The 57,671-nt window shown below is 73.4% G+C and carries 44 protein-coding genes (2 of these 44 cut by a window edge); 17 read left to right on the plus strand and 27 right to left on the minus strand.

Annotated features, from left to right (window positions below):
- From BXY45_RS06665 to BXY45_RS06675, 3 genes are all read right to left on the minus strand, one after another.
- Positions 1–1,520, minus strand: partial view of a SulP family inorganic anion transporter gene (locus tag BXY45_RS06665; protein ID WP_109773550.1) — the 5' portion only. Its footprint begins 70 nt before the window's first position; 1,520 of the gene's 1,590 nt are visible here — the first part of the coding sequence; its start codon is at positions 1,518–1,520; the stop codon falls past the left edge of the window.
- Between the two features lie 221 nt (positions 1,521–1,741).
- Complete coding sequence (locus BXY45_RS06670; RefSeq protein ID WP_211319290.1) at positions 1,742–4,051, minus strand: S9 family peptidase; 2,310 nt, start codon at positions 4,049–4,051, stop codon at positions 1,742–1,744.
- A gap of 29 nt (positions 4,052–4,080) precedes the next feature.
- Positions 4,081–6,480: a SpoIIE family protein phosphatase gene (locus tag BXY45_RS06675; RefSeq protein WP_109773551.1), complete on the minus strand. Its 2,400-nt coding sequence runs from the start codon at positions 6,478–6,480 to the stop codon at positions 4,081–4,083.
- A gap of 144 nt (positions 6,481–6,624) precedes the next feature.
- Here BXY45_RS06675 and BXY45_RS06680 point away from each other — a divergent pair, with 144 nt between their 5' ends.
- Positions 6,625–7,134, plus strand: a complete 510-nt coding sequence (locus tag BXY45_RS06680) for an ATP-binding protein (protein ID WP_109773552.1) — start codon at positions 6,625–6,627, stop codon at positions 7,132–7,134.
- Between the two features lie 108 nt (positions 7,135–7,242).
- Here the strand turns inward: BXY45_RS06680 and BXY45_RS06685 are convergent, their stop codons facing one another.
- From BXY45_RS06685 to BXY45_RS06705, 5 genes are all read right to left on the minus strand, one after another.
- Positions 7,243–7,686 carry an OsmC family peroxiredoxin gene (locus tag BXY45_RS06685; RefSeq protein ID WP_109773553.1) on the minus strand — a complete coding sequence of 148 codons (444 nt, stop codon included), beginning with the start codon at positions 7,684–7,686 and terminating at the stop codon, positions 7,243–7,245.
- Between the two features lie 229 nt (positions 7,687–7,915).
- Positions 7,916–8,512, minus strand: a complete 597-nt coding sequence (locus BXY45_RS06690) for a nitroreductase family protein (protein WP_109773625.1) — start codon at positions 8,510–8,512, stop codon at positions 7,916–7,918.
- A 79-nt stretch (positions 8,513–8,591) separates the two neighbouring features.
- Positions 8,592–9,440 carry a DUF1206 domain-containing protein gene (locus BXY45_RS06695; protein WP_211319291.1) on the minus strand — a complete coding sequence of 283 codons (849 nt, stop codon included), beginning with the start codon at positions 9,438–9,440 and terminating at the stop codon, positions 8,592–8,594.
- 59 nt (positions 9,441–9,499) lie between these two features.
- Positions 9,500–10,357: a DUF1206 domain-containing protein gene (locus tag BXY45_RS06700; protein ID WP_211319292.1), complete on the minus strand. Its 858-nt coding sequence runs from the start codon at positions 10,355–10,357 to the stop codon at positions 9,500–9,502.
- 99 nt (positions 10,358–10,456) lie between these two features.
- Positions 10,457–11,323 (minus strand): glycerophosphodiester phosphodiesterase, encoded by an 867-nt coding sequence (locus BXY45_RS06705; RefSeq protein ID WP_170131350.1) that lies wholly within the window; start codon positions 11,321–11,323, stop codon positions 10,457–10,459.
- 269 nt (positions 11,324–11,592) lie between these two features.
- Between BXY45_RS06705 and BXY45_RS06710 the strand changes: the two genes are divergently transcribed.
- From BXY45_RS06710 to BXY45_RS06725, 4 genes are all read left to right on the plus strand, one after another.
- On the plus strand, positions 11,593–13,698 hold the full coding sequence (locus BXY45_RS06710) for a M3 family metallopeptidase (protein WP_109773555.1): 2,106 nt from the start codon (positions 11,593–11,595) through the stop codon (positions 13,696–13,698).
- Positions 13,699–13,708: 10 nt separating this feature from the next.
- Positions 13,709–13,990 carry a hypothetical protein gene (locus BXY45_RS06715; protein WP_109773556.1) on the plus strand — a complete coding sequence of 94 codons (282 nt, stop codon included), beginning with the start codon at positions 13,709–13,711 and terminating at the stop codon, positions 13,988–13,990.
- Positions 13,991–14,532: 542 nt separating this feature from the next.
- A complete protein-coding gene (locus tag BXY45_RS06720; RefSeq protein WP_109773557.1) occupies positions 14,533–15,060 on the plus strand; it encodes a hypothetical protein in 528 nt (175 codons plus the stop codon).
- Between the two features lie 274 nt (positions 15,061–15,334).
- Entirely contained in the window at positions 15,335–16,450 is a 1,116-nt protein-coding gene (locus tag BXY45_RS06725) for a ScyD/ScyE family protein (RefSeq protein ID WP_170131351.1), read from the plus strand.
- Positions 16,451–16,743: 293 nt separating this feature from the next.
- On the opposite strand, the gene hrpA is transcribed toward BXY45_RS06725, so the two are convergent.
- The 5 genes from hrpA to BXY45_RS06750 form a co-directional block, all read right to left on the minus strand.
- The gene (gene hrpA / locus BXY45_RS06730; RefSeq protein ID WP_109773559.1) at positions 16,744–21,033 is read right to left on the minus strand and encodes an ATP-dependent RNA helicase HrpA; all 4,290 of its coding nucleotides are present in this window, start codon (positions 21,031–21,033) and stop codon (positions 16,744–16,746) included.
- A 63-nt stretch (positions 21,034–21,096) separates the two neighbouring features.
- The gene (locus BXY45_RS06735) at positions 21,097–22,713 is read right to left on the minus strand and encodes an ATP-binding cassette domain-containing protein (RefSeq protein WP_109773560.1); all 1,617 of its coding nucleotides are present in this window, start codon (positions 22,711–22,713) and stop codon (positions 21,097–21,099) included.
- On the minus strand, positions 22,710–25,799 hold the full coding sequence (locus tag BXY45_RS06740; protein ID WP_109773561.1) for a hypothetical protein: 3,090 nt from the start codon (positions 25,797–25,799) through the stop codon (positions 22,710–22,712). Before BXY45_RS06740 ends, BXY45_RS06735 begins: the two co-directional genes overlap by 4 nt.
- A gap of 51 nt (positions 25,800–25,850) precedes the next feature.
- Positions 25,851–27,062 carry a PP2C family protein-serine/threonine phosphatase gene (locus tag BXY45_RS06745; RefSeq protein ID WP_146211114.1) on the minus strand — a complete coding sequence of 404 codons (1,212 nt, stop codon included), beginning with the start codon at positions 27,060–27,062 and terminating at the stop codon, positions 25,851–25,853.
- A gap of 44 nt (positions 27,063–27,106) precedes the next feature.
- Positions 27,107–27,613 carry a VOC family protein gene (locus tag BXY45_RS06750; protein WP_109773563.1) on the minus strand — a complete coding sequence of 169 codons (507 nt, stop codon included), beginning with the start codon at positions 27,611–27,613 and terminating at the stop codon, positions 27,107–27,109.
- Between the two features lie 109 nt (positions 27,614–27,722).
- Between BXY45_RS06750 and BXY45_RS06755 the strand changes: the two genes are divergently transcribed.
- Positions 27,723–28,667 (plus strand): NAD-dependent protein deacetylase, encoded by a 945-nt coding sequence (locus tag BXY45_RS06755; RefSeq protein ID WP_245961675.1) that lies wholly within the window; start codon positions 27,723–27,725, stop codon positions 28,665–28,667.
- A 433-nt stretch (positions 28,668–29,100) separates the two neighbouring features.
- Here BXY45_RS06755 and BXY45_RS06760 read toward each other — a convergent pair whose 3' ends face one another.
- Both BXY45_RS06760 and BXY45_RS06765 read right to left on the minus strand, forming a co-directional pair.
- Positions 29,101–31,272 (minus strand): acyl-CoA dehydrogenase family protein, encoded by a 2,172-nt coding sequence (locus BXY45_RS06760; RefSeq protein ID WP_109773564.1) that lies wholly within the window; start codon positions 31,270–31,272, stop codon positions 29,101–29,103.
- The gene (locus BXY45_RS06765) at positions 31,269–32,135 is read right to left on the minus strand and encodes a TetR/AcrR family transcriptional regulator (RefSeq protein WP_211319293.1); all 867 of its coding nucleotides are present in this window, start codon (positions 32,133–32,135) and stop codon (positions 31,269–31,271) included. The genes BXY45_RS06760 and BXY45_RS06765 overlap by 4 nt, the downstream gene beginning before the upstream one ends.
- A gap of 79 nt (positions 32,136–32,214) precedes the next feature.
- Here BXY45_RS06765 and BXY45_RS06770 point away from each other — a divergent pair, with 79 nt between their 5' ends.
- From BXY45_RS06770 to BXY45_RS06785, 4 genes are all read left to right on the plus strand, one after another.
- Positions 32,215–33,636 carry an acetyl-CoA C-acetyltransferase gene (locus BXY45_RS06770; RefSeq protein WP_245961676.1) on the plus strand — a complete coding sequence of 474 codons (1,422 nt, stop codon included), beginning with the start codon at positions 32,215–32,217 and terminating at the stop codon, positions 33,634–33,636.
- Entirely contained in the window at positions 33,636–35,033 is a 1,398-nt protein-coding gene (locus BXY45_RS06775; RefSeq protein WP_109773629.1) for a 3-oxoacyl-ACP reductase, read from the plus strand. Before BXY45_RS06770 ends, BXY45_RS06775 begins: the two co-directional genes overlap by 1 nt.
- Positions 35,030–35,992, plus strand: a complete 963-nt coding sequence (locus tag BXY45_RS06780) for a MaoC/PaaZ C-terminal domain-containing protein (RefSeq protein ID WP_109773566.1) — start codon at positions 35,030–35,032, stop codon at positions 35,990–35,992. The genes BXY45_RS06775 and BXY45_RS06780 overlap by 4 nt, the downstream gene beginning before the upstream one ends.
- Before the next feature lie 331 nt (positions 35,993–36,323).
- Complete coding sequence (locus BXY45_RS06785) at positions 36,324–37,595, plus strand: IS110 family RNA-guided transposase (protein WP_109773567.1); 1,272 nt, start codon at positions 36,324–36,326, stop codon at positions 37,593–37,595.
- Positions 37,596–37,681: 86 nt separating this feature from the next.
- Here BXY45_RS06785 and BXY45_RS06790 read toward each other — a convergent pair whose 3' ends face one another.
- Entirely contained in the window at positions 37,682–37,897 is a 216-nt protein-coding gene (locus BXY45_RS06790; RefSeq protein WP_109773568.1) for a hypervirulence associated TUDOR domain-containing protein, read from the minus strand.
- Between the two features lie 162 nt (positions 37,898–38,059).
- Between BXY45_RS06790 and fdhA the strand changes: the two genes are divergently transcribed.
- Positions 38,060–39,274, plus strand: coding sequence for a formaldehyde dehydrogenase, glutathione-independent (gene fdhA / locus BXY45_RS06795; protein WP_109773631.1), 1,215 nt, complete (start codon positions 38,060–38,062; stop codon positions 39,272–39,274).
- 93 nt (positions 39,275–39,367) lie between these two features.
- On the opposite strand, the gene BXY45_RS06800 is transcribed toward fdhA, so the two are convergent.
- A complete protein-coding gene (locus BXY45_RS06800) occupies positions 39,368–39,838 on the minus strand; it encodes a PPOX class F420-dependent oxidoreductase (RefSeq protein ID WP_211319294.1) in 471 nt (156 codons plus the stop codon).
- Between the two features lie 101 nt (positions 39,839–39,939).
- On the opposite strand from BXY45_RS06800, the gene BXY45_RS06805 reads away from it, so the two are divergent.
- The 3 genes from BXY45_RS06805 (at position 39,940) to BXY45_RS06815 (ending at position 42,790) form a co-directional block, all read left to right on the plus strand.
- Positions 39,940–41,331 carry an MFS transporter gene (locus BXY45_RS06805; protein WP_211319295.1) on the plus strand — a complete coding sequence of 464 codons (1,392 nt, stop codon included), beginning with the start codon at positions 39,940–39,942 and terminating at the stop codon, positions 41,329–41,331.
- 100 nt (positions 41,332–41,431) lie between these two features.
- Positions 41,432–42,286, plus strand: coding sequence for a DNA-formamidopyrimidine glycosylase family protein (locus tag BXY45_RS06810; RefSeq protein ID WP_109773570.1), 855 nt, complete (start codon positions 41,432–41,434; stop codon positions 42,284–42,286).
- Between the two features lie 21 nt (positions 42,287–42,307).
- Positions 42,308–42,790, plus strand: coding sequence for a phosphoribosyltransferase family protein (locus tag BXY45_RS06815; RefSeq protein ID WP_109773571.1), 483 nt, complete (start codon positions 42,308–42,310; stop codon positions 42,788–42,790).
- On the opposite strand, the gene BXY45_RS24485 is transcribed toward BXY45_RS06815, so the two are convergent.
- The 6 genes from BXY45_RS24485 to BXY45_RS06845 form a co-directional block, all read right to left on the minus strand.
- On the minus strand, positions 42,774–45,590 hold the full coding sequence (locus tag BXY45_RS24485; RefSeq protein WP_146211115.1) for a diguanylate cyclase: 2,817 nt from the start codon (positions 45,588–45,590) through the stop codon (positions 42,774–42,776). The genes BXY45_RS06815 and BXY45_RS24485 overlap by 17 nt on opposite strands.
- A 51-nt stretch (positions 45,591–45,641) precedes the next feature.
- Entirely contained in the window at positions 45,642–48,395 is a 2,754-nt protein-coding gene (locus BXY45_RS06825; protein ID WP_146211116.1) for a sensor domain-containing diguanylate cyclase, read from the minus strand.
- A 52-nt stretch (positions 48,396–48,447) separates the two neighbouring features.
- Complete coding sequence (locus tag BXY45_RS23145; RefSeq protein ID WP_170131352.1) at positions 48,448–48,783, minus strand: putative quinol monooxygenase; 336 nt, start codon at positions 48,781–48,783, stop codon at positions 48,448–48,450.
- A gap of 128 nt (positions 48,784–48,911) precedes the next feature.
- A complete protein-coding gene (locus BXY45_RS06835) occupies positions 48,912–49,775 on the minus strand; it encodes an ATP-binding cassette domain-containing protein (protein WP_109773575.1) in 864 nt (287 codons plus the stop codon).
- Complete coding sequence (locus BXY45_RS06840) at positions 49,772–50,818, minus strand: ABC transporter permease (protein ID WP_109773576.1); 1,047 nt, start codon at positions 50,816–50,818, stop codon at positions 49,772–49,774. The genes BXY45_RS06835 and BXY45_RS06840 overlap by 4 nt, the downstream gene beginning before the upstream one ends.
- A 6-nt stretch (positions 50,819–50,824) precedes the next feature.
- Positions 50,825–51,919 (minus strand): substrate-binding domain-containing protein, encoded by a 1,095-nt coding sequence (locus tag BXY45_RS06845; RefSeq protein WP_109773577.1) that lies wholly within the window; start codon positions 51,917–51,919, stop codon positions 50,825–50,827.
- Positions 51,920–52,067: 148 nt separating this feature from the next.
- On the opposite strand from BXY45_RS06845, the gene BXY45_RS06850 reads away from it, so the two are divergent.
- Positions 52,068–53,087, plus strand: a complete 1,020-nt coding sequence (locus BXY45_RS06850; RefSeq protein ID WP_211319296.1) for a LacI family DNA-binding transcriptional regulator — start codon at positions 52,068–52,070, stop codon at positions 53,085–53,087.
- Between the two features lie 47 nt (positions 53,088–53,134).
- Here the strand turns inward: BXY45_RS06850 and BXY45_RS06855 are convergent, their stop codons facing one another.
- Positions 53,135–54,004, minus strand: a complete 870-nt coding sequence (locus BXY45_RS06855; RefSeq protein ID WP_109773579.1) for a LysR family transcriptional regulator — start codon at positions 54,002–54,004, stop codon at positions 53,135–53,137.
- 68 nt (positions 54,005–54,072) lie between these two features.
- On the opposite strand from BXY45_RS06855, the gene BXY45_RS06860 reads away from it, so the two are divergent.
- The gene (locus tag BXY45_RS06860) at positions 54,073–54,939 is read left to right on the plus strand and encodes an EamA family transporter (RefSeq protein ID WP_211319297.1); all 867 of its coding nucleotides are present in this window, start codon (positions 54,073–54,075) and stop codon (positions 54,937–54,939) included.
- Positions 54,940–54,982: 43 nt separating this feature from the next.
- On the plus strand, positions 54,983–55,633 hold the full coding sequence (locus BXY45_RS06865; protein ID WP_109773581.1) for a trimeric intracellular cation channel family protein: 651 nt from the start codon (positions 54,983–54,985) through the stop codon (positions 55,631–55,633).
- Positions 55,634–55,697: 64 nt separating this feature from the next.
- Here BXY45_RS06865 and BXY45_RS06870 read toward each other — a convergent pair whose 3' ends face one another.
- The 3 genes from BXY45_RS06870 to BXY45_RS06880 form a co-directional block, all read right to left on the minus strand.
- Positions 55,698–56,237 carry a hypothetical protein gene (locus BXY45_RS06870; protein WP_109773582.1) on the minus strand — a complete coding sequence of 180 codons (540 nt, stop codon included), beginning with the start codon at positions 56,235–56,237 and terminating at the stop codon, positions 55,698–55,700.
- Between the two features lie 394 nt (positions 56,238–56,631).
- Entirely contained in the window at positions 56,632–57,468 is an 837-nt protein-coding gene (locus BXY45_RS06875; RefSeq protein ID WP_109773583.1) for a DUF2705 family protein, read from the minus strand.
- Positions 57,465–57,671 carry the final stretch of an alpha/beta fold hydrolase gene (locus BXY45_RS06880; RefSeq protein WP_109773633.1) on the minus strand. Its footprint extends 2,655 nt past the window's final position, so 207 of the gene's 2,862 nt are visible here — the last part of the coding sequence; the start codon falls outside the window, past its right edge; its stop codon occupies positions 57,465–57,467. Before BXY45_RS06880 ends, BXY45_RS06875 begins: the two co-directional genes overlap by 4 nt.

Genomic DNA, 57,671 nt, shown 5'->3' on the forward strand with positions numbered 1-57,671 from the left:
ATCTCCACATGCTTGTCGCGGTCGGCGTAGCGGGCGCTGATCGCATCCAGCGTGGCCACGGTGGAGGCGTCCCACACGTGGGCGTCCGACAGGTCGATGACCACCGAGGGCGGGTCGGCGGCGTAGCGGAACTGCTCCGCCAGGTCGTTGCTGGAGGCGAAGAACAGCTGCCCGGTCACGGTGTAGGTCACCGCGGCGCCGTCGTCGCTGAGGTGGCGTTCGACGTCGACGAGGTGCGCCACCCGCCGCGCGAACAGCGCCAGCGCCACGATCACCCCCACGATGACGCCGTACGCGAGGTTGTGCGTGGCCACCGTCACCGCCACCGTCGTCAGCATCACCGTGGTCTCGGAGAGCGGCATCCGCCGCAGGGTGCTCGGGGCGATGGAGTGCCAGTCGAACGTGCCGACCGACACCATGATCATGACGGCGACCAGGGCGGCCATCGGGATCAGCGAGACCACGTCTCCCAGCGCCACCACGAGAGTGATGAGGAAGGCGCCGGCCAGGAAGGTGGAGAGGCGGGTGCGAGCCCCCGAGGTCTTCACGTTGATCATCGTCTGGCCGATCATGGCGCAGCCGCCCATGCCGCCGGTGAACCCGGTGACGACGTTGGCCACGCCCTGGCCCCACGCCTCGCGCTTCTTGCGCGAGCGGGTGTCGGTGATGGTGTCGACCAGCTGCGCCGTCATCAGCGACTCCAGCAGCCCCACCAACGCCATCGCGAACGCATACGGCGCGATGATCCGCAGCGTCTCTCCCGTGAACGGCACGTCCGGCACCAGGAACGACGGCAGCGAGTCCGGCAGCTCGCCCTGGTCGCCCACCGTCGGCACGGAGACGGCCGCGACCACGGTGACGGCCGTCAACACGACGATCGCCACGAGCGGGGCCGGTACCACGGTGGTCAGGCGAGGCAGGAGGGCGATCATCGCCAGCCCCGCCGCCACCAGCGGGTAGACCAGCCACGGCACCCCCAGGAGGTACGGCAGCTGCGTGGTGGCGATGAGGATGGCCAGAGCGTTGACGAAGCCCACCATCACGCTGCGCGGGATGAATCGCATCAGGCGGGCCACTCCCAGAAGCCCGAGCGCCACCTGGAGAACACCGGCGAGGACGACGGTGGCCAGCAGGTAGTCCAGCCCGTGCTCGCGCACCACGGGGGCGACGACGAGCGCCACCGCTCCTGTCGCCGCGGAGATCATGGCCGGGCGGCCACCGACGATCGCCGTCGTCACCGCCATGGTGAACGCCGCGTAGAGGCCGACGCGGGGATCGACGCCTGCGATGAGGGAGAAAGAGAGCGCCTCGGGGATCAGCGCGAGCGCCACCACCAGGCCCCCGAGAACCTCGATGCGCAGCCGGCGCGGATCGCGGAGCGCCTGCAGGACGGTGATCCCGCCGTCGCCGTCGTCGTCGCCCACGCAAGGGTGACGCTCCCGGGGGCCCTCGCCGGGACCGTCGGGTACGAGACCCGGTCCCTCGTGGGGGCGGCGCGGGTTCGGCCGTGGGGATCGCATGGTCCTCCGGTGGTGAGGCGGGACAGCCGCGATGCGGAAGTCGTCGCGGGCAGCTGTGAAGAGTGAGCCCCTTGAGTGTGGGGACGTTGGCCCTTTCAGCGTGACCGCTTGGCTACTGCCAAGGGGCCAACCGTTCGCCCCCAAGGGGCCAACTCTTCACAGCGCCCGGCACCGCTCACTGGACGTAGCGGAGAGCATCGGCGATGCCAGCCACCATCTCCTCAGGCCAGGCCGAGCACGTCCAGCGCCCACGCGTCCTCGAAGGCCCGCTCGCGCCACGCCTCGTAGCGGCCCGACCGGCCGCCGTGCCCGCCGTCGACCTCGGTCTTGAGCAGCACGTCGGGCGCGCCGTCGGGGGCCTGCTGCCGCATCCGCGCCACCCACTTGAAGGGCTCCACGTAGAGCACGCGGGTGTCGTGGAGGCTGGTGGTGACCAGCAGCCTCGGCCACGTGGGGGAGCCCGGTCCGCCGTCCTCGATCGACGGGAGGTTCTCGGTGGGGGCGTAGCCCTTGATGAGCGCGTAGGCGGCGGCGTCGCGGATCGGGTCTCCCCACTCCTCCTGCTCGGGCACCGTCAGCGGCAGCGACTCGTCGAGCATCGTGGTGAGCGGGTCGACGAACGGCACCGCCGCGAGCACCCCCGCGAACAGCTGCGGCGCCAGGTTCAGCGCCGCCCCGACGAGCAGCCCACCCGCCGACCCCCCGGAGGCGACCAGGCGCGCCGGGTCGACGTAGCCCTCCCGGCCCAGGTGCTCGGCGGCCGCGACGAAGTCGGTGAAGGTGTTGCGCTTGCTGGCCAGGCGTCCGCCCTCGTACCAGAGCCGACCCAGCTCGCCACCGCCGCGCACGTGCGCCACGGCGAACACCACGCCGCGGTCCAGCAGCGACAGTCGCGGCACGGAGAACCACGGGTCGAGGCTGACCTCGTAGCTGCCGTAGCCGTACAGGTATCCCGGGGCCGTCCCGTCGACGGCGACGTCGGCGCGGCGCACCACGGACACCGGCACCCGGACACCGTCGGGGGCGGTCGCCCAGGTGCGTTCCTCTACGTAGGCGGAGGCGTCGTACCCGCCGCGCACGGGCGTCTCGCGGCGCAGCACGAGCTCGCCGTCGCGCTCGCCACCGGACAGGTCGAGGTCCACCACGCGCACCGGCGTCGTGAACGACGTCTGCTGCAGGCGCAGCAGCGGCGCCTCGAAGGACGGGTTGCCTGCCAGCACGGAGGAGGCCAGCGCCGTGGGGCTGGGCACCTCCACCGGCTCGCTCAGCTCGCCGACACCGACACTGCCACGCCCGTCCGGGCTGATCCTCAGGACGGCGACGCGCGGCAGCGCCTCCCGCCGCCACGACACCGCCACGTGCCCGGCGAACGCGTCGACGTCCTCCAGCCGGCGTCCGGGCTCGTGGGGGATGACCGTCGTCCACCGCTGGTGGGCGGTCGCCGGGTCGGCCGGGGTAGCTGAGCCACCGAGCACGCCGTCGGCGTCGAGCAGGGCGAGCGCGAAGTCCGGGGCGTCGTCGTCGTGAAGCACGAGAAGGGCGTCACGCGTGCCGCCAAGCCTACCGGCGGAGCCGTCCGGGAGCACCACGTGATCGACCGAGTACTCCACGCCGTCGCGTCGCCCCGCGACCGACACGGGAACCTCACCGGGCGCGCGGCCCGGGCCGCCGGCGTCCAGCAGCCACACCTCGGAGGTGTTCTTCGAGCCCGCCGACAGCACGATGAACCGCCCCGACCGGGTGCGCCCCACGCCGAGCCAGTAGCGCTCGTCGTCCTCGCGGAGCAGCACGGCGTCGCCGGTGCCGTCGGGGGCGCTCTCGCCCAGCAGGTGCCGGCGCACCTCGAACGGCCGCCACGCCTCGTCGACCACCGAGTACAGCAGCGTGCGGGAGTCCGACGCCCACGTGGCCCCGTGCCCCAGACCGGCGATGGCGACGTCGAGGTCGGCGCCCGTCACGAGGTCTCGGACGCGCAGCGTGAAGCGCTCGTCTCCGGTGATGTCCGCCGACCACGCCAGCAGCTGCCCGTTGGGGCTCACCGACGCCGCCCCCAGCGCGAAGAACGCCGAGTCCTTCGCCTCGACGTTGCCGTCCAGCAGCACCTGCTCACCGGGCAGCGCCGAGCCGTCCTCCGGCAGCGCCGGCGGCTCCCACCCGCCGGGCTCGCCGGCCGGGACCGCAGCGGGCACCCGGCAGATCAGCCCGTACTGCTGCCCCTCCACGGTGCGGCGGTAGTACCACCAGGCGCCGTCGCGGCTGGGCACCGACAGGTCGCTCTCCTGGGTGCGCGAGCGCACCTCCTCGAACAGCTGCTCACGCAGCGGCTCCAGGTGCGCGGTGCGCGCGGCGGTCCAGGCGTTCTCCGCGTCGACCAGCTCGCGGACCGCCGGGTCGTCGCTGTCGCGCAGCCACTCGTGCTCGTCGACGACGACGTCGCCGTGGTTCTCGCGGGTCACGCGCACGCGACGCGCCACCGGGGGGTGTTCGGGCAGGTCCTGGTGCTGATCGGTGGAGGGAGGAGCGCTGCTCACGGGGGCGACACTACGGCGCCCCCTCGGGGCTAGCGGGTTGTGGGGACCCAGCTCACGGCGAGCACGGTGGTGTCGTCCGCACGCGCGGACACCGAGCGCAGGAGCTTGTCGCACAGCTCGTCGAGGGAGCCCACGTCACCGCTGACCGTCCTGACCACCCGCTCGAGCCGCTCGGTCCACGCGGTGCGCCGTTCTTCGACGAGGCCGTCGGAGAACAGCAGCAGGGCGCCGCCGGGTTCGAGCTGCACCTCGGTGGTCGTGTACTCGACGTCGTCGAGCAGGCCGACGGCTGGGCCGCGGGCGCCGTCGTCGACGAGTCGAGCGGTGCCGTCGCCGCTGCGCACCACGAGCGGGGGGTGCCCGGCGTTGACGATGCGGGCGGCCCCTGTGGCCTGGTCGATCACGACGACGACGGCGGTGGCGAGCTCCCCGGTGAGCAGGCGCGTCACCAGCTCGTTGAGGCGCCCCAGCGCCTGGGCCGGGTCGCGGGAGGCCAGCACGTACGCCCGCAGCGCGTTGCGCATCTGGGCGCTGATGGCCGACGCCGCCAGTCCGTGGCCGGCGACGTCGCCCAGTACCACGGCGGTGCACCCGTCGGACAGGGGCACGATGTCGTACCAGTCACCGCCGACGATGTCGTCGCTGTGGGGCACGTACCGCACGGCCAGGTCGAGGCCGGGCACCTCGGGGAGCTTCTCCAGCAGCAGCGTCTGCTGCAGCGCCCTGGCGAGCCGGCTGGTGCGCTCGACCTCGCGCAGCAGGGAGTCCGACAGGTGCCGCGCGAACCCGAGAGCCGCGTCGACCTCGTGCTGAGTCCATCGCTGCGCGGTGCGCCGCACGGTCTCGCTCCACGCGTCGAAGGAGTGGCGGGGGGAGAGCCGCACGGTGCCGTCGTCGCTGCTGACGAGTGTCGACGAGCGCGGGTCTCCGCCCCAGATGATCTCCTGGAGCACCTCGGGGCGGAACCAGGCGATGAGATCGCCGGGTTGACCGCCGGCGATCGGCGCGGCCAGGACGCCGCTGGCGGTGGCCCACACGTCTTCGGGCTCCAGCCCCGCGGTCACCTCGAGGGCGGTGGCCGCCAGCGAGGAGGTCACCAGGGGGCCGTCGGCCAGGTGGACCGACAGGGCAGCGACGACGGCGGGCGGGGGGGTGGCGCCGAGCAGGCGCAACTCGCCGTGAATCCGCAGCGCGACGCCGCCGCACGGCACGAGGTCGGCGATGGTGGCGTCTTCGCGGGTCAGCGCCTCCAGCGCCATCTCCGGGGAGTCGGCGAGCAGCTCGGTGAGGCGGGCGCGCACCTGCGAGGTCGCGACCACCTGGTGGTCGGTCTCGCGCCCCACCACCACGGGCAGCAGCAGCGAGGCCGTGCGGCCGAGGAACTCCGCCGCCGTGCGCACGGGCACGCTCGGGCGGTGCGGGCCGGCGTAGTGGTGGCACGCGATGAGGCCCCAGAGCCGGTCTCCGTGGAGCAGCGAGATCGACATCGAGGCCGCGACGCCCATGTTCCGGAGGTACTGCAGGTGCACCGGCGAGACGCTGCGCAGCACCGCGAGCGACAGGTCGAGCGGCTCTCCCGTGGGCTCGGCCGGCTCGAGGGGCACCGGCGCGTACGACGACGTCGGGATGATCCGCAGCCACTGGCGCGCGTAGAGCGCGCGGGCCTGCGCGGGGATGTCGGTGGCCGGGTAGCGCAGTCCGAGGAAGGGCTCGAGGTCCGCGCGGCGGTCCTCGGCGAGCACCTCGCCGTTCCACTCCTCGTCGAAGCGGTAGACCATGACGCGGTCGAAGCCCGTCAGCTCGCGCACGCCCGTGGCGAGAGACTCCGCGAGCGCGGTGACGCTGCCGGCGTCCTGCAGGCGCCGCAGCACGGCGGGCAGCTGCAGGTGCCAGGGGTGGGTGGGGCCTTCGTCGCCGCGGGCGGGTTCGAGTTCGACGACGACGAGCGCCGGGTGCTGCGAGCTGTCGCTCGAGGTCGGCGTGATGCGGTGAGCCACGGCGTGGTGCCGGCGGCCGGACCCCACGGGCAGCTCGACAGGGTCGATCGTGGTGGTCTGGTCCCCACCGCCGTCGATGACCGAGCGGACGAGGTCGGCAAGCTGCCCTGACAGGTCCGCCAGGTCTGCGCCAGCGCTCGCGGCGGCTCCCAGGGTGCGCGCGGCGCCCGCCGACGCCGACAGCACGGTCAGTGCAGGCGGCCCCGGCGGTGCGCTCGGCGCGGGGCCCGCAGGCCGCACCACGAGCAGGTGCCCGTGCGGCTGGATGCTGCCGGGGATGCGGATCGGCTCGTCGGCACAGGCGGCGGCCGCGGCCGCCAGCGCGGCCTCGTCGAGGGCGTGTGCCGTCAGGCCGTCGGTCAGTGCGTCGGCGTGGATCAGCGCGGTTCCGGTCGCCGACGCGGCGGCCGGGGGCGGCTGCGAGGAGGACACGGGGCTCCAGCGGTGGGTGGTGGTTCGTGGGGGCGGATCACCAGCGGATCACGAGCGGATCACCACGTGTGCGGCCGGCCTGCCGGGGTAGGTAGGTGCCATCATCGCACCGCTGCTGCCTACCCCTGCTGACTTGGAGGCTCCGTGCACCTCAGCTACGGGCTCCGGCTCCCGACGGACGTGCGGCACGTCCCCGTCGTCCGGCACCTTGCCATCGCCACCCTGACCGAGCTGGGGGTCAGCCGCGGCAGCATCGATGACATCGCCCTGGCCGTCACGGAGGCCTGTTCCAACGTCGTCCAGCACGCCGGGGGCGGTGACTTCGAGGTTCGGGTCAGCGTCGAGGGCGAGTGGTGCCGCATCGAGGTGCTCGACGGCGGCGCCGGCTTCGACCCCGCTGAAGCATCTGCCGCGGTGCTCGCGGAGGGCCCCAGCGCTGACCTCACGCACGGGAGGGGGCTGGGGCTCATGCGGATCCTCGTGGACCAGCTCCACTTCGAGCCGCGCGACGGCGGGACGACGGTGGTGCTGCTCAAGCACCTGGTGCTGCGTGAGGGGTCGGTGCTCGCCGCCGCCGTCGCCGCTGCGACCGCCCCAGGGACCAGCTCGAGGACCGGCCCGGGGCTTGGCCCGGTCACTGAAGACCCCCGCTGAGCAGACCCCCGCTGAACGCGCGAGGGGGCGCCCGCGGCCCATGGCCGCGGGCGCCCCCTCGTCAAAGGTGCGCGAGCTTGCGCAACCTCCAAGAAGTCAGGGAGAGCTTCAGGACTCCAGCGACGCGTCGAGCGTGATCTCTACGCCGGTCAGGGCCTTGCTGACGGGGCAGCCGGCCTTCGCGTCGGCAGCGGCCTTGGCGAAGCTCGCCTCGTCGAGGCCCTCGACCTCACCGACGACGGTCAGCTTGATGCCGGTGAGCTTGAAGCCGCCGGCCTCCTTGTCCGGGCCGAGGGAGACGTCGGCCTTGACCTCGAGGGACTGCGGGGTGCCGCCGGCGGCCGCGATGAGCGCGGACAGCTGCATGGCGAAGCAGGAGGAGTGCGCCGCGGCGATGAGCTCCTCGGGGCTGGTGGTGCCGTCGGCGTCGTCAGCGGCGCGCTTGGGGAAGGACACGGTGTAGGTGCCGGCGCCGGAGCTGGTGAGCTCGACCTGTCCGGAGCCCTGCTCCAGGGTGCCGTTCCATGCGGTGCGAGCGGTGCGGGTGGGCATCTCGTCTCCTTCGTCCGTTGACTCAGTCTGTCGACGTCAGTCGTTCGCGCGTCCGGGATGTCCCGGCCCGCACGGAGAAAACATATCGTGCGCGACAGGTATTCCCGTCGGGGGTCGTCCCCCCACTCGCAGCCTGCACGCGGGGCCCACGGCGTGCACGCCGTGGGCCCCGCCCGTTGTCGAGTAGTTGGAGTTGTCGGTGTTCTCGGAGGTGCGAGAGCTGCCGCCGTCAGGCGGAGGCGCCGCGCAGGGGCAGCAGCAGCTCGGACAGGGGACGGCGCGCACGGGTCAGCTCACGCGCCCGGACCGTCTCGTCGAGGGTCTCCAGGTCACCCTGGCGCCCGACGGCCACGACGACGAGCGGCTCCACGCCGTCCGGGATTTCGTAGGCGGCGCGGATCGCGTCGACCTCGATGCCGCCCAGGGTGTGCACGACGAGGCCCTCGGCAGCCGCCTGCACCGTGAGGTGGGCGACGGCCTGACCGGCGTCGAGGTCGGCCCAGCGCAGCGTCTTGCCCTCCGGGGTCACGCGCTCGGCTGCCACCAGCACCAGGGCGGAGGCGTTGCCGGCCCACGCCTGGTTGAACCCCATGAGGGTGCCGAAGAGCACGTCGTGCTCGGGGGTGCCGCGCAGCGCCACCGCGAAACGCCACGGCTGGGTGTTGCTCGCACTGGGGGACCAGCGGGCGGCCTCGAGGAGGCGGCCGGCGGTCTCGGCCTCCAGTACGTGGTCGGGGTCGAAAGCGCGGGTGCTCCACCGCTCGGACAGCAGCGGGTGGACGTCCAGCGCGACGGCGGACACAGGAAGGGAGGTCGAAGTGCTCACGAGGGCGTGCAACGGCGGCACTGCTGCTGATCTTCCCGAGCGGCCCCGCCGTCCCCCGGATGCCCCTCCAGCAGGCCCCTCAGAGGTGGCCCAGACGTGCTCTCACGACGGCGTACCCGCCGTACGCCGCGAACCCGGCGCCCACGCCCGCGAGCAGCACCGCTCCGCCCGGCAGCTCCAGCAGCGCGCGCAGCGCGGCGTCCAGCCCGCCGGCCTCGCGCGGGTCGTTCGTCGCCGCGGCGGTCACGAACAGCCCGCCGACCACGCACAGCGCCAGCCCTTTGGCCGTGTATCCGACCACCCCGGCGACGTCGACCCCCAGCCGCGCCGGCCCCTCGGGCAGCGTCAGGTCCTCGCGGAAGCGCAATCGCACACCCTTGACCACGAGGTACAGCCCCACCCCGAGCACGGCCACGCCCGCCGCCACCACGGCCAGGGTGCCCAGGACGTTCTCCATGAGCTGCTCGGTGACGTCGTCGCTGGTGTCCTCCGCGTCCGTCTCACCGCCCGCGGCGTACGTCACGGCCGTCACCACCACCGCGCTGTAGACGACGCCTTTCGCGAGGTCCTTCACCCCGTCCGCACGCTGACGCCAGCGCAGCTCCAGCACGCCGTCCACGAGGTGCCACAGCGCGAGCGCGGCCAGTGCCGCGCTCGCGGCCCACAGCAGTGGGGCGCCTCCAGGGGTGCCGGCCACCGCGGCCAGCGCACCACCCTGGTCGGCCGTACCCTCGCGCACGCCCAACGCCAGCCGCACGGCCAGCGCCCCGATGAGCACGTGCAACGCCCCGGACAGGGCGTAGCCGACACGCGCCACGGGTTCCAGGTGCTCGCGGGCCGCGCGGGCGCCGTCCTCGACGTCGTCGGAGACCTCGCCGTCCCCGTCGCGGTCCAGCCATGCGCGTAGCCGGTCAGCCAGACCTCGCACTGCGGCCCGCAGGGCGTCCCACGCACCGGCCGCTGTCGACGGGCGCGTCGTCGTCGTCCTCAGAGCTCACCCCAGCGGGCCCGCACGAAGCACCAGATCCCGTACAGCGCGAAGCCCACCCCCACCGCCACCAGGAGGACGACGCCGAACGGTGCCCCCACAAGGGTCCGCATGGCGGCGTCGATCCCACCCGCCTCGGAGGGGTCGCTGCGGGCGGCGGCGACGACGAACAGCACGCCCACCACCGCCAGCGCGATCCCCTTGGCTACGTACCCCGCCCGACCTGCCCACAGCGCAGCCCTCCCGGCGGGGCCGGCGCGCCCGCCCGGCGGCGCCCCCGCCGAGCCGCGGAGGTCTTCGCGGACCTTGTCCGAGCACCCCTTCCACACGAAGAAGCCGCCCCCGCCGAACACGGCCAGCCCCACCGCCCCGACGAGCAGCACCCCGCCGGGGGAGCCCATGAGGGTGGCGGTCACGTCGTCGGTGGAGGACTCCGACGACGACGAGCCGCCGCGCGCGAACGTCAGCGCGGTGCCCGCGAGCGCGAGGAAGACCACGCCCTTGCCGAGGCCCTTCGCGGCGTCCTTCGGCTCGCGTGCCCGGGCCTCCAGCGCGCCGTCGAGGAGTTGCCACACGCCGAGGGCCGCCAGGGCCACTACTGCGGCCCACAGCGCGAAGGCTCCGAACGGCGTGCCGGCCACCTCGCCGAGGGCGCCGCTGGAGTCGGCACTCCCACCCGAGCTGCCACTCGCACTCCCACCCGAGCCGGAGAGGGCGATCCGGACGGCGAGTACGCCGATGAGAACGTGCAGGAGACCCGACACCACGAAACCCGCGCGGGCCACGGGCTCAAGGCGCTGGTGGAGCTCTTCGGCGCGGCGACCGGCCGCCGCCCCCGCGCTGGCCGTCGACGACACAGCGGACATGGTGGACCCGCCGACCGCCCTCGGCACCCCGAGCCGAGCTGGCTCTGCGTCAGCGTGTGAGCGTGCCCGAAACTGTCAGTCGCTGAGCTGTCAGGCGCCGGTCGGTGGGACGGCGACGAGGTCGGAGACGACGGCGCCCACGGCCCCCAGGGCGAGGGCACGCTGCAGCTGCGCCGGGGTGGACAGGATGTGGGCCAGCACCGGCTTGCCGAGCGCCTTCACCTCGGTCCAGCGGGCGTCGGAGGCGCCGACGTCCAGGCCGAGCAGGTCCCACGAGGCGGCGGTGCGGGTGAGCAGCGTCGCGTCGGCGTCGACCTCGCGAGCCCAGTAGAAGCCCCAGCTGCGCCAGCCCTCGCGGCGAGCGAGGTCGGCCCAGGTGGTGTTCGCGATGGGCGACTTGGCCACGATCCACCGCGGGGCGTCGGGCACGCGCCGCAGCGCCGTGACCAGCTCGCCGTGGAAGCGCGGGTTGACAGCCTTGGGGTCGACGAACAGCACCCGCTGCCCACCCCATCGCTCCAGCAGGTCCTCCAGGCGCGCGTAGGGGCGCTTCGGCTGGCGGGGATTGCTGGTCCCGGAGGCGGTGATGCGGTAGGCGGCGACCTCCGCCCAGGTGTGCGCGGCGGCGGTGAAGCCCTGCGTGCCCGACGTCCTGTCGAGGGACCCGTCGTGCAGCCCGAACCAGACGCCGTCCGACGTCCTCGACAGCGACACGTCCAGCGCGCCCACGCCGAGCGCGACGGCACGGGAGTACGCGTAGGCGGACATCTCCGGCCAGTTCAGGGAGCCACCGCGGTGGGCCACGAAGAAGCCCGGCGTCGCGAGCAGGCGGTCGAGGTTGGGGCCCGAGGCCGCTCGCGCCGGCGCCGCCAGCGGCCCAGCGGCCGCCGCAGCTCCCGCGGCGGCCAGCCCGAGGCTGGCGAGCACCGCCCGCCGCGTCCACCGCACCGAGTCCACCTGAGACCTCCGCTTGTGAGCTGTCGTGCGCTCGTAGCGGCGCCGACATCCTTCTCTCGTCGCAGTGTGGGCTCCACCGTGGCACTGCGTCGTCACGCCACCCCGTCGGACGCAGGGCATCCACCGCATCGGGTGCACACAGACTCGTTCGCGGGTCCGCTGGCCCGCCTCGCTACCGGTCCCCGCTACCGACCTCGCTACCGACCTCGCTACCGGACCAGCGCGGTTAGTCCCCGGCGCTGTCGGAGGGCTGGGATAGCGTCGCGAGCGTGCTGGACCCCACCCACCCCCTGGCCGCACCGAGCACCCTCCCGCACGGCCTACCGCCGTTCGACGTGCTGCGCACCGAGCACTTCGCGCCCGCGCTGCGCGCGGGGATGGCCCAGCAGCGCGCCGAGGTCGAGGTCATCGCCACCGACTCCGCGCCGGCCATGTTCGCCAACACCGTCGCCGCACTGGAGGCGTCCGGTGAGCTGCTTCACCGCGCCACCAACGTCTTCTCCAACCTCGTCTCCTCCCACTCCGACGAGGCGCTGCGCGCCGTCGAGGCCGAGCTGGCACCCGAGCTCAGCGCCCACGGCGACGCGATCACCCTCGACCCGCGCCTGTTCGCCCGGCTCACCGTGGTGCTCGAGCAGACGGCCGGAGGCGCACCGGACGCCGACGGCGCCGTCCTCGACGCCGAGCAGCGCACCGTGCTCGAGCGCTGGCACCGTGACCTGGCGCGCGCCGGCGCTGGCCTGGACGAGGCCGCCAAGGCCCGGCTGCGCGAGCTGAACGGCGAGCTGTCACGGCTGACCACGCAGTTCGGCACCGAGCTGCTCGCCGCGACCAACGCCGCCGCCGTCCACGTCACCGACGAGTCCGAGCTGGCGGGGCTGTCGGCCGGTGAGCGCGCCGCCGCGGCGCAGGCCGCCGAGGCCCGCGGCCTGCAGGGGTGGGTGCTGCCGCTGTCGTTGCCCACCGACCAACCCGTGCTCGCCTCGCTCGACCACCGCGGTCTGCGCGAGCGGGTCTTCCGCGCCTCCACCACCCGCGGTCTCGGCGGCGAGCACGACACGCGCTCCCTGTTGACCCGCATCGCCGCGCTGCGCGCCGAGCGCGCCGGCCTGCTGGGCGCCGCCCACCACGCCGAGCACGTCCTGGAGGTCGCCACAGCCCCGTCGGTCGAGGCGGTGATGGACCTGCTGACCTCCGTCGTGCCGGCCGCCGTGAGCAACGCTCGCGGCGAGGCCCTCGAGCTGGTCGAGGAGCTTCGGGCCCTCGAGGGCGACGACGCCGCGTTGCGTCCGTGGGACTGGTCCTGGGCCGCGGCCCGCGTCCGCGCGCGCAGGTTCAGCCTCGACCAGGCTGCGCTGAAGCCGTACTTCGAGCTCGACGCCGTCATCACCCGCGGGGTGTTCGCCGCCGCGACGGCGCTGTACGGCCTGACCTTCACGGAGCGCCCTGACCTGCCCGTCTACCACCCCGACGTGCGCACCTGGGAAGTCTTCGACAGCGCCGGTACCTCGGTAGGCCTCTTCCTGGGTGACTTCTTCGCCCGGGAGTCCAAGCGCGGCGGCGCCTGGATGAGCCACTACGTCAAGCAGCAGGCCCAGCCGGCCGTCGGGGGTCGCCCGGGCCGGACCACGCGGCCCGTCGTCGTCAACAACCTCAACGTGCCGCGCCCGCCCGACGGCGAGCCGGCACTGCTGACCCCCGACGAGGTCGAGACCGCCTTCCACGAGTTCGGGCACGCCCTGCACGGGCTGCTGTCCGACGTCCGCTACCCGCGCCTGTCCGGCACCACGGTGCCCCGCGACTTCGTGGAGTTCCCCTCGCAGGTCAACGAGGTGTGGGCGTGGGACCCGGCGCTGCTGCCCGCGTACGCCCGCCACGTCGAGACCGGCGAGCCGCTGCCGGCGGAGCAGGTGGCCGCGCTGCTCGCGTCGCGCTCGTACGGTCAGGGCTTCGCCACCACCGAGATCGTCGCGGCGATGCTGCTCGACCAGGCCTGGCACCAGCTGGCCCCGGGGGAGTCCGTGGCCCCCGACGAGGTCGAGGCGTTCGAGGCCGCCGCGCTCGAGCGGCACGGCATTGCCGTGGAGCTCGTGCCCCCGCGGTACCGCTCGACATACTTCAACCACGTCTTCTCCGGCGGGTACTCGGCGGGCTACTACTCCTACCTGTGGAGCGAGGTGCTCGACGCCGACACCGTGGAGTGGTTCACCGAGAACGGCGGCCTGCGCCGGGAGAACGGTGCCGCGTTCGCCCGCGAGGTGCTCTCGCGCGGAGGCACCGTCGACTTCGCCGCCGCATACCGTGCCTTCCGCGGACGCGACCCGCGGGTGGAGCCCCTGCTGGAGCGCCGGGGCCTCGCGGCCACCGGCTCCTGAGGGGGCGGCGGTGCCGCGCGTTCCGGGGGAGAACAACGGGCTCGGTCCCGCGTCGGTGGCAGTCGGGCTCACCTCGCTCGTGCTCGGAGGGCTCGTGTTCGCCCCGCTGCTGCTGGGCGGCATCGCGGGCACGTGGCTGGCGGTGAGGGCCCGCCAGCGCGTCGTCGACGGTGACGCGAACAACCCGCGGACCGTCTTCGTGGGCTTCCTTGCCTCCACAGCGGCGATCGCGCTGTTCCTCGTGCTGCTCACGGTCGGCGTGCTGACGTCCTCGGGGGTCCTGTCCGGCTGAGCCATGGTCGACTTCATGGCCTTCACAAGATCCACCGGCAGGCGCGATCAGGCGGGCGGTGACGTGCAGTCTCCCCGCGAGGTCGCGTGCCGTGCTCCTCGTGGCCGCGCAGCCCTTCAGAAGATGGCCAGTCGGAGAGCAGCGTCGACACGGAGGGGAATCTCCGTGAGCCGGTCCCACAGCACCCACCCGGCCATAGGTGCCCCGGTCACGGTGGTGCGCAGGTGACCGTCCTCTGCGGGGAGCTGCGTGACAGTGGGAGCGCCGGCTCGCACCTGTGACTCACGGATGCGTCCTTGCCCTTGAGTACGCCTATGCCTTCGAGTACGTCTAGCGATTCGGGTCTGTGAGTCATTCTTGTGATCACTTCTTCGGTAGGTCGGGTGTGCGGGCGAGTGACGTGCTCTCAGGTACCCCACCCCGATGGCCGATGACCTCTGGACGACGCGGCGCCGCCCGGTCACCGTCGCACCACCGGTGCGGAGTGCCCCGCCGGGGCGGCCCGCGGGCGCAGCATCGACGCAGGGACAGGGGTGAGGGCCGTGTTCGGAGCGGTGAACGGGCTCGTGCGCCTCGCGGTGCTCGGTGTCGGCGCCGTCATCGGCACCGCGGGGTGTGCCTGGCTCGTCGGAGCGGCGATCACCGTCGCGCAGACGCCCGCGTGGGGTGGAGACTCCACGACGAGCAAGCTGCCCGCCGTCGCCGTGCCTCGCGATGTGCCGTCGGGAACACCCCTGTCGACGCCGGATCCGACCGTGGCGCCGACGGGTGCTCCGACGGCTGCAGCGGCACTCCCTTCGGACCTGCCGTCGACACTCCCCTCGACGCACAGCTGGGTGCCAGCTTCCGGCGACACCGGCGCTGGCTCGACGACGACGGCGCCGACCGGCCCGCCGGTGAGCGCGGCCGTGGGCGCCGTCCCCCGCCAGACGCCGGGCGGTGTGCTGGGCGGGACCTCCGACCTGACCGACCAGGAGATCGCGCGGATGCTCGGGTCCGACGCCGGCAGCGGCACCTCGCCGTCGTCGTCCTCTGTGCCCTTACCGTCGGCGTCACCGCTGGCCGGCTGAGCCACCGCTGGCCGGCTGAGCCACCGCTGGCTGCGACGCTCCTGAGGGCGTGCGAGCCGACGAAAAGGGCGAATCTAGGCCTTTTCGGGCTCTCGGCACCAGAGGGTTGACCCCCTGGTTCTGTGAGGGATCTGCGAGCACCCTGTGCCGCGTCGAGGCGCTCGAGCCTCGCGGGGGGACGGGGGTGGTCGCGGTGGGAGCTGTGAGCGGTACGGGCAGGGGGCATGTCAGAGGGAGCGGCAGGCTCAGGCGCCGGTCTCTTGCGGTCGGGGTGGTGGCAGCGGGTGCGGCACTCGGGCTGGTGGTGCCCCCGGCGGTCGCCTCCGACGGCGGTGCGGCGAGCCGGTCGGCGCCGGTCACGGTGGTCGCCTCGGGGCTGTCGGACCCCTGGAGCGTGAGGTTCGACCTGCGCGGCCGCCTCGTCGTCGCCGAGTCCGGAACCGGGGAGATCACGCGGCTGCCCAAACCTGGTCAGCGAGGCGGCGCCACGGTGCTCGCCACCGTGCCGGGTCTGGCCGGCGCCGACACGCGGGCGGCCACGGTGCTGGGCATCACGTCAGGCCCTCCCGGGGGAGCCCCTGACGACCCCAACACCCCGCCGGCGCCTCCTCCGCCCAACCCCGCGACCCTGTTCGCAGGAGCGCCGGGCACGGTGTCTCCGAAGGCCGACCTGCTCGCCTATGAGCTGAAGGCCAACCCCGACGGTCAGGTGCAGTTCGTGGACGGTCAGCCCGTCGACGCGCTGTCCAACCCGTTCTCGGTGCTGGCGGGCCTCGGCGTCGGCGGGGCCCCGCTGGCCTACGTCGCCGATGGCGGCGCCAACGACGTGCTCGCCGTGGCCGCGAACGGCAAGGTCAGCACGTTCTTCGTGCCGCCGACGGTCACCACGGGCGCCTGCGCTCAGGTGCCCAACAACGCCGCGGGCAGCTTCGGGTGCGACTCGGTGCCGACCGGGCTCGCCTACGGCCGCGACCTCAACATCTACATCGCCGCCTTCACCGCGGGGGTGCCGGGCGAGGGGCGTGTCTACGTGGTCGACAGGCGCGGCAGGCTGCTGCGCACCATCTCCGGCTTCTCTGGACCGACCGGCGTGGCCGTCGGCGACGACGGCACGGTCTACGTCAGCGAGCTGCTTGAAGGCGCCCCGGAAGGTGAAGGACCTCCACCCGCGGGGTTCGACCCGACCAGCATCGGGCGCATCGTGGCGGTGGCACCCGACGGGCGCCGGTCGGCAGCGCAGGTCACCATGCCGCTCGGCCTGCAGTGGTGCGACGGAGCGCTGTACTCCACCGCGTGGAGCGTGGCGGGCCAGTTCGGCCTGGCACCCGCGGGCGGCGCCCCCGTCGGTCAGGTGGTCAAGGTCAGCAAGAAGGCCTTTAGTCCGCTCTGAGCCCCGACCATCCTCCGCTGACGATCAAGGAAGTTCTGCACGCGCGTGCAGAACTTCTTTGATCGTCGAGGAGGGGGTGGTCGTCTCCCGAGTGGGGGCGGCCGGCCCCGTGAGGCACCATGGCGCTCCCCGGACGACGCGGTCCGGAGGGCGAAGCGGGAGCTGAAGGCCCTGCTCGACGCCCCCGCCGAGATCGGCCTGCGCATCTTCTGACCTCCTCACCGTGATCATGGGCAGTTGGCCACCCTTGCCAGGTGGCCGACTGCCCATGATCATGGACCGGGGAGGTGGGGTCAGCGGAGGGCGGTGATGGCCGCGGCGACGCGCTTCTCGCTCACAGGGCCGCTGGCCCCCACGGTCTGCGCGAACAGGCTGACGCGCAGCTCCTGCAGCTGCCAGCGGACCGCCCGTACCTCTTCGGCGTCGCGGCGGGCGGACGGCAACGCGGCCACCGCCCGCTCGAGGTCGGCCTCGAGGCGCTGGACGACGCCGGTCCGGTCCCGGTCGCGCTGCGCCGCCTGCGCGGCATTGCCGCCATCTCCGCCGCTGAGCACCTCCAGCCGGCGCAGCAGGGCCCGCAGGTAGCGCTGCACGTCGGGCAGCCGCTCCAGGCTCACCTCCGCGACGAACCCGGCGTGCACGAGCACCCCGAGCTGCGCCCGCACGTCGGCGAGTGAGGCGACCAGCGGCAGCGACGCCGGCGTCCTGTCGAGGGCGTGCTCGACGTCGCGTGCCGATTTCAGCACCCGCTGCACCAACCCCAGCACCTGCTGCGTGGTGGCGAGCAGGTCGGGGCGGACGGCGCGCAGCAGCGCGTCGAACGCCTCCCCATCACGGACGCCCAGCCCGCCACCCGGCGCGCGCGTCGCCACGAGGTGGTCGACGGCGGCGTCCGCGCAGTCGGCGAGCAGCGCCTCCACCGTGCCGTGCGGTGACCGCGCGAGCGCCAAGCGGCCTGGCGTTCCCAACCCATCAAGCAGCGACTTCGCCGGGTTGGCCAGCACCATCCGCGCCAGCCGCGCCACGCCTCGCGAGTGCGCCGCGTGCGCCTCGGCCTCGGTAGCGAGCACGCGCACAGCGATGCGCCGCTCGCCGTCCTTCTTGCCCTTCGCAGGCTGAGCCCATCGCTCCACCACGAGGCTCGGGAACCCCACCACCGGCCGCCCGTCGGGCGCGGCGGTCTCCACCTGCTCGGCCAGCACCAGCCCGGCCGGCCACGACGTCAGCGCCTCGTGCTCCAGCTGCTGCCCCGACGCCCGCGCCCCCGCCGTCACCGCCTGCACGACGGCCGCGCGCTGCGCCCCGGCCGTCTTCTCGCGCAGGGCCGCGAGGTCCTTGCCGGTGGCGACGACGCGCCCGTCGGCGTCCTCCAGGGCGTACGTCGGCAGCAGGTGCGGAGCGGTCTCGACCAGCCGCGCGGCGTCCCAGGCCTCCGGGGGGACGACGACGCCGCGCCGCGTGCGCAGCACCTCGCCCACGGCGTCGACGAGCTTCACGCCCGGCGGTGGGACTTCTGGCAGCGCGGCCGCCACCTCGCGGGCCGTGTCGGGGACGGGCACCAGCTGCACGCGGATCGGCTTGGGCAGCGCCCGCAGCAGCGCCGTCACCAGCTCGGTGCGCCACGCGGGCACGCCCCAGTCCAGGCCCGTCTCCGGGACCTGCGCGAGCACGGCCAGCGGCACGTGCACGGTGACGCCGTCGTCGGCGGCGTGCGGGTCGAACCGGTAGCTCAGCGACAGGTCGAAGCTGCCGGAACTCCAGGACGTCGGCGCGTCCTCCACGTCCGCGTCGCCCGTGGTGAGGTCGACGACCGTCAGGGTCAGCAGGTCGGGACGCGTGCGGCGCTCGCGCCGCCACCACGCCTCGAACGCCCTCGCCGAGGTGGCGTCGGCGGGCAGCCGGGCGTCGTAGAAGGCGACCAGCGCCTCGTCGTCGACGCGCAGGTCACGGCGCCGGGTGCGGGCCTGCAGCTCCTCGACATCGCGCGCCACCGCAGCGTTCGCCTCGACAAAGGCAACGGCGGCGCCTCTGGCGTCCCACTCACCGCCGACGAGGGCGTGGCGGATGAACAGGTCACGCGCGGTCACCGGGTCGAGGCGCGCCAGCGGCACCGTGCGGCCCGCGACCAGCGGCAGGCCGTACAGCGTGACCCGCTCGGTGGCCACGGCCGCGCCGCGCTGCTTGCTCCAGCGAGGCTCCGAGTGGCTGCGCACCACGAGGTGCGCGGCGAGGGTCTCCACCTGCTCCGGGTCGACGCGAGCCACGACCCGCGCCCACAGCCGGGAGGTCTCCACCAGCTCGGCCGCCACCACCCACGACGGCGACCGCTTGGCCAGCACCGACCCCGGCGCGATGGCGAACCGCGTGCCGCGAGCGCCGACGTACTCCGCGGGCCCGCGACGCCGGGTCTCGCGCGCTCCGTCGCGGCCCTCGCGCCCGCCGTCCCGACCGTTCTTCTCCTCCGCGCGCAGGTCCTTGCTGCCCACCTGCGTGAGCAGCCCGGCGAGCAGCGCCGTGTGCACCTGGGCGCGGACTGGCTCCAGCGCCTCACCCGTGCGCACCTGCGCCGACTCAGCCCCGCTCGGGGTGGAGATACCGAGCCCGCGCAGCACCCGCCGCAGCTGGGCGTGCACGTCCTGCCACTCGCGGATCCGCAGGTGGTGGAGGTACTCGGCCTTGCACATACGCCGGAACGACGACGACGAACGCTCCGCCGCCTGCTCCGTGAGGTAGGCCCACAGGTTCAGCGTCGAGACGAAGTCGGAGTGCTCATCGGCGAAGCGCCTGTGGCTCTCGCGTGCCGCGTCAGCCTTCTCCAGCGGCCGTTCCCGCACGTCCTGCACCGACAAGGACGCCACGAGCACGAGCAGCTCGGGGACGACGCCTTCGCGGTCGGCCTGGAGCAGCATCCGCGCGAAGCGCGGGTCGGCCGGTACCTGCGCCAGCCGCTTGCCGATGTCGGTGAGCTGGGGGCTCCCTGCCGGCGACGGGTCATCGATCGCGCCGAGCTCGTGCAGCAACGCCAGGCCGTCACGCACCTGCCGGCGGTCGGGCGCGTCGAGGAAGGGGAAGTCCTCCACAGCGCCCAGACCGAGGGACGCCATCTGCAGGATGACACTGGCCAGCGACGTCCGCTGCACCTCGGGCTGGGTGAACCGCGGGCGGGACTCGAAGTCGCGTTCGCTGTAGAGGCGGATCGCGACGCCGTCCGCCACACGCCCGCAGCGCCCCGACCGCTGCGCCGCGCTCGCCTGGCTCACCGGCTCGATGGGCAGGCGCTGCACCTTGGTGCGCGCGGAGTACCGGGAGATGCGGGCGGTGCCGGTGTCGACGACGTACCGGATGCCCGGAACGGTCAGCGACGTCTCCGCCACGTTGGTGGCCAGGACGATCCGCCGCGACGTCCCCGCACCGGGCTTGGAGAACACCCGGTGCTGGTCGGCGGCCGACAGGCGCCCGAACAGCGGCAGCACCTCGGTCGCGCCGCCACCTCCCGAGCCCGCCGGGCGCAGCCCGGGGATCTCCCGGCGCTCGATGGCGGCCGTCAGCGCATCGGCGGTGTCGCGGATGTCGCGCTCGCCGGAGAGGAACACGAGGATGTCGCCGTCGCCCAGCGCCGACAGCTCGGCCACGGCGTCGAGGATCCCCTCCGTCTGGTCTCGGTCCTCACCGCGGCCGCGGCGTGCGTCGTCGGGGTCGACCTCGAGGGACTCGCCATCGTCGTCCTCGGATCCTTCGGAATCGACCGGTGTCTCGTCGAGGCTGAGCGGGCGGTACCGGATCTCCACCGGGAACGTGCGCCCGGAGACCTCCACCACGGGTACCTCGCCCGCCACCGCGCCGAAGTGATCAGCGAAGCGCTGCGGGTCGATGGTCGCGGAGGTGATGACCACCTTGAGGTCCGGGCGGCGCGGCAGCAGCCGGTGCAGGTACCCCAGGAGGAAGTCGATGGTGAGGGACCGCTCGTGCGCCTCGTCGATGATGATCGTGTCGTAGGCGAGCAGGTCCGGGTCGCGCTGCACCTCGGCCAGCAAGATGCCGTCGGTCATGAGCTTGACCAGGCTGTCGGGGCCGACTTCGTCGTGGAACCTCACCGCGTAGCCCACCGGGCTGCCCGGCGCGCCGACCTCGGTGCCCAGCTCCTCCGCCACGCGCTCCGCCACCGCGCGCGCCGCGATGCGCCGCGGTTGGGTGTGGCCGATGAGCCCGCGCACGCCACGCCCGAGCTCCAAGCAGATCTTGGGCAGCTGCGTCGTCTTGCCGGAGCCGGTCTCCCCGGCGACCACCACGACCTGGTGATCGCGGATGGCGTCGGCGATGTCGTCGCGGCGGGCGCTGACGGGCAGGTCGGGATAGCTGAGGGATCCGACGACGGCGTCCGCGGCTACCGCCCGAGATGCCAGCCGGGCCTGCGCCGCGACCACCTGATGAGCCACCTCGGCCAGCTGCTGCGCCCGGCGCGGGCCCTTGGCACGTTCGGCGCCGTCCAACCGACGGGCCAGGCGCCGCTCGTCACGCAGGAGGGTGGCCGCGAGCCCGCTGCGCAGCACGTCGGGATCGGGGCCCGTGGTGGTCGTCGTCATCTCGCCGTCCAGCGTAGGTGGCGAGGGCGGGTGCGGTCCCGCCGGTTTCCGGCGTGACGTCGATCAGTCGAGGGCGTGGACCACGTCGGCTGCCGCCACCAGGACGGGGTCGTGGGTGGCGACGAGGACACCTGCCCCCGCCCGGGCGACGTCCCGCAGCACCTGGACGACGAGCTCGGCCGACGCCTCGTCGAGCTGAGAGGTGGGCTCGTCGAGGACCAGCAGGCGCGCTGCCGCGCCGGGCCTGTCGCTGGGTCCGTCGCCGGGCCTGTCGAGGGCTACCAGCGCCCGGGCCAGGGCGACGCGCTGCCTCTCGCCACCGGAGAGTCCCGAGGTGGGACGGTGGTTCAGGCCGGCCAGCCCGAGCCTGGCGAGCCAGCGGCCGGCGCCGGGGTCCTCCGGCAGGCCCTGGGCTGCCCGGGCCAGGTCGAGGTTGCCTGCGGCGTCGGCCGTCCGGACCAGGTGCACCTGCTGGGAGACCACACCGCACACGTCGCGGCGCACGCTCGCCAGCTCGGCGCGGTCCAGCCCCGCCAACGCACGGCCGCCCAGCTCGACGACGCCGCGGTCCGGGCGCTGCATGCCCAGCAGCACCCGCAGCAGGGTGCTCTTGCCGGTCCCCGAACGCCCGGTGAGCACGGTCAGCGCACCGGCGTGGACCTCCAGGTCCAGACCGTCCAGCACCGTGACGTCGTCGTAGGAGACGGCGACTCCGGCGCACCGGGCCAGCACCTCCGCAGGCGTCGTCGGGTCGGTCCCGCTCTCTGGGCCGCACGCCGGGGTCTGCGAGACGGCTTCGTCGGTCGGCGGGGCGGCAGCACGGGTGGCGGGGTCGGCGCGCAAGACGACGGTCCCGTCGGCGGCCCGCAGGGCGCGGACCCGGCCGCTGGTCCAGGTCCCGGTCTCGAAACCGGCTCGGACCTCGACCGGCAGCCGCAGCCACCCCCGGTCGTCGACGACCAGGGACTCCTCGCCGTCGCCCCCCGGTTCCCACGTCTCGCTGATCCGGCCGTCGCGCATCCGGACCACCCGGTCGGCGATCGTCGCAGCCCTGTGGTCGTGGGTGACCAGCACCAACGTCGCGCCGACCTCGCGCACCGCCCGGTCCAGCAGGGCGTAGACCTCGCTCGCCGAACGGAGGTCGAGCTCTCCGGTGGGCTCGTCGGCCAGCACCAGGGCCGGCCGGTGCGCCACAGCCGCGCACACGGCGACCTTCTGCCGCTGCCCACCGGACAGCCTCGCCGGGTGCGCCTCCCCCAGGTCGGCCAGGCCGAGCGCACCGAGCAGCTCACCCGCCCGGGAACGGGCCTTCGCCGCGGAAAGACCGGTGACCCGCAGCTGCAGGGCGACGTTGGTCAGCACGTCGAACTCCCCTCGCAGCAGCCGCCACGGGTCCTGGTCGACCTGACCGAGGGACCGTGCCCGCCACCGGGCCAGGTCGCCCGCTTTCGCTGTCGAGACCTGCAGCCCCGCCACGACGGCCGTTCCCGCGGCCAGCCGCTGCTCACCGGCGAGCACCCGCAGCAGCGTGGTCTTTCCCGAACCGTTCGGGCCGTGCAGGACCAGCCGCTGCCCGGCGGGGACCTGCAGCCCGAGCCCGCGCAGTGCCGCCACCGCGCCGCCGTCCGGCAGCGGGTGCAGGCAGAAGGCGTCCCGCACGTCGACCACGAGATCGTTCATCGGCGCAGCCCCGGCGGTGACGGCAGCGGCTCGCGCAGGCTGCTGGCCGCGACGACGGCGGCCCCGCCCAGCGCCAGCGCCAGTGCCACGACCAGCGCGAGCAGCGCCGTCGTCAGGCCCATCTCCGGGACCAGCGGTGGGCGCGGCTGCTCGCCGCCCGCGGTGAGCGGCACCAGCTGGGCGGTCAGCCGGGTGAGCACCGTGGCAGCGGCCACCCCGACCGGCACGGCCAGCGCCGTCACCGTCGCCGCCCGCGCCCACAGGCTGCGGCGCAGCACCCGGGGTGCGATGCCCTCGGTCTCCCAGGCGTACAGCTCCCCGGCGTCCTCGTCGCGCTGGCCGACCACCAGCAGCACCAGCGCCGCCAGCCCGACGAGCGCCGTCAGGCCGGCGGCCAGCAGCAGCATCCTGACGGCTCCCACGGCCACCGGGTCGGTGCGCAGCTGCCGTTCGACATCGGCAGCCCGCTGCACCGTCAACCCGCTGGCCACCCCGCCGGTCACCCCGCTCGTCGCCGCGCTCGGGGATGCAGCACCGCTGGACCCGGGCGAGGGGCCAGCGACCCAGAGCTCGTCAGGTTCCGCGCTCCCAGGCGACTGCGCGTCGAGGAGCGCTGCCAGGGCCGAGGCATCCACGACGACGAACCGGCCGTCGTCGACGGTCGGGAACCGGGGCAGCGCGGCGACGACCTTCGCCTGCACGGGCTGCTGGTCCAGCGTCAGCGTCACCAGGCCGCCGACCCCGCCCGCATCCCGCGTGGTGACCGGGTCCGCCGCGACCGGCAGCGGAGCAGCCGACGAACCAGGCGCCGTGGAACGAGCGGCGACCCACCCACGGCTGCCCTCGAGCCTGTAGTCGATCTGGGCCGAGGTCCCGTCGTCGGCGGTGGTCAGCCCGTCGCCCGACCACCCGCTCCACGGCTGCGGGACCGACGTGCCGTCCACCGACACCTCGCCGAGGGTAATCCGCCCGGTCGCCGCGGGTCGCGCGGTGGGGCCCTCGGCGGCGGCGTGCTCCCGCAGCATCTCGGTGATGCTGTTGGGCGTGTACGTCAGCGCGATCAGCTGCCAGCTGCCCTCCTCGGGCAGGTCGGTCTGTTGACGCAACCGCTCCGCGCCCGGCTCCGGCACGAGCCGCAGCGTGCGCTCGCGGCCGTCGGTCGCGCGCAGGACGGCACCCAGCTGCATCACCGTCTGCTCGGCGTCGGTCTGCACGGTGAGGGTGCGTCCCGCTGGCAGCACCGGGCCCGGGGTGGGCACCGTCAGCGTCACCGCCCGGGCGACGGCCGTGGCGTCGGAGCTGCCGACGGTGTGCGACCAGGACCGCACCTGCGCCAGCGCAGCCGGTTCGACGCCGACGAAGTGCACCACCTCCGACCCCTGCCCTCCGGAGCGGATCGCGCCGGCGGCCCGCAGCACGGGGTACCCGGTCGCTCCTGCGGCACCGGCCTCGGTGGCCACCTGGGCCACCGAACCCGCCGACAGCACCGTGCCATGCGAGGGACCTGGCGTGACCCGCACCTCGAGCGGGACCTCGAACGCAGCCTGGTCCGCCGCACCCCGGAGCAGGGTGGCCCGGTAGGAGATGGCGAACCCGCTGGCCCCGACCCCCGCCACCAGCAGGGCGACGGTCGATGCGGCGAGCAGCGGGTGGCCCGAGACCCCGGCGACGCCGAGCCGCAGGCCGACCGCCCGCCGTGGGACCAGCCGGTAGGCGGTGCGGGCGGCCCAGGGCCAGGCGCGCGCCGCAAGCAGGGCAGTGCTCAGGAGCACCAGCGACGGCAGGAGCACCGGCAGCGGGTCGCCGGTGCCAGCCGAGCCCCGAGAGACCACGAGCGCCGCGGCGGCGAGCCCCGCCACGGCCAGCACGGAGACCAGCCGCCACGCCGAGCGCTCGTCGGTCCACGCCGGCCGCGCCGCGGCGGGCCACAGCACGACGGTGATCAGCACCCAGGCGGTGAGCCCGAGCCCGAGCACGGTGGGCAGAGCGGCCTTCAGCGACGCCCCGAGCGTGTCAGCCACCGGCAGACCGGCGACCGCCGTCGTCCCGGCGGCGACGGCCGAGCCGAGGACCAGTCCGGTCAGGGTGCCGGCGATGGTCACCAGCCCGGCCTCTCCGAGGGTCACCCACCGCAAGGGGGTCGCGGCCAGACCGCGGCGGCGCAGGGCGGCGGTGAACCGCAGGTGGTCGGGGCGCAGCGCGGCGGCCCCGCACAGCGCAGCACCCAGCAGCAGCACCGCACAGCTGCCGGCCAGCAGCCCGAACCTGCCGGTGGACGCCTGCGCGCGCTCGGCAGCCGCGGCGATCACGGCGCCGGGGGCGGTCAGCACGGCCTGGTCGGAGGAGAGTCGTTGAGCGGCGGCGGACGTGGCCGCCGACCACGCCGCGACCCCGGACCGGCGGATCTGGTCCCGGTCCAGAGGCGCCACCCATCCGTAGGTGCGCTGAAGCAGAGCGACGGAGCTCACGTGGCCGACCGGGCCGACTCCATCCGCCAACAGCACCGCCGTCCGGGGATCGAACGTGCCGGACAGCAGCAGCGGGTCGGTGCGCACCGCACGTCCCACCACCACCAGCCCCGTTTCCGGATCGGGGGTGGGGTCCTGCACCGCCGCCGCGCCCTGGCCGGCAGCGCCGTCAGCCTCGGTAGACAGGAGGAGCACCTCGCAGCGCGTCGGCGTGCAGCTGCTCGGTGCCCGCCCGGAGGTGACCCGCACCGCGGTGGCGAACTGGTCGGTGCCGGCCAGCACGTACTCGCTGCCGTGGCCGTCGCTGACCACCGGTGTCGTGACCTGCTCCCGCAGCGGCATGCGGGCATCGACCACCCCTGTCAGCTCGCGCCGGACGGCGGCGTCGACCTCGGCGAGCTCGGCGTCGGTGAGGTGACCGGCTCGGCTGACGCTGACGCTGCGCTCGGCGAGCGGCAGGTCGCCCAAGGCCCGACCGAGCGCGCCGTCCGCCGTGGCTCGGGCCCCCGCCTGCAGGACGACGGGCGGTGCTGCGCCCAGCGCCAGCGCCAGCACGAGGGCGGCGTGGCGGAGCCCTGCGCGCCGTCCCCGCGCGAGGACCAGCCAGGGGACGAGCATGCGGCGGATGGTAACGCCTCGAGCCGCCGTTCTCCGTTCCCGAGCGGGCTTTCAGGAGCCTGACGTGCGCACGGCGAGCACGGCGACGTCGTCGTCGCGGTGGCCGTGCAGCAGGTCCGGCAGGAGCGTGTCGAGGAGGTCGTCGAGCGGGCGGTGCCCTTCGCGTTCCAGCTCGCCGAGCAGCGCCGCGGTTCCGGCGGCGAGGTCGGCCTCGCGGCGCTCGACGAGGCCGTCGGTGTGCAGCAGCAGCGTCGCGCCCGGCGGCAGCGTGCAACGGTGGTCGTGGCGGGGAGAGCCCGGCAGGACGCCGACCATGAGGTCCGGCTCCGGCCCTGAACCCGATGCTGGGCTGTCCGGGGTGAGCACGCAGGCGCGCAGCGCGCCTGACGGACCGGGCGCGAGCAGCACCGGCGGCGGGTGCCCGGCGCTGCTCCAGGTGAGGCGCATCGGCCGGCCGCCGTCGTCGTCGTCCTCCTCCTCGATCCCTGGGGCCCTGTCGATCCGGGCGACCACCACGGTGGCCATGACGTCCAGCCCTAGCCGGTCGAGGGCGGTCTCGGTGCGCGCGATGATCTGCGACGGCTCCTGCCCGCCCTCGACCGCGTAGGCGCGCAGCACCGCCCGGACCTGACCCATCGAGGCGGCCGCGCGGATGTCATGGCCCATGACGTCACCGATGACGAGCGTGGTGGCGCCCGAGGCGTCGACCAGGGCGTCGTACCAGTCGCCGCCGACCTGATCACCCGAGCTCGCCGGGGTGTAGCGGCTGACCAGCTGCAGCCCCCGCGGCTGCGGCAGGTGCGTGAGCATCGCCGACTGGAGGGTGCGGGCGGCCTGGCGGCGGTCCTGCAGCTGCGCCAGGTGCGAGCGGCGGACCCCCGCCACCGCGGCTGCGACCGCCGTCGACACGGCCACCACCGTGCAGCTGATGAGCGTCGTCAGGGGAGGCGTGCCGTCGACCAGGCACGTCCACAGCGCGGTCGTCACGGCCAGCACCCCGACCAGCAGCACGTGCCAGCGCGCGCCGCCGATGGCGGTCAGGGTGGGCGCCAGGGCGAACGTGCCCCCGAGGTTGGCCGCGCCCGGGTCACCGCTGATCTCACCGGAGACGAGGTCGGTGACGGCGAGCCCCGCGCACGCGGCCAGACCGAGCCACAGCCACCGCGTGGTCGGCCGCAGGAGCACATGGTCGTCGGTGTCGACCGTGGCGCCGCCGGTCACCAGCGACGCGCCGGTGCCGCCGTCTCCGACCCGTTCGTCCACGACCCCCACCCTGCCGCACCGGGCTGGGAGTGCGGGGACGGTCGCTACTGGGAAGACGAGGACGACGACGGCGACGCTGCGGCCACGGCGCGCTCCAGCCCCGCCACGTCGATCCTCTGCATCGTCATCATCGACTGCATGGCCGCACGCGCTCGGTCGGCGTCGGGATCGGCCATGAGCTCGGACAGGCGCTTCGGCACGACCTGCCAGGAGAAGCCCCACGGGTCCTTGAGCCAGCCGCACTGGCTCTCGGCGCCGCCACCGGCGATCAGCCCGTCCCAGTAGTGGTCGGTCTCGGCCTGGTCGGTGGTGTGCACCTGGATGCTCACCGCCTCGTTGGGCGTGAAGGCCGGCCCGCCGTTGAGCCCGAGGAAGCGCCTGCCGTCGAGGGTGAACTCCACGGTGAGCACCGCCCCCTCCGGGGTGCTGGGGTTGTCGGCGGGGGAGCGCACGACGGCGTCGACCGAGCTGTTCGGGAACAGCTCCACGTAGCGGCGGGCGGCCTCCTCGGCCGCTCCGTCGAACCACAGGCACGTCACCATCTCGGGCATCTGTCTCGTCCTTCCTCGCGATGTCTGCTGCTGGGGGTCTGCTGCTGGGTGCTGGCGTGATGACCGCGCGGACGCGCAGGACTCATCGGTGCTGGCTTAGCGTGCTCCGGTGAGCGAGGTTCCCGCCGGATCGGTCGACGAGCTGGTCGCGCTGCTGGCCTCCGCCCGCGGTTCGGGGCGTGGGGTGATGGCGCTGACGGGGGCGGGAATGTCGACGGCGTCGGGCATCCCCGACTACCGCGGCCCCACCGGCTCGCAGCGCAAGGGCTCGCCGATGCGGTACGAGGAGTTCCTCCACGACATCGAGGGCCGCCGCCGCTACTGGGCCCGCTCCTACGTCGGCTGGTGGCAGATCGCGACGGCGCAGCCGAACGCCGCGCACACGGCCCTCGCCGAGCTGCAGCGGTCCGGCGCGGTGGGGGCGCTCGTGACGCAGAACGTCGACGGGCTGCACCAGGCCGCAGGCAGCGAGCGGGTGCTGGAGCTGCACGGGACGCTCGCCCGCGTGGTGTGCCTGGACTGCGGGGCGGTAGTGCCTCGGGTGCAGATGGACCGGCGGCTGCGGGCCGCGAACCCCGGCTTCGCGGAGGCCGCGGAGTCCGTCGCGGATTCGCTGCGGGTGAACCCCGACGGCGACGTCGACCTCCCCGAAGACCTCGTGGCCTCGTTCGTGGTGGTGCCGTGCCCGGTGTGCGAGGTCGGCACGCTCAAGCCCGACGTCGTCTACTTCGGCGAACCTGTCCCGAAGGACCGCGTGGAGCGGGCGTTCGACCTGCTGGAGCTCGCGCCCGCGCTGCTGGTGCTCGGGTCGTCGCTGACGGTGATGAGCGGGTACCGCTTCGTACGCGCTGCGGTGCGGCGGGGCCAGCCGGTGGCGGTGGTCACGGACGGCGTCACCCGCGCCGACGACGACGGCGTCCTCAAAGTGGCCGCCCCGGTGCAGGAGCTGCTCCCGCAGCTGGTCGCCGAGCTCGCCAACCTCGACAACGACGACGACGGCGCCAGCGCCCGTGCCTCCGCCAACGCTCCTTCGGGCGCCGCAGCACGTGTCTGACCTACCGAGCCGCGACGATCACGCGAGTCCGCGCCACCTGCGCGCCACCTCGTCGCTGAGCTGCGACGAGTTGGCCCCTTGGGTGCTGAGTTGGCCCCATCCGCCCCGTCCATGGGGCGATCTGCGCACGCAAGGGGCCACCTGAGCAGCCATGGGGCCGACTCGGTAATGCCCAGGCGTGTGGCAGCACCTCGCTGAGCCGCAAACCTGTTCCAGCCTCACCGAAGAACCGCTCACCGTGTCGCTACGTCGCCGTGGATGGTGCCTCCTTGCCGCAGATGCCGGAATCGGGGGCTCGTTCCGACATCTGGAGCAGGAAGGCGCCCCTTCGGACGAGAAGGCGCCCCATCAGGAGTCCTGATGGGGCGCCTTCTCGCTCCAGGGGGCGCACGTCCGCGCGATGGGGCGCGAGCCCGCCGGACGGGCAGCGGCGTCAGCTGGCGATGTGCGCGCCCAGCCAGCCCTCCGGCAGCCCGAACGCGTCGACCACGCGCAGCGCGTGCGGCCGCACCTGCGCGCACAGCGCGTTCACCGCGGTGGTGAGCTCGCGGCTGCGCCCGGCGGTGATGAGCCCGCGCTCGAGGTACCAGGCGCGGTCGGCCTCGATGAGCGTGAGCACGTGCAGGTCGAGCAGTCGCGAGAGCAGCACCTTGGCCAATTCGTCGTCGGCGCGGGAGATCGCCGCGTCGGCCGTGCGTGCCACCCACGCGTCGAGGTGCGTGCGAGCGGCCAGCACGAGGTGGTCCTGCACCTCGTTCATCACGCTGAAGCCACTCGCCCCGGTCTGCGCCCGCTTGCGCATCCGCAGCGCGAGGCTCTCCAGCGTGCGGCGCTCGCGGTGCTCGAGCATCCGCAGCTGCCAGGTCCTGTCGAAGAGCTCCGGGTCGGCGTCGTCGGCGGCGCCACCGCCAACGCTCGAGCCGGCAGCCCCGGACTTGGCCGAGCCGCGCTGCCGCAGCGCGCTGATGTCCGTGACCACCTCACCGACGAAGCCGGCGACGGCGCGGGCGGGCGTGCGGCCGGCGTACGCGTCGACCAGCGACGTCGTCACGGCCTTCGCCTGGCCGATCTTCCCGGCGCCCTTGAGGGCGTCGCGGTGCTCCGAGAGCAGGTGCTTGGCCAGCAGCTGCAGGAGCACGGTGTTGTCGCCCTCGAAGGTGGTGAAGACGTCGGTGTCGCCCTTGAGCTGCGCGATCCGGTTCTCGGAGAGGAACCCGGAGCCGCCGCACGCCTCGCGCGCCTCCTGCAGGGAGCGGGTGGCGTGCCAGGTGAGCAGCGCCTTCATGCCTGCGGCCTTGGCCTCGAGCGCCTTCTGCGGGCCGGGCGTCGGCGCGGCGCCCAGCAGCACGGGGTTGGTGACGCGGTGCAACTCGGCGACGACGTCGTCCTGCGCCAGCGCGTACACGGCCGAGGACGCGAGCAGCGGCAGCAGCCGGCGCTGGTGGGTGCGGTAGTCGAGGAGGGTGACCTCCTCGGCCACCCCGTCTCGCATCTCCCCCCCGGCCTTGGGGAACTGCTGGCGCCGCTCGGCGTACGTCACGGCGATGGCCAGGCCGGTCTTCGCGGCGGCCAGCGCGGCGGCACCGATGCACACGCGGCCCTTGACCAGCGCGCCGAGCGTGGTGAAAAAACGGGCGTTGGCATTGGAGATCGACGACGTGTACGTGCCGTCCTGCGCCACCTGGCCGTACCGGTCGAGGAGGTTCTCCCGCGGCACGCGGACGTGGTCGAACATGATCCGGCCGTTGTCGACGCCGTTCAGGCCCATCTTGCGGCCGCAGTCGCTCAGGGTGACGCCCGGCAGGGCGTTCCCGGCCTCGTCACGGATGGGCACGAGGACGGCGTGCACGCCGTGCCGCTCGCCCTTGGTCACCAGCTGGGCGTAGACGACGGCCATGCGGGCGTCGCGCGCGGCGTTGCCGATGTAGTCCTTGCGGGCCTCGGGGCCGGGCGAGTGGACGACGAACTCGCCCGTGGCCTCGTCGTAGGTGGCGGTGGTGCGCAGGTTGGCGACGTCGGAGCCGTGCCCGGTCTCCGTCATCGCGAAGCAGCCGAGCAGGTCGAGTTCGACGGCGTCGCGCAGGTACTTCTCGTGGTGCTTGGCGGTGCCGAGCGCCTGGATGGACCCGGCGAACAGGCCCCACTGCACGCCGGCCTTGATGGTCAGCGACAGGTCCGTGTGGCCGAGCATCTCGAAGTTCACCGTCTGCGCGCCGACACTGTCGCCCCCGAGGCCGCCGGTGGCGCTGGCCGCGAAGCCGTACCGGTGCTCGCCGGTGGCGACGATCTCCCGCAGACGGTCCAGCGTGACCGTGCGGTGCTCCTCGGTGGAGAGGTGGTCGGTGGGCTGGCACCACGCTGCGGGGAGGGTGGCGCGGGCCCGGTCTCGCACGGCGGCCCAGCGGCCGTCGAGCACCTTCTGGACGGCGCGCGGGTCTGCGGCGAGCTGAGCCGGGTCGACGGGCCACACGTGGCCGGCGGCGCCTTCGCGCTGGCCGTCGAGGCGGCTCGGGGAGCCGTCGGAGGACTCGACGACGCCAGCGGCAACGTCAGCGGCGTCAGCAGCGGCGGCGTTGGTGCTGCTTTCGGCAGTGGGGGTGCTCATGGCGTCTCCTCCAGGTGGTGCTGGACCGCCGGGTCGGGGCGGTCGGTCTTCAGGGTGGTGTCCTCGGCCGTGTCGGGGCCCGCCGCGGTGGTTCTCGAGGACGACGACGGCGCGGTCAGCGGAGCGCGGGACAACCCGCCCCAGGCCAGCGCGGTGAGCTGCCCGGCGAGGACGTCGGCGGGGGTGCGTCGGCCGCCCTCGGGGACGGGTGTGCTCATCCAGTGGTCGGCGGCGGCGCGGACCATGCCCACCAGGCCGTGGGCCCACGGCTCGGCCGTCGCGGCGTCGAGGCCGGCGGCGCGGAGCTGGCGGGTGATGGCGCGGGCGAACTCCGCGCTGACGGCCTGCGTCAGACCGGCCAGCGGGTCCGAGGCCGCGCCGGAAGCGGCAGCGGCACCGGTACCTGACAAGCCGGAGGCGTTGGCCATCGCACCGGCGCCGCGGGTGACGAACCAGTAGACGTCGGGGTCGTGCTCGACCAGGCGGAGGTAGGTGGCGATGACGGCACCGAGCGCAGCGCGGGGGCGGGTGTGCTCGGCGGCGGCCGCCGCGAGGTCGCGCAGGATGCGCTGGCTCACCCGCTCTGCGACGGCGAGGTAGAGCTGCTCCTTGTCGGCGAAGTGCCGGTAGAGCGCCGTCTTGCTCGTGCCTGCGGCCGCGGCGATCTCGTCGACCCCCACGCCGGGGCCGTGCTGGGTGATGGCTCGTAGCGCGGCCTGGACCAGTTCTTCGCGGCGGGCGCGGCGGTGCGCTTCCCAGCGGGTGCTGCGGCCGTCCTGCGACACCTGCTGAGCAGGTGCCTGGAGAGGGCGAGCGGCGGGCGCGTCAGTCTCCGGGACCGGCGTCATCGCAGCGGGACTCACGGACCGAGCGTAACTCGGTACACGCAGTACCCGCTACCTGGAGTACCGGATAGAGCAGCCCTGCGGGTACCGTCGTCGGGTGGCCACCTCCACTGCTCCTCCCCACGCCTCCTCCGGACAACCGAGAGGGGGGCCAGGAGCACCGCGGGAAGCGCTGCGCGATGTCGAGGCGCTGCGGGATGTCGTCGTCGTCGCCGCCGACCGCACCCCCTTTTCCCGTGCCGGCCGCGCCTACGCGCGCGCCTCCAGTCAGGACCTCCTCGCCGCGGCGCTCGACGGTCTGACGGCCCGCACCGGCCTGGCGGGCGAGCGCCTCGGCACCGTCGTCGCCGGATCCGTGCTGCGGCACAGCACCGACCTCAACCTCACCCGCGAGGCGCTGCTGTCCAGCGCGCTCGCGCCCACCACCCCCACCACCGATCTGGCCATGGCCTGCGCCACGGGCCTGGAGGCCGCGGTCATCGTGGCCAACGCCATCCGCGTCGGGCAGATCGACTCCGGCATCGCCGGGGGCGCCGACTCCGCCAGCGACGCGCCCCTCGTCGTCGGCGACGACCTGCGCCGCACCCTCCTGGCCGCCCGCGCTGCACGCTCAGCCACCCAGCGCCTCAAGGCGCTCGCGGGCCTGCGGCCCAGCGCCGTCCGCATCGAGGCGCCCCGCAACGCCGAACCGCGCACCGGCCTGTCGATGGGCGAGCACGCCGCGCTGACCGCCGCCGCCTGGGGCATCAGCCGCGAAGCGCAGGACGAGCTCGCAGCCCACAGCCACCACGCCCTCGCCGCCGCGTGGGACGGGGGCTTCTTCGACGACCTCGTCACCACCTACCTGGGGTTGCGTCGCGACGACGTCCTGCGGCCGTCCACGACTGTCGAGGCCCTGGCTGCTCTCAAGCCCGTCTTCGGGCGCGACCTGCCTGCCGACCAGCCTGGTGCCGCCAGCATGACGGCGGGCAACTCCACGCCGCTCACCGACGGCGCCGCCGTTGTCCTGCTGGCCAGTCGTGCGTGGGCGCAGGAGCGCTCGCTGCCGGTGCTGGCGCGCATGGTCGACGCGGAGGCGGCCGCCGTCGACTTCGTCACCGGTACCGACGGGCTGCTCACCGCCCCCGTGTACGCCATGCCGCGCCTGCTCGATCGGATCGGCTGGACGCTGCAGGACGCCGACGTCCTGGAGATCCACGAGGCGTTCGCCTCCACCGTGCTCGCGACCCTCGCGGCGTGGGAGTCCGAGGAGTTCTGCCGCGAGCGCCTCGGCCGCCCGGCCCTTGGCGCGGTCGACAGGGCCCGTCTCAACCCCGTCGGCTCCTCGCTGGCCACCGGCCACCCGTTCGCGGCGACCGGTGGGCGCGTGCTCGCCACCGCGGCCAAGCAGCTGCACCGGCTCGCGACCTCCCGGGGTGCCGACGACGACGACGCGACGCCCGATCGCAAGCCCAGGGCGCTCATCTCCGTGTGCGCCGCGGGCGGGCAGGGCGTGGTCATGGCGCTGGAGGCGGCGTGATGGCGCCCGCGACTCGTCCACGAGACCTCTACGCCGAGCTCGTCCGCACCGGTCCCGGGGCCGCACTGGCACGGAAGGCGGGCTTGCCACGCCCGGCGCTCCTGCGGCGCTTCGAGGCGGGGGCGCCGCTGCTGGTAGGGCCGGCGCTCGTGCTTACCGTGGGGTCCGGGGCGTCGGCGTTCCGCACGCGCGAAGCGGGAGGTGCGCTCGCGTCGCTGCTGACGCGCGCCGGCGCCGACGTGCAGCTGGAGCTCGCCGAGCAGGGGCAGCGCCTGGGCGCCGTCGTCGTCGATGCCACCGGTGCCACTGACGTCGGCGACCTCGCCGCTCTCGGTCTCGCCCTCGGCCCGGCCGTGCGCCGGCTCGCGCCCAGCAGCCGCGTGATCCTCGTGGGCCGGACCCCGGGAGACGACGACGTCGAGGCCGCTGCCGTCCAGCAGGGCCTGGAGGGCATCACCCGCACGGTTGGCAAGGAGCTGCGCGCAGGCGCCACCGCCAACCTGCTGCGCCTGTCGTCCGGTGCCGGGGCGGCCGAGCTCGCCGGGCCGCTGGCCTTCGTCGCGTCGCCGCGGTCGGCGTTCGTCGACGGGCAGGTCATCGAGGTGGCTCGGTCGGCTCACGACGACGACGCTCGCGACGCCCTCAGCAGGTCGGAGCGTCCGCTGGAGGGCGCCGTCGCTGTCGTCACCGGAGCTGCGCGCGGCATCGGTCGCGCCACCGCGCAGGTGCTCGCCCGGCAGGGCGCGCACGTCGTCGTCGTCGACGTCCCCGCCGCCAGCGGTGACCTCGCCCGCACCGCCAACGGGGTCCGCGGTGAGGCGCTCGCGCTCGACGTGACGGCCGGCGACGCGCCCGCGCGGCTGGCCGAGCACCTGGGGCGGCGCCTCGGCGAGCGGCGGCTCGTCGTCGTCCACAACGCTGGCATCACCCGCGACCGGCTGCTGGTCAACCTCGACGCCGCCCGCTGGGAGTCCGTGCTGGCGGTCAACCTCGCGGCGCCGCTGCGGCTCACCGAGGCGCTGGTCGAGGCGGATCTGCTCGGGGGCGGCGCGCGGGTTGTTGGCGTCTCCTCGACGTCGGGGCTGGCGGGCAACCGCGGGCAAGCCAACTACGCGGCGTCCAAGGCCGGGGTGGCCGGGATGGTCCGGGCGCTCGCGCCACGGCTCGCCGAGCTCGGAGGCACGGCCAATGCCGTGGCGCCGGGTTTCATCGAGACGGAGATGACGGCCAAGATCCCGCCGGTGCTGCGCCAGCTCGGGCGCCGCACGGCGAGCCTGCAGCAGGGCGGGCTGCCGGTCGACGTCGCCGAAACCGTCGCGTGGCTCGCCGAACCCGCAAGCGTGGGCGTCACCGGCCAGGTGGTCCGGGTCTGCGGCCAGGCGCTGGTGGGCGCATGAGCGCCGACGAGGCGGCCCGGAGCGCGCGGCTGGCTCCTGTCTACGCGCGGGCGGTGCTGTCCGCGCGGCGCAAGGGGACGGCGGTCCGGGCGGCCGCTGCGGCGGGGGAACCGCTGGTGCTGCCGAGCGGGGCGGACGGGCGGCCCGCCGTCGTCGTGCATCCGGGTGTGGCGGTGGGGGCTGGTCGTGCGGCGGCGCTCGCGCGTGCCACGGGGGTGCCGCTGCGACCCGTGCTGCCGGTGGTGGGGCCGCACCTGCTGGCGTTCGCCGCGCAGCTCGAGCTGCTGTCAGCGGAGGACTTCCCGTTGCCGCTGCCCGGTCTGGTGCACGTGACGCAGGTGGTGCGCGCCAGCCGGCCGCTGGGTGTGGGGGAGCGCGTGGACGTGAAGGTGGTCGCGCGCGGGCCGCTGCCGCACGCCAAGGGCGCCGTCGTCGAGTTGATGTCGACGCTGACCAGCGGTGGCGATGCTGGCGAGGTGGTCTGGGAGGGCGTGAGCGGCTACCTCGCCCGTGGCGCCACGGTGCCGGAGGGGCAGGCCGCCCATGACCTCTCGCTGCCCGAACCGGCAACGAGGGCGGCGGCCCGCTGGCGCGTCCCCGCTGACGCGGGCCGGAGGTACGCGACGGTGAGCGGGGATGTGAACCCCATCCATCTGTCGAGGCTGGCCGCGAGGGCGTTCGGATTCCGCGGGGCGATCGCTCACGGCATGTGGACGCTGGCCCGAGCCGTCGGGCAGGTTGAGCCGCAGCTGGCAGCGGCCACCGCAGGGCCGGGCGGGGTCGAGGTGCGGGCGCGGTGGGGCTCGCCGCTGCTGCTGGGCTCGCGCGCGGTGCTGTGCGTGGAGCCGTACGACGCCGAGGGGGCGGAGGGCGGCTGGTCGCTCGCGGTGCGCTCGGGGACGCCGCTGCCGGGTGAGCGGGTGCACCTCACCGCGACCGCCTCCCCCCTTCATTCGTGATCATGGACTCTGTGCATATCACCGACCGTGATCATGGGCGGTTGGCCACCCGCGAGGTGGCGGACTGGGGGCACCTCCCGCTAATGGGGTTGTACCGCGGTGGTGAGTCACCCTGGTACCTGAGCCGCCAGCAGGTGAGCACTTCCTCCCGCGGGTCGTGGAAGACCTTCCGCAAGAGCGTGCCCCAGCTGGTCGGTGAGGTGGTCTGCAGGGCTGGTGGGATGTCGTGCCACGCTCCGGCGTCGAGCACTGATCCATTAGGGCGCTCCGGGCTTCCTCCAGGCTCAGCATCAGAACTGGTCAGACAGCACAACGGGGGCGGTGATGGTCGATGTTGTTCATCGGCGATGACTGGGCAGAGGACCACCACGACATCGAGGTTGTCGACCCTGACGGACACCGGTTAGCGCGACGGCGCCTGCCAGAGGGGGTCAACGGCATCGCCACCTTGCACGCGATCGTCGCCCAGCACCTGGCACAGCCCGACGGCGACGGCGCTGGCGCTGGCGCTCTGGACGCGAGCCAGGTGGTGATCGGCATCGAAACCGACCGCGGGCCGTGGGTTCAGGCGCTGATCGCCGCCGGCTACCAGGTGTATGCGATCAACCCCTTGCAAGCAGCTCGCTACCGCGAACGACACACCACCTCAGGGGCCAAGAGCGATCCCGGGGACGCACACGCCCTGGCTGAGCTGGTCCGCCTGGACCGCGCCCACCACCGCCCCGTCGCCGGTGACAGCGCCCTGGCCCAGGCCGTGAAGGTCCTCACCCGGGCACACCAGTCGATGATCTGGTCCCGCCAGCAGCACGTGAACACCCTGCGTTCGACGTTGCGGGAGTTCTACCCCGGTGCGCTGGCCGCCTTCAGCGAGGAAGGTGAGGGCTTGGTCGGCATCGAGGCCGCTGCAGTGCTCGCGGCAGCCCCCACACCCACCGCAGGACGCGCACTCACCCAAACCAAGATCGAGGAGTTGCTGCGCAGCGCCGGACGGCAACGCTACGTGGCCGTGTGCGCCTTACGCATCCACACCGGTCTGCGCAGCCCGCAGCTGCCCGCACGCGAGGGCCTGGAGGTCGCCTACGGGGCCAGCGTGAGCGCTCTGGTCGCGGTCATCACCGAGCTGACCCGTCAGATCAGTGCCCTCGCCGAGCAGGTGAACGCCCATTTTGGCCAGCACCCGGACGCTGAGATCTACCTCAGCCAGCCAGGCCTGGGGCCGGTCCTGGCCCCCCGGGTGCTCGCCGAGTTCGGAGACGACCCCCACCGCTACGCGACGGTGAAGTCTCGTCGCAACTACGCCGGCACCTCACCGATCACCCGCGCCTCGGGCAAGAGCCGCGCCGTCCTGGCCCGCCACGTGCGCAACAAGCATCTGGCCGACGCGCTGTACGGCCAAGCCCTCAGCGCACTGACCGCCTCCCCAGGAGCGCGCGCCTACTACGACGAACGACGCGCCAAAGGCGCCACCCACCACCAGGGCCTACGCGCGCTCGGCAACAGGCTCGTCGGGATCCAGCAGGGCTGCCTACGCCACCACCAGCTCTACGACGAGAACACCGCCTGGGTCAGCAACCGCCCCGACCAACAACCGGCCGCCGCTTGACAGTTAGAGCCGTGGGATGTCTTGCGGGGGACCATGATCACGGCCTGAGAGTGCTTTGGAAGTCCATGATCACGAGAAGGGGGGTGTCAGGCCTTGTCGAGGGCATCGGGCTTGTGTACGGCTTCCTTGCCGGTCTTGTCGCTCTTCACGAGGTACTGCGGGTCGTCGTCGCTGGCGCGCACCTGACGGCCCGCGGCCTTCGTGTCATCCGTGATCTTCTTCTCGACCGTCCCCTCGACGGTGGTGCCGTGGGACGACCACTCGACGTCGTCGCCCTTGCGGAAGGTCTGCTCGTCAGCCATGGGAACCTCCTGCCCCGCAGACGCCGATCCATGCTGATGTACCTCTGATGCATCAGGCGCTACCCCGGTGTTGATCGATCGGAGCGGTGCGCCTACGGTTTGAGCTACCGGGACGTCGGCGTCAGCGGTGACGCGGGTGCCCGGCTCACTTCGGGAGCGTGCATGAGCAGCAACCGGGCAGTGGCCTACAACGGACACGGTGTCGACGTCATCGACATCGACTACCCCACCTTCGAGCTCAAGGACGGGCCGGGAGTCAACCCCGCCAACGTCGGCCGTCCCGTGCGGCACGGCGTCATCCTCAAGACGGTCTCCACCAACATCTGTGGCTCCGACCAGCACATGGTCCGCGGCCGCACCACTGCGCCCGAGGGTCTGGTGCTGGGCCACGAGATCACCGGTGAGGTGGTCGAGGTCGGACCTGACGTCGAGTTCATCAAGCAGGGCGACCTCGTGTCGGTGCCCTTCAACATCGCCTGCGGTCGCTGTCGCAACTGCAAGGAGCGCAAGACCGGCATCTGCCTCAACGTCAACCCCGACCGGCCCGGCTCGGCGTACGGCTACGTCGACATGGGCGGTTGGGTCGGCGGTCAGGCCGAGTACGTGCTCGTGCCCTACGCCGACTGGAACCTGCTGAAGTTCCCCGACAAGGACCAGGCGATGGAGAAGATCCTCGACCTGACCATGCTGTCCGACATCTTCCCGACCGGCTTCCACGGCTGTGTCACCGCGGGCGTCGGTGTCGGGAGCACCGTCTACATCGCCGGCGCCGGCCCCGTAGGCCTGGCGGCAGCCGCCGGTGCCCAGCTGCTGGGTGCCGCCGTCGTCATCGTCGGTGACCTCAACGAAGACCGCCTTGCGCAGGCCCGCAGCTTCGGCTGCGAGACGGTCGACGTGAGCAAGGGAGACCCGAAGGACCAGATCGAGCAGATCCTCGGCGTCCCCGAGGTCGACTGCGGCGTCGACGCCGTGGGCTTCGAGGCCCGCGGCCACGGCTCCGGTGCGCATCAGGAGGCCCCGGCCACGGTGCTCAATTCCCTCATGGAGCTGACGACGGCGGGCGGCGCGCTCGGCATCCCCGGCCTGTACGTGACGGGTGACCCGGGCGGTGTGGACGAGGCCGCCAAGCGCGGTGCGCTCTCCCTCGACCTCGGCACCGGCTGGGCGAAGTCGCTGTCGTTCACCACCGGCCAGTGCCCGGTGATGAAGTACCACCGCGGCCTGATGATGGCGATCCTGCACGACCGGGTGCAGATCGCGAAGGCCGTCAACGCCACGCCGATCGGGCTGGACGAGGCGCCGCAGGGCTACGCCGACTTCGACAAGGGCGCAGCCAAGAAGTACGTGCTCGACCCGCACGGCGTCATCAAGCGCTGACCCCGCCGCCGGGCGCCGACCCGCCGTGATCATGGGCGTCCGCCACCCCGCGAGGGTGGCGGACGCCCATGATCACGCTCCGGGGTGAGGGGATCAGCTGCCGGGCTCCAGTGGGTGGATGCGCAGCGCCACCTGCTCCGGAGGCGTCTTGCCGCGCTTGCGCGCAGCGGCTGCCCCGGCGCGCTGCCCACCGAGCAGGAGCCGCCCGAGCAGCGGGTGCTTGATCTGCACCAGCAGGCGCAGCCGGCGGACCACGGCCGGGTCGACCACCACCTCCGCGAGCGCCTCGAGCTCGCTCTCGCCCGGTATCGGCGTGCCGCGACGGTCGCAGGGCACCAGGAGGACCCGGCCGTTGTGGCGGAGCCGCTTGACCTTGCCCGCCTGCGCGCCGGTGATGACCAGCAGGTCTCCGTCGCGCCCTCCGAGCGCGGACCTGTCGGCGACCACCCACACCGGCGTCGGCACCGGGGTGCCGTTGCGGCGGAAGGTGGTGAGGCGGACGTAGGTCTGCCTGCTCAGCGCGATGAGCGCCGCGGAGTCGGCGGCTTCGGCGTGGGTGGCCACAGCGGCAGCGTAGGACTGGGAGAATGGCGGCGGGACGACAGCGCAGCCGACCCAGCCACCGCAGACCCACCCCACAGCACCGACCGGAGGCCGCGCTCGCCGTGGACGCACCCCATCACGCCCCGACGCCGTCCGAGTCGTCCTCTGCCGCAACCCCCGCCCCCTCTGGGGGCCTGACGGCACGGCCGGGGCCGGCGCTGCTGGCGCTGGCCATCGGCGCCTTCGCCATCGGCTCCACCGAGTTCCTCATGATGGGCCTGCTGCCGCAGGTGGCCTCCGACCTGCAGGTCTCCGTGCCCGCCGTGGGCTACGCCATCTCGGCGTACGCGCTCGGCGTCGTCGCCGGGGCCCCCACCCTCACGGCCCTGTCCACGCGCTACCCCCACCAGCGGGTGCTCGCCGGCCTGATGGTCCTGTTCGTGCTGGGGCACGTCGTGACCGCCGTGGCGCCCGGCTACGACGGCCTGATCGTGGGGCGCTTCGTCACGGGGCTGTCGCACGGCTCGTTCTTCGGGGTGGCCGCGGTCGTCGCGACCCGCCTCGCGGCGCCCGGCAAGGCAGCCTCCGCCATCGGTCGTGTCTTCACCGGCCTGACGGCGGCGCAGGTGCTCGGGGTACCCGTCGGCACACTGCTCGGCCAGCAGCTCGGGTGGCGTTGGGCCTTCGCGACGATCGGTCTGCTGGGCGTCGCCACGGTGATCGCCGTGCTGCGGTGGGTCCCGCTGCGCCGAGACACCGCCACGCCGCTGCGCCAGGAGATGGCTGACCTCGTCCGCCCGCAGGTGCTGCTGACCCTCGCTGCCACCGCGATCGGCACCGGTGGCCTCTTCGCCGTGTACAGCTACGTCGCGCCGATCCTCACCGATCTCGCAGGGTTCTCCGCCGGCGCGGTGGCGTGGGTGCTCGTCGTCTACGGCTGCGGCACGGTCGCCGGGACGCTGCTCGGAGGGCGCGCGGCCGACAGGTTCCCCGAGGGATCCGTGGTGCTGGGCCTGCTCGGCCTGGGGTTGGCGTGCCTGCTCCTGCTGGCGTTGTCGGGTTCGAAGGCCGGGGCACTCGTGGCGTTGGTGATCTTCGCCGTGATCGCCTTCTTCGTCGGCCCGACCCTCATCAACCGGACCATCGCGGTGGCACCCGGCTCCGGTCTCATGGCCTCGGCCTTCAACCAGGCCGCGTTCAACGCGGCCAACGCCCTCGGTGCCGCCGCCGGCGCGCAGGTGCTGACTGCGGGCTTCGGGCTGCGCGCCACGATGGTGGTCGGCGCGGGACTTGCCGTCTCCGGTTCCGCGGTGGCGCTGGTGGCCGTGCTGCTGCAGCGGCGTGCCTCGCAGCGGGCCGCGAGCGGGGGGTCGTCGGGCTCCGTGACGGGTCGCCACCACGAGGTCGAGCACGAGCCGTCGCTGGTCCTCGAGGCGCTGCGCCTGGCGGGGGAGGCAGGCGCCACCTCGTGCGTGGCTGCCGTCCGTCTCACGGACCGCGACCCCCGCGCCTGAGGGCACTCACGCGCGTCCGGCACCGGGCTGGCACCGGACGGCACCGGACGGTGATGACCGCGGGCTCGCCGAGCCGCTCGCGGCGGGCGAGGATCGTGGCGTGCCGGAGGGAGACACTGTCGCGCTGCTCGCGCGCCGGATGCGGCCGCTGCTGGAGGGCCGCACCCTCGTCCACGGCCGGCTGAACGTCCCCGCGCACGCCACCGCCGACCTGGCCGGCGCCCGCGTGCTCGGACTCGCGACGCACGGCAAGCACCTGCTGACTCGCTTCGACCTCGACGGCGAGGCCCTCACCCTCCATACCCACCTGCGCATGGACGGCGAGTGGGCGCTGCTCGGCCCGGGCAGGCGGCTGCCTGCGCGGATGACCCCCGACGTGCGCGTGCTCCTCGTCACCGCCGAGCAGCGCACCGCCGCCGGTCTGCGGATGCCCGTCGTGGAGCTGCTGCGCACCGTCGACGAGCACCGCGCCGTCGGTCACCTCGGGCCCGACCTCCTCGACCTCGCACTCGACGTCCCCGCGGCCGCGGCTCGTCTGGCCCGCGACCCGAGCCGTCCGCTCGCCGCGGCGCTGCTCGACCAGCGTCTCGTGGCCGGGCTGGGCAACCTGTGGGTCAACGAGCTGTGCTTCCTCACGGGCCGCAGCCCGTGGACGCCGATCGGAGAGCTGGGGGACGACGGCGTGCGTCGTCTCGTGCAGCGGGCAGCCCGGGCGCTGCGCGCCTCCGCCAGCGGTGTCACCAGCTACCAGGTGACCACCGGCAACACCCGCCCCGGTCAGGAGCACTGGGTGGCCGGGCGAGTCGGGAAGGCGTGCCGGCGCTGCGGCACCCGCATCGAGATGGTCCCCGAGGTGGCCGGTGTCCCCGAGGACGACGACGCGGCCGCCGGCGTCCGCCGTCGCACCTGGTGGTGCCCCCACTGCCAACCCGGGCCCTCGCCCCGGCAGCCCTAGGCTGGCCCAGTGACTGGCTCTGTGACGAGTGACGTGCGTGAGGTGCTGACCTGGGAGCTGTTCGGGACGGCGGTGCGCGAGCTCGCGCAGCAGGTCGCCGACAGCGGGTACGAGCCCGAGGTGGTGCTCGCCATCGCCCGCGGAGGCCTCGTGCCGGGCGGCGCCCTCGCGTACGCGCTCGGCGTGAAGAACACGGCGGTGATGAACGTGGAGTTCTACACCGGCGTCGACGAGCGCCTACCCGTTCCCGTGGTGCTGCCGCCGGTGCTGCAGGCCGTGGACATCGCCGGGTCCCGGGTGCTCGTCGTCGACGACGTCGCCGACTCCGGCCGCACGCTGCGCATGGTGCTCGACTTCTGCGCCGGCCACGTCAGCGAGGTCAGGTCTGCGGTGATCTACGACAAGCCCCGCTCCATCGTGCAGTGCGAGTACGTGTGGAAGCGCACCGACCGCTGGATCGACTTCTGCTGGTCCGCCCAGGGGCCCGTCACGCCTGCAGGCTGACCCTGTCGGTGCCGGGGCCGACGTCCGGGGAGACGTCGGGCGCGACATCGGGGGAGACGTCGGCGGATACGTCGGGCGCGCTGCGCTTCCTGCCCACGAAGGGACCGCGCACTGCGGCGGCGCCGCTGCTGCGCGCCTCCTCGAGCTGCTCGGGGGTGCAGATCCCGTCGACCACGAGCCCCAGGCCCAGCGTCCCCACCGCCAGCCGCAGCAGCTCGGTGGTCCGCTCCTCGTGAGGGCTCTGGCTCGCCTGCACCCAGACCTCGTCCACGGGGAGGCGCGGCAGGTCGCGCACCGGGGTCGCCCCGGTGCCGGTCACGGCGACCCGCACTCCCGCGGCCCGCAGCACCGCGCATGACCGGATCCCCTCGGTGCACCCGCTGACCCCGTCTTCCGGGGCCACGAGTGTGAGGGAAGCGGCCGGCAGCCCGCGCAGCGCGAGCAGGCCGATCACGCGGTCCGCGAGGTCGGGGTCGGCCAGGCAGGCGGCGGCGAGCTCGACGACGACGCCCGGCCGTCCCCGATCGCAGTCGGAGGTCCAGCGAGCGGCCGTCGAGGCAGCCGCATCGAGCACCCAGTAGCTGAGCTCTCGGGCCAGGCCGGACTCCTGAGCCGCACGGAACAGGTCCGATCCCTGCAGGACCTGCTCCGGGGACCGCTGCCAGCGCGGCAGCGCGTGCCACCTGACGGTCGAGCACCCTGTCGGGTCCGTCGTCGGGCTGGTCGTCGGGCTGGTCGTCGGGCTGGTCGTCGGGCCGGTGGGTGAGGGCAGGACGACGGCGGCGACGGGCTTCCACTCCAGCTCCACCACCTGCTCGCGCAGCGCCCTGGACAGCTGGCGCGTCAAGGCCTCGCGGTCGTCTTCCTCGACGCGCAGCAGCTCGTCGTGGACCACGACGCGGCCCCGCCCGAGGTGCTTCGCCCGGTAGACCGCCGCGTCGGCGTCCGCGATCAGCGACTCCGCCGAAGCGGCGGGGTCGCTGCCGTGCGCCACCCCCACGCTCGCGCCCACCACCAGCTCCGGCCCACCATCGCCGTAGAGCACCGGCTGCTGCACCTCGAGCACGATGCGCTGGGCCGCCAGCTCGGCCTCCGCGGTCGTGACGCCGTTCAGGACGACGACGAACTCGTCGCCCCCGAGGCGCGCCGCCAGGTCGTCGGGGCGGATCACGCGGCGTAGACGCTCGGCCACGGTCGTCAGCACGTGGTCTCCGGCGGCGTGCCCGTGGCGGTCGTTGATCGCCTTGAAGCCGTCGAGGTCCACGAAGAGCACGGACACGCCCCGCGCGGGTGCGCCGTCGCCACCGCACTGTTCGGGGTCCTCGGTCGTCTGCCCGGTCGTCTGCCCAGTCGTCTGCTCGCTCGTCTGGTCGGCTGACTGGTTGGTCGTCTGCTCGGCCAGGGCGTCGGTGAGGTCGGCGATGACCGCCGCGCGGTTGGGGAGCCCGGTGAGCGGGTCGTGGGTGGCACGGTGCAGCAGCTCGGCGCGCAGCGCGTCACGGGCCTCGACGGCGCGCACCACCTCCTCGATGGAGGCCTGCAGCACGGCACCCAGGCGGCCGGGCACGGCGGGCATGTGCAGGGCACGGGCCGGATCTCCGCTCGCGAGGGCTTCCGCCTGCTCGCGCACGCGATACAGCCCCGCGGCGGTGTTCTCCAGCGCCTGACCGGCTGCTCGGACCTCCCGGGGCCCTCGCGCCGCGGCCGTGACGGCTTCGCCCTCCATGACGCGCTTCGCCGCAGCGCCCAGGTCCCGCAGCGCGTGGCTCAGTCGGCGTCCCACCCACACCGTCACCAGCGCCGAGAGCACCAGCGCCAGTGCCGCGGTGCCGACGGTGGCCACGAGCGTCCGCTGAGCCGCGACCGCGGCCTCGTCAGCCGCCGCCTTTGCTTCGGCGGAGGCCTCGATCAGCAGGCGGCCCAGTCGCTGCTCGCGGGTCTTGCTGGCCGGTTGGGTGGCCAGCAGCTCGCGCGTGGCGTCCTGCATCGAGTCGGCGCCGGTCACCACCGTGAGGAGGGCCATGGACGGGTCAGCCCACTGCGTCGCGCTGACCGAGGCTGACCAGAGAGCCCGCAGGGCGGGGCTCGACAGCCGTCCCCCGCGGTTGGACAGGTCCCAGTAGCTTCCCACGGCGCCCTGCAGCTGCTGGAAGGCTGACTTGCGGTCCAGCGGACTCGCTGAGACCGCCGTGAGCGCCAGCGGCAGTTGCCGGCTCGCCTGAGCGTTGATGTCGAGGACCTGCTGGACGTCAGCCACTGCTGCGCCCAGTCGCGACAGCGTCGAGGCCGAAGCGGCGTCCTGGGCGGCCTGCTGCTCAGCGTCGACCAGCGTGGACGACAGCATCACGTATTGGGCGGAGATCCATCCGTAGCGCGCCGCGCCGCGGTCGACGTCCTGGCGGGCCCCCTCCAGCGACGTTCGCGCCGCCCGCAGGGCGGCCACGGCCTCCGGCTGGTCGACGGCCTCGAACGCCTGGTCGGTCGCTGCGCGCGCTTGCGGCAGCGTCATGCTCGTGGGCTCGATGCCGGGGACCGTGACGCCGGGTTGTGGGGCGGCCGCGGTCCCGCCGTCGGCGAGCTGGGCCATGGTCCACAGCATCTCGTGGTCGACGGAGCGGCGGACACCGTCGATCTGCGAGGCGGCGACCAGGTGCTGGCTGGCCTCCCGGGCACTGGCGACGTCGTGGGCACGGGCGACGACGGCGTTGACGGCGATGGTCGTCATGGCGACCAGGGGCACGACGAGGAGCACCGCGAGGTGCTCCCAGACCGGCCTGCCGGGTCGTCCACCGTTTCCCACGACGTCCCATCGGCCGAGATGGCAGGACACCTCCAGCGCCTGCGCGGAAGATCACCCAGCCGCAGGAGCGACGTACGTCGTCACCGGCGGTCGGGGGCCGCCGCCTTGGGTGGGCTGCCGGGTCAACTGATCGGCGAGCTGGCCAGCCAGTTGGTGGGCCAGCGGCCCTCGCACAGCCACCGCTCCGCACTCCCGCGCTCGCTGGAGCTGCTCGGAGGTGCTCACCCCACCGACGACGACGTCCAGGCCCAGTGCACTGACGGCCAGCACCAGCTGGTCCGCCGATCGGCGCCCGCCCGGCTGGGGCACGAGCGGGGCGTCGTCGGAGAACCACACCTCGTCCGCGGGCAGGTGCAGGAGATCGCGCACCGGTGTCGCACCGGTCCCGTCGACGGCGACCCTCACGCCGGCCGCACGCAGGAGCGCCAGCGACTGCGCCACCACGGCGCGACCGTGGATGCCGTCCTCCGACACGACGACGGTAAGCAGGTGCGGCGGCAGGTCGCTGCTCACGAGGACGTCGACCACGTGGTCGGGGAGGTCCGGATCGGTCAGGAGGCCGTCGGCCAGCCGGACGGCGATCGCGGTCGCACCCGCATCGGTCGCATGCCGCTGGGCGGCCCGCGACGTCGCCGCCCGCAGGGCCCACAGGCTCAGCTCCACGCATACGCCCTCGGTGCGTGCCAGGTCCAGGAGGTCCGCGCCGGCACTCCGAGCGCACCCACGGGCGTCGTCGTCCTCGTCCTCCTCGGCACCCCAGACCGGCACTGCCAACCAGCGGGCCACCGCACTGGTCGACCCCGGGTCGCCGTGTGCGCCAGTGGCAGGTGAGCCCATCCCGAGTACCGGCTCCCAGTCGATCGCCAGCTCACCGGAGGCCAGCCGGGAACGCAGTTCCACTCCCAGCGCCCGCCGTGCGGCTGCTTCGTCGCTCAGCTGCGCGTCGTAGACCACCACGCGGCCGCGGCCCAGATGCTTGGCGCGGTAGACCGCTGCGTCGGCGTACGCGACCAGCTGGTCAGCGGTGGTGACGGACGCTCCGCGCGTGCTGTGTGCCAGCCCGACGCTGGCGCCCACGGCCAGCGCCGGGGCACCGCCCAGGGCCACCGGCGCCTGGACGTCGTGCACGATGCGCTCAGCCACCGCCTCGGCCTCGATGAGGTCCACGTCGTCGAGGACGACGACGAACTCGTCGCCGCCCAGGCGGGCCGCGACGTCCGCCGGGCGGACCGCCGAGCGCAATCGCTCGGCTACGGCGACGAGAACCTGGTCTCCGGCAGCGTGTCCCTGCCGGTCGTTGATCGCCTTGAACCCGTCGAGGTCCACGAAGAGCACCGCCACACCTCGCCAGGGCGCCTCGAAGACCGCGTGCTGCCGTGCCTCGGCGCCGTGCAAGGCGGAACTGACGGCGGCCAGGGCCGCTGTGCGGTTGGGCAACCCGGTCAGCGCGTCGTGAGTGGCACGGTGGAGCAGCTCGGCGCGCAGCGCGTCGCGCGCCTCGACGGCGTGAACCACCGCTTCGAACGACGAGTGGAGGACGGCGCCCAGACGCCCCGGCATGGCCGGCAGCTCCAGCGCTCGTTGCAGGTCACCCTGCGCTACCGCTTCGGCCTGCTCGCGCACCCGCCGCAGCCCCATGGCCGTGCGCTCGAGGGCTTGGCTCGTGACCCGGACCTCGCGCGGGCCTCGAGCGTCCGAGGTGACAGCCTCGCCTTCCATGGCCTGGCGCGCGGCGCTGTCGAGGTCGCTCAGCGACTGGGTGAGATGTCGCGCCACCGCGGTGGTGACCAGCACCGAGGCGATCAGGGCCAGTGCTGCGGTCGCGGCAGTGACGAGCAGCGTTCGCTGGACGCTGGCGGAGTCGGCTGCGGAGGCCCTGGCGGCTTCGACCAGGGCCGTGTGCAGCACCGCGCCCAGGGCCGCGTCGCGCACCCCGTTGGCGCGGCGCAAGGCGAGCAGCGCGTCGGCCGACCCAAGGGTGGGCGTCCTCATCGTCTCGCGGGCCATGATGGGGGAGAGGTCTCTGGTCTGGGCGTCGGTGATGGCGGCCAGGGCCTGAGCTCGCAGCTCGGGAGAGGACAGGTCGCTACTGCGCCAGGCCATGGTCACGTAGCTGCCCATGGCCGCCTGGAGTTGCTTGATCGACGCCTCGCGGTCGGCGGGCACGGCCACCACGGTGGTGAAGGCGAGCGGTAGCTGCCTGCTCGCCTGGGCGCTGAGGTCGATGATGCGTTCCACATCGGCGACGGCGGTGGCGGTGCGAGACCGCGAGGTCGCCAGCGCGGCCGCGCCCGCCGTCGCTTCGTGCTCAGCGGTCAGGAGTGCGTCCGACAGGCGCACGTACTGGGCCGACAGGCTCGCGAGGTGAGCGGTGTTGGTGTCGGCCTGCAGGCGCGCCCTCTCCAGTGCCCGGACGGTGACCTGCAGGACCGGAAGGGCTTCTGGCGCCTGGACGGCGCTGATCGCCGCGTCGGTCTCCGCCCGCGCGTCCGCTACCGGCTGGGACCCGGCCGCCCTCAGCTGGAGCTGTGCGGTGGGCGTCAGAAGCCCCGGTTGGGTGCCTGCCGCGGTCCGTACGACGGCCAGCGCCAGGGTGGGGAGGGTCTCGTTGTTGAGGGCACGGCGGACGCCGTCCAGTTGCTCGGCGGTCACCAGTTGGCGGTTGGCGGCCCGCACGTCGGCCACCTCGGCGGTGCGGGCCAGCACGGCTTCCACCGCGATGAAGACGGTCGCGAGGATGGGGACGACGGTGAGCACGGCCAGGTGCTGCCACACCGGCCTGCCCGGACGTCGTTCGCGGCTCACGATGTCGGTTCGGGCGATGCACGCCCGACCTTTCGCTCCGGGAGGTGGACGTTCACCCGGTTGCGGCCGCACGGGGTGAGGCGGGAGCCTGCGCCCGAAGGAACTCCAGCTTCGAGTTCACGCCCCCGAGGAGCTCGCCGAGGGCCCGGTTGAAGGCGGTGTTGGCGGGGTGGTCCAGGTGCTCCTGGAAGGCAGCCTGTGAGACGTACCTCTCCACGACCACCACCGAGTGGTCGGCGGCGTCGCTGGAGTAGACCTCGAAACGCTGGTTGCCCGGCTCGGAGCGGACCACGTCGCCGTACTCCTCGAGCATCTCGAGCACCTGCGCGAGGTGGTCGCGGGGGACGTCGATGGTGGCGATGAGGTCGACAGCTGCTGGAACGTTCACGAGGCGCCTCCGTTCATCGGTCGTGCTGCTGGTCGTGATCCTGGTGGTGACCCTGACGTGCAACTGCCGGTGAGCGGGGAGCTTCCTCCTCCGCTCACCGGCAGGGCTGGTGAGGTGGTGCCGCCGGCTCAGCGGACGAGGGCCTCCTGGTCCTTCGGCAGCACCGTGACAGCGCCCGTCATGATCGCCACGCCCTCGCCCATGGTGTGGGTCTTGGGGGTGATGACCGCGGCCCGGCGCCCGAGGCGCTGGACGTGGATGCGGTCGGCGACCTGCCACACGTGGGGCATGTTGTGGCTGATGAGGATGACCGGCATCCCGCTGTCGCGCAGCTGCTCGATCATCGACAGCACGAGGTTGCCCTCCTTGACGCCGAGGGCCGCGGTGGGTTCGTCGAGCACGACGAGCTTGGACCCGAACGCCGCGGCGCGGGCCACCGCAACGGCCTGGCGCTGCCCACCGGACAGGGTCTCCACGGCCTGGCCCATGTCCTGGATGGTCTGGATGCCGAGCCGCTTGACCGACTCTCCGGCCCGCTTCTTCATGCCCTTCTTGTCGAGCATGCGGAACACCGAGCCCAGCACGCCGGGGCGACGTTCTTCGCGACCCAGGTACAGGTTGGAGGCGATGTCGAGGGCCGGGGCGACGGCGAGGGTCTGGTAGACGGTCTCGATGCCGGCGTCGCGGGCGTCCTGCGGGCGCTTGAAGCTGACCACCTTCCCGTCGAGGCGCAGCTCCCCGGCATCGGGGACCACGGCTCCCGTGAGGGCCTTGATGAGGGTGGACTTGCCGGCGCCGTTGTCACCGATGACGGCGAGCACCTCGCCGGGGTAGACCTCGAGGTCGACGCCGTCCAGACCCACGACCTTGCCGTAGGTCTTGACCAGCCCGCGGGCCTGGAGCACCGGCTGCCGGTCCTCCCGAGTCTGCGACGTCGAGACCTGGTCGGCGTTGAACTCGGGGTTCAGCTCGGGGTGGTACGGAGTGCTCATGCCTTCACCTTCCGGATCCACTGGTCCACGGAGACGGCGACGATGACGAGGATGCCGATCGTCAGCACGCGGTACTGGTCGTCGACGCCGGCCAGGGACAGGCCGGTGGCGAACGCCTGGACGATGAGCGCCCCGATGAGGGTGCCCAGCACCCCGCCGCGGCCACCGAAGAGGCTGGTGCCCCCGATGACGACGGCGGTGATCGACTGCAGGTTGGCGTCGGCGGCGGCGTTGGGGCTCGCGACCCCGGCGCGACCGATGAGTACCCAGGCGGTGATGCCGTACAGCAGACCGGCCACGGTGTAGACGCTGAGGAGCACGCGCTTGACGCGGATGCCGGCCAGGCGGGCGGCCTCGGCGTCGTCTCCGACGGCGTAGACGTGACGTCCCCAGGCGGTCTGGCTCAGGGCGAAGCCCACGATGAGGTAGAGGACGGCGACGACGACGACGCCGGTGGTGACGTAGAACGTTCCGGGCCCGAAGGGCCGGATCGCCTCGCCGGTCCAGGTCATCAGGGCCGGCAGGTCGTCGCCCTGCACCGACTGGCCACCGGAGTACAGCAGGGCGATCGCCGTGAAGATCGACAGCGTGCCGAGCGTCACGATGAACGGCGGCAGGTTGACCCGGGTCACGAGCCAGCCGTTGAGAGCCCCGGCGCCGACACCGAGGGCCACGCCGATGACGATCGCCACGACGGCGGGAATGCCGTTCTTGGCCGCCAGCGTCGCCATGAGCATCGTCGAGAGGATCGTGATCGCCCCGACGGACAGGTCGATGCCCGCCGTGAGGATGATCAGCGTCTGCCCGATCGCCAGTGCGGCCACGATGGCCGTCTGCTGCACGAGCAGGGACAACGCGTTCGGCTGGGCGAAGTTCGGGTTCGCGGCGGTGAAGACGATCACCGCGAGCACCAGGATCAGCGCGGGGCTGATCGCCGGGTAGGCGTGCAGCGCGTGCTGGATCCGCTGCAGCGGTGACTGGCGCCGCAGCGCCAGCTCCTCAGCGGCGGAGGCCGGCGGTGCCGGCGAGCTGGTGGTGGTCATGGCCGATCAGCCCCAGCAGACCTTGGCGCCGTCGGCCGAGGAGATGCTCGTGACGCCCGAGACGGGCTTGTCGGTGACCAGCTGCACGCCGGTGTCGAAGAAGTCCAGGCCCGGGGTGGTGGTGGGCTTGGTGCCGCTCTTGGCGTAGTCGGCGATGGCCTTGACGCCCAGCTCGGCCATCTTCAGCGGGTACTGCTGCGAGGTCGCGCCGATCACGCCGTCGGTGACCTCCTTGACGCCGTCGCAGCCGCCGTCGACCGAGACGATCAGGGCGTCGGTCTTGCCGGCCGCCTTGAGTGCGTTGTACGCGCCGGTCGCCGCCGGCTCGTTGATCGTGTAGACGACGTTGATGTTCGGGTTCTTGGTGAGGCAGTTCTCCATCGCGGTGCGGCCGCCGTCCTCGGCGCCCTGCGTGGGCTCGTTGCAGACGATCGTGTAGGTGCCGCCGTCGTAGTTGCCGGTCGGGGCCTCGTCGCCGTTCTTCTGCTTGTCCTTGGTGTCGATGCCCAGGCCCGTGAGGAAGCCCTGGTCGCGGTTGTAGTCGACCGAGACGACCTTGTCGTTGAACAGGTCGAGCAGGGCGATGGTGGCGGGCTTGCCGGCCAGCTGGCCCTTGGTCCACTGGCCGATGAGCTCACCGGCCTTGAAGTTGTCCGTGGCGAAGGTGATGTCCACGGTGTCGGCCGGGTCCGGCGGGGTGTCGAGGGCGATGACGTAGAGGCCTGCGTCGCGCGCCTTCTTGATCGCGCTGTTCACGCCCGGGCCGTTGGGCGTGATGATGATGCCCTGCTGTCCGGCGGCGATGGCGTTCTCGATGAGCTGCACCTGGCCCTGCTCGTCGCCGTCCTCCTTGCCGGCGCCGACGGTGAGCTTGACGCCTTCCTTCTCGGCCTCGGCCTGGGCGCCCTTCTGCATGGCGACGAAGAACGGGTTGGTCGAGTCCTTGGTGATCAGGGACACGGCGACGGGCTTACTGCCGTCGTTGCTGGTGCCGGGATCGGTGGAGCCTCCGCCGCAGGCGGCGAGCGAACCCACCGCCAGAGCTGCTGCTGCCAGTGCAGCAGAGCGACGGATCATCGTGCGGGAGGTGGAGATAGCCATCGTGGGCACCCCTTTCGACGCACCGCTGCGTCGGGAGACAACGTTGTCGTGGAAGAGGTGTAGTACCGCGAGTGACACTCGGTCAAGGCATATTGCAGAATCTTGACCTGACACGACAACGATGTCGTCCCGCGAGGAAGCAGGCGAGGTGCAGCAGATCCGGCCCCGGGCCACCATGCGCGACGTTGCGGCGCTCGCCGGGGTGAGCCTCAAGACCGTGTCCCGCGTGGTCAACGACGAGGCCGGCGTCGGCGACGCCGTCCGCGCGAGGGTGCGCGCCGCCGTCGTTCAACTCGACTATCGCCACCACCAGGCCGCCAGCGACCTGCGCCGCGGTACCGGTCGCACCCGTGCCGTCGGGGTCCTCGTGCAGGACGTCGCCAACGACTTCTCCTCCCGGCTGCTGCGCTCGTTGGAGGATGCCGCCCGCGAGCACGGGCTCGCCGTCCTCGCGGGCAGCCTCGACGAGGACCCCGACCGGGAGCGGGCCCTCGTGGCGGACATGGTCGCCCGCAGGGTCGACGGCCTCGTGATCATGGCGGCCACCTCGATGCAGGACTACCTGCAGCCCGAGCAGCGCGCGGGCCTCCCGATCGTGTTCGTCGACCGAGAGCCTGCCGGCATTGCTGCGGACAGTGTCACCGTGGACAACCGCGGCGGAGCGCGAGCAGCCGTCGATCACCTGCTGGAGCGCGGTCACCGGCGCATCGCCTTCCTCGGAGACCTGCCCTCGATCGTCACCGCCAACGAGCGCCACCTGGGCTACCTCGAGTCCCTCCAGGCCGCCGGAGTGCCCGCCGACCCCTCGCTCGCGGTCCTCGGTCTGCACGACGAAGACCAGGCGCAGCGCGCCTTGGAGAGCCTCTTCGCCAGCCGCACCCCTCCGACCGCCGTCTTCACCGCCCGCAACGTCATCACGGTGGGGGCGCTGCGGGCGCTGCGGGCTCGCGGAGCCAGCTGGCGCACGGCCCTGGTCGGCTTCGACGACCTGCCGCTCTTCGAGCTCCTCGACCCGTCGGTCACCGCGGTGCGGCAGGACGTTGCCGCGCTGGGCCGAGCGACGGCGCAGATCCTCGTCGACCGGCTCGCCGGTGATGCCTCACCGCCCCGGCGCGTCGTGCTCCATCCGGAGCTCGTGTTTCGCGCATCGAGCAACGCTCCTGTGTAGTCGAGCAACCCTCCCGTGGAGTCGAGCACCGCGTGTGTGGAGCGGCGTCACCGGGCGTAGAGGGCCGAGATCGTGGCGACCAGTGCCTCCACGGCAGGCGGTGGGTCGTCGCGGTCCCAGATGAGGCGCACGGTGATCGGCGGGCCGTCGTTGATCGGCCGGTACAGGACGCCGGGGCGCGGGTTGTGCACGGCGGTGGCCTGGGCTGTCGTGCCGACCGCGCGGCCGGCGGCGATGGTGTCCAGCCACTCCTCGACGTCGCCCGCCGGGAGCGTGCGCGCCGGCCCGCCGCCGGGCGGCCACAGGTCCAGGGAGGTGGTCCCGGTGCGCGCGTCGACCAGCACCGTGCGCTCGGCGACGTCAGCCATCCGCAGCGAACGCCGCCGCGCCCACGCGGCGTCGTCGGCGGCGAAGGCGACCAGGCGGCGCTCCAGTCCGACCACCGCGCACGCCCAGCGGCGCTCGTCCACTGCGGTCCGCACGACCGCCGCGTCGCACAGCCCCTCGGCCAGCCCGCCGGTGGGGGAGTTGTGCCGCACGAGCACCAGCTCGACCTGCGGGTGCTCTCGCGCCCAGCCGCGCAGCAGGGGGGTGGTGTGTTCCCCGAGTGCGGCCCAGGCGTAGCCGAGGCGCAGCGTGCTCGACTGCGCTGCCACCGCCGCCTGGAGCCGCTGGGCGTCGGTGAGGAGCCTGCGCGCCGGGACGACCAGGGCCGCGCCGGCAGACGTGGGTCGCGCGCCCGCCCGCTGCCGGGTCAGGAGCCGTGCCCCCATCGCCTGCTCCAGCGCTGCGACGGTGCGCGACACCGCGGCCTGCGAGGTGCCGAGGGCGATGGCGGCGTCGGTGAAGGTGCCCTCGTCGACCACCGCGAGGAAGCATCGCAGGTGGCGCAGCTCCCACGCGACGTCGTCAGCCATGCGTTCAGCGTATGGCTTTCACGTCGTGTGCATTTCGCGCATTCAAATCGGTGCACTCTGATGGCTCCGTGTCCACCTCGCAGGAGCGCCGCCACGCGGCCGGTGTGGCGCTCGCGCTGGCGGCGTCGGTGTCCAACCAGAGCGGTGCCAGCGCCGGAGCCCTCGCGATGGGCGCCCTGGGCGCCCCCGGGGTCGTGGCGGTGCGCCAGGTGGTGGCAGCCCTGGCGCTGAACGCCGTCGCCCGCCCCGCCTGGCGCAGCCTGGACCGGCGCACCTGGCTCCTCGTCGTCGCCCTGGCTGCGGTGATGGGCACGATGAACCTCACCCTGTTCGCGGCCATCGACAGGATCGGCCTGGGCCTGGCGGTCACGCTGGAGTTCCTCGGGCCGCTGTCGGTCGCCGTCGGGACGTCGCGTCGCGTCGTGGACTGCCTCGCGGCGCTGGTCGCCGCCGTCGGGGTGGTGGTGCTGGTCCGCCCCGGTCCTGCCAGCGACATCGTGGGGATCGCCGCGGCGCTGGTGGCCGCCGCGATGTGGGCCAGCTACATCCTGCTCAACCGCGCACTCGGGCCGCGACTCCCCGGCCTCGGTGGTGCCACCGCGGCGACGACGGTGCTGGCGCTCACGTGGTCGCTGCCCGTCGTCGTCGTGACCCTGTTCGCCGGGCCGTCATGGCAGGCGGTGACACTGGCGGTGGTGTGCGGGGTGCTCTCCTCGGCGGTGCCCTACGCCGCCGACCTCAGCGCGCTGCGGATGCTGCCCGCCTCGCTGTTCTCCACGCTGGCCAGCGCCAACCCCGTGTGGGCGTTCGCGGTCGGTGCCCTCGTGCTCGGGCAGCGGGTCGAGGGCCACGAGGTGATCGGGGCCGTGCTCGTCGTCGTCGCCAACATCGTCGCGACCCTCCGGTGGCCTCGATCGGGGCCCCCGACCCCCTGAGGCCCTCCCGGACGGGCGAGGCGGAGCAGAGGACGATGAACGCGTGCCCGGCTCCACGCTCCTGCTCGTGCTCGACCTCGTCGGTGTCCTCGCGTTCGCCGTCGACGGCGCCCTGACCGCCACCCGCGCCGCCCGGCTCGACGTCATCGGCGTCATCACCCTCGGCGTCATCACGGCGCTGGGCGGCGGCATCCTGCGTGACCTGCTCATCGGCAGGGTGCCCCCCGCCACCTTCTCCGACTGGCGCTACCTCGCCGTCGCCGCCACCGGTGGCGTGCTCGTCTGCCTCTTCGGCTACCGCATGGGACGACGGCGCGTCGCCACCACCCTGACCGTGCTCGACGCCGCAGGCCTTTCCCTGTTCGCCGTCACCGGCACCAGCACCGCGCTCGCGGCAGGGCTGGGGCCCGTGCAGTCGGTGCTGCTCGGAGGGCTCACGGCCATCGGCGGCGGCACGCTGCGCGACGTGCTCATCGGCCGCACCCCCCGGGTGCTGAGCTCCGGCCTGTACGCGGTGCCCGCGTTGCTGGCCGCCGTCGTCGTCGTCATCAGTGCCCAGCTCACGCAGACCGATGTCGTCGGCATCGGCTCGGTGTGGGCGGTGCTGGCGGCGGGGCTGTGCTTCACGCTGCGGATGGTGGGCGTGCTGCGGCGCATCGACCTGCCCGGCCCACGCCAGCCACCCCTGCACTGAAGCCACCCCTGCACTGAAGCCAGCCCTGCACTGAAGCCACCCCCTCGCCACATCGGTGCAAGGGTCAGAGGCGGCGGGCGATGCCGGGCTCGATCTCCGAGCCACGCTGCTGCTCCCCGGCGAAGGAGCTGATCACCACGAGCGTGCCGGTGAGCGCCGGGATGACCCACTGCATGAGGTCGAGCTTGCCCTGCGCCTCGACCACCTCGGCGGGCGTGTGCTTGGACGGCGTGGTGCCGCCCTTGACACGGGGGGCGCCCGCGGCGTCCACGACCTTGCCGAGCGCCCGCGCGTAGGCGGTCGCTCCGAGCGCCGCCACCGTGACCACGGTCTTCACCGACGACATCGCCTTGACGCCGGGCTGCGCGGCCAGGCGCTCGCGGTTGCCCGAGAGCTGACCCACCGAGCCGAGCAGGTGCGCGCCGATGGCGACGGCGTTGACCGGCGTCCAGCGGTTCCACCCGGCGTTGACCACGCGGCCGGCGTCTTTCTCGTCCGCCTCGGCGGCGGCCGGGTTCAGCGCGATGGCGTTGGCGAGCGTCCCGCCGAACCAGGCGGCCAGGCCGACGTCGTGCAGGGAGCGGGACAGGGTGTTGCGAGCCACGAGGAGCCTCCGGGAAGTCACGGGGATGTCGTCCTCGTCCCCCTACCCGGAGCTGGCTTGGTCACACCTCGCGTCAGGTGACCTGCGCCACGTGCCCGTCCTGGGCCGGGTCACGGTCGACGTCTCCGCCGGGTGCGCAGATGGCCCCATCGATGAGCAGATGGCCCCATCGATGCGCGGTTCGCCCCATCGGACCGGTCCATGGGGCCACACGCGCATCCATGGGGCCAGGTCAGTACCTCCGGCGCGCCCCCGCCGCTGTCCTTGCCGCCAGGTGCGCCATCGTCCTGGGACGGCTCTGGCCGGGGCCCTCCTCGGGTACTGAAAGTGACCACCGAACTCCGCTCGGTCTATGGAGGCGGTCAGCTTCACGCGATCGTCGTCGAGGGGCACATCAGCTGGTGACGTCCTTGCGCTCGAAGCCGATCACCGCGAGAACCCCGAACACCACCGTGAGGATCAGCGACGTGCACAGGCCGCGGACCATGTCGTCCCACACCACCGCCGGCTGCAGCAGCGCCGTCCACGCGCCGGCGTCGTACGTGGGCAGCCACGCGCGTAGGTCACCGAGCGCCGTGATGGACGCGAGGATCGCCGAGAGGATGTTCGCCAGCACCGCCCCGCCCACGGCGCCCAGCGGCGCGTCGGTGCGCGTGCCCAGCCAGAACGCCAACGCCCCCACCCACGTCAACTGGACGACGACGTACGCCGTCGCCAGCCCGAGCCGACCCAGCGCCTCCCAGGCCCCGAGCGCGTCACCGAGCGGGCTGGTCAGCGGCCCCCAGCCGTAGGCCACCCACCCCACCACCAGGCACACGGCGATGAACGCCACGATCCCCAGCGTCGAGGACGCCGCCGCCACCACCGCCTTCACCGCCAGCAACCGCCGGCGCCCCACGGGCGCAGCGAGCAGGTAGCGCAGGGAGCTCCAGCTGGCTTCGGCCGCCACCGTGTCGCCCGCGAACAGGGCCACGAGGACGACGAACAGGAATCCCGAGGCCGCCAGCAGCGCAAAGACCGCGAAGTTCACGGCGCTGGAGGTGGCGAGGTCCACGAAGGAGTCACCGCCGTCGTCCTCACCGCCGAGCGCGAACGCCGCCACGAGCAGCAGCGGCAGCGCCACCACGAGCACCCCCACCCAGCGGGTGCGCAGGCGGGACAGCTGCCGTGCCACCTCCACCCGCAGCGGCAGGGCACTGCCCCGGTTCACCGGACCCGCAGGCGCGCTCACGGGGCGGCCACCAGCTCGAGGAAGACCTCCTCCAGGTGCCGCTGCGGCACCACGAGGTCCACCTGCACGCCGGAGGCCACCAGTGCAGCGACCAGCCCGCCCGTGCCCGACGCTCCCGGGGCCACGAGCACGCCGCCGTCGCGGACGCCGAGCACGCGCCCGCCGTCGTCGTCCCGATCCAGTACGTCCCGCAGCACCGCCAC

Source organism: Quadrisphaera granulorum (assembly GCF_003149145.1).
Classification (GTDB): Bacteria; Actinomycetota; Actinomycetes; order Actinomycetales; family Quadrisphaeraceae; genus Quadrisphaera; species Quadrisphaera granulorum.

Bases quoted from the DNA above. Each gene is read 5' to 3' on its own strand.
- BXY45_RS06685 (WP_109773553.1), bottom strand. From the start codon at position 7,686: ATGCCCACCCGCACCGCTCGCACCGCATGGAACGGCACCCTGGAGCAG.
- hrpA (WP_109773559.1), bottom strand. From the start codon at position 21,033: ATGACGACGACCACCACGGGCCCCGATCCCGACGTGCTGCGCAGCGGG.
- BXY45_RS06735 (WP_109773560.1), bottom strand. From the start codon at position 22,713: ATGAACGATCTCGTGGTCGACGTGCGGGACGCCTTCTGCCTGCACCCG.
- BXY45_RS06740 (WP_109773561.1), bottom strand. From the start codon at position 25,799: ATGCTCGTCCCCTGGCTGGTCCTCGCGCGGGGACGGCGCGCAGGGCTC.
- BXY45_RS06750 (WP_109773563.1), bottom strand. From the start codon at position 27,613: ATGCCCGAGATGGTGACGTGCCTGTGGTTCGACGGAGCGGCCGAGGAG.
- BXY45_RS06760 (WP_109773564.1), bottom strand. From the start codon at position 31,272: ATGAGCACCCCCACTGCCGAAAGCAGCACCAACGCCGCCGCTGCTGAC.
- BXY45_RS06775 (WP_109773629.1), top strand. From the start codon at position 33,636: ATGGCGCCCGCGACTCGTCCACGAGACCTCTACGCCGAGCTCGTCCGC.
- BXY45_RS06780 (WP_109773566.1), top strand. From the start codon at position 35,030: ATGAGCGCCGACGAGGCGGCCCGGAGCGCGCGGCTGGCTCCTGTCTAC.
- BXY45_RS06785 (WP_109773567.1), top strand. From the start codon at position 36,324: ATGTTGTTCATCGGCGATGACTGGGCAGAGGACCACCACGACATCGAG.
- BXY45_RS06790 (WP_109773568.1), bottom strand. From the start codon at position 37,897: ATGGCTGACGAGCAGACCTTCCGCAAGGGCGACGACGTCGAGTGGTCG.
- fdhA (WP_109773631.1), top strand. From the start codon at position 38,060: ATGAGCAGCAACCGGGCAGTGGCCTACAACGGACACGGTGTCGACGTC.
- BXY45_RS06835 (WP_109773575.1), bottom strand. From the start codon at position 49,775: ATGAGCACTCCGTACCACCCCGAGCTGAACCCCGAGTTCAACGCCGAC.
- BXY45_RS06840 (WP_109773576.1), bottom strand. From the start codon at position 50,818: ATGACCACCACCAGCTCGCCGGCACCGCCGGCCTCCGCCGCTGAGGAG.
- BXY45_RS06845 (WP_109773577.1), bottom strand. From the start codon at position 51,919: ATGGCTATCTCCACCTCCCGCACGATGATCCGTCGCTCTGCTGCACTG.
- BXY45_RS06855 (WP_109773579.1), bottom strand. From the start codon at position 54,004: ATGGCTGACGACGTCGCGTGGGAGCTGCGCCACCTGCGATGCTTCCTC.